The sequence below is a fragment of the Streptomyces sp. NPDC002935 genome, from assembly GCF_040611295.1.
Taxonomy (GTDB): domain Bacteria; phylum Actinomycetota; class Actinomycetes; order Streptomycetales; family Streptomycetaceae; genus Streptomyces.
On sequence record NZ_JBEXNW010000038.1, the window covers coordinates 1 to 57,671 of the forward strand.

Genomic DNA, 57,671 nt, shown 5'->3' on the forward strand with positions numbered 1-57,671 from the left:
CCCTGGGCAGAACGGCACCCACGCCGGCCGCGGCCGCTCCGGAGCGAGCGGAGCGGCCGCGGCCGGCGTGATGGTCGGCGGGCCATGACGGGCGTGGGCCCCGTGAGCGTCAGCGGGCCGTGCCGAAGTCCTGCGTCCAGTAGTTGCCGGGCTGCGCCACCCCCACACCGATCTCCTTGAAGCCGCAGTCCAGGATGTTGCGCTTGTGGCCGGCGCTGGCCATCCAGCCCGCCATGACCTGCTCGGGCGTGGAGTACCCGTACGCGACGTTCTCGCCGTAGGTGCTCCAGAGGTAGCCCGCGCGCGTGATCCGCTGTCCCGGGTCGGACCCGTTGGAACCGGTGTGCGACATGGTGTTGTGGCTCGCCATGTCCGCGCTGTGGGCCTGGGCGGCCTGCGAGAGCTTCGCGTTCAGCGCGACCGGGGAGCAACCGACCTTGGCGCGCTCGCTGTTGACCAGAGCGACCACGCGGACGACGGCGGCGGACGCGGGGGTCGCCGCGCCTGCGGCGGGAGCCGTGATGGTGGGCGGCTTCGGTGCGACGGTCGTCGAGGGGGGCACGGCAGTCGGCTTCGGCGCGGCGGCGGTCCTCGTCGGGGCCGGCGGGGTGATCGCCTTCGAGACGGGCGCCTTGGACTTCTCCGGGGCGGGCGCCTCAGTCCTGGGAGAGGTCGTCGGCGAGGCCGAGGGCGAAGCCGTCGCCGTGGGCTTCGCGGTCCGGACGTCCCGCCCCCGGTGCCCGTCCCAGGACGCCTTCCTCCCGTCCGTCCGGTGTCCGTCCCAGGACGCTTTCCTCCCGTCCGTCCAGGGACCGCTGGACGTGGCGGTGATGGCCTCGGCTCCTTCGTCGCCCATGCACGCCATGGCGGCCGACGGCACCGCCACCGCGCCCATCGCCAGGACGGCGACGGCTATGGGCCGGCGGCGCGTCTTCCTGCCGTGCTTCCGGTGGTTCCTCATGCGGACCTCGTTCGGTCGACTCTCCTTGCGCCTCCGGCGGGCTCGGTTTCACACAGACACTGTGCTTGACCTGCGGGGACGCCTTGCGGGGCCGTCATTGTTAAAAGCCGCGGGAGGGCACGACAACGGGGGCTTCCACTACCTCGCCTAGTAGGCGAGGGCACCCTTGAATCCGGCCCGGGATTGTGCGGGGCCGCCGCGCCGGACGCCGACGGCGCCTCACACTCCGTCAGAAGGACGGCAGAGGCGGTCCGGCGGCTCGAGGCCGGTGACCCGGGCCGGTGCCCCCGGCCGAGATGCCGCGTATGCCTGCTTCCATATGCCAGATCCGCCTATATCAGCCACACGCCACGTACTATCGCGGCACGTTGATGAGGACCGGGCCCGTGAGGGATGTCACTGACTTTCCCCACAACCCTTTCGGTGCCCGGCGTGCCGGGGTGCAGTCAGGCGGCGGTGACCGTGCGCAGGAGCGCGTCGAGGCCGCCGGCGTAGATGCCGTGACGTCGTCGACCGCACCTACCGCCAGGCCATCACCGCCGCCGCCAGCGGCTGCCAGGCCGCCCTGGACGCCGAACGCCACCTCGCGGCGCTGGGCGACGAACACGCCCTCGCCTCGGTCCCCGCGTAAAGGCAAGAGGACAGCACCGGGACATCTGGTGGAAGGCATCCACTGCGACGTGGATGCTGCCAGAACCGATGCTGAGCGCCCCCGTGCCCGAGCCCGATCTACGGCCGGGCTGCGCTGTGGAGCCCAAGTGGGACGGGTTCCGGACGCTGGTCTCCGTCGCGCAGGGTGACCGCACAGGCCGGACGCCTCCCGTCCTCGAGGGAGTGCCAGCGGCTGGGCAGCAGACGGCCTGCCCGCCGGCGGGCTGGTCACCGAACTGCGGGCGCACCTCGGTCAGCCACCACGCCAGCAGCCGGTCCACCCCGTCGATGGCCGTCACCAGGTCGGCGGCGTACGCCAGGGCGCGGTCGACGTCGCCGAGCTCCCGGTGGATCCCGACCCCCCGATGCCCGGAGTACGTCCTTTTCAGCCATTCCCCTATAACGCCCCTGCGCGGAAAGGTACTTCCGTACGGGAGCATGCACCTGACATCTTGCATCCACCACTCGTTTCGTACGGCCCCGCCGGTGCCCTCAGCACGGCCGGGCCGTCTCCGGAGGACGCTTTGATACCCCACATATCCAGCCGGTCTAGACGCACGCTGGTGCTGGCGGCCACGCTCGGCGCCGTCCTCGCGTTCGGCGCCCCGGGCGCCCTCGCGGGCACGCTCCCCATCGACCCCTCCCCCGCGCCAGCCGCCAAGGCCCACGCTCCGGCCGCCGTGCCGGCTTCCCAGAGTGCGACCTGGGTGGCCGGCACGCGCGCCTACCTCGTGATCACCGCCCCCGGTGACAGCTCGGCGGTCCGCTCCGCGATCGCGGCCAACGGCGGCACCGTCTTCTCGAACTTCGACGCCATCGGCGTGATCGTCGCCCACTCGGCGTCCAGCGGGTTCGCCGCCACCATGCGCGGCGTCACCGGCGTGCAGCAGGTCGGCGCCACGCGCACCTCGGACGTCCCGGCCGACGCCTACAACCCGGCGCTCCCGGCCAATCCGGCCCAGGCCTCGACCCCGGCCGGAGAACCGGTCCGGGCCGACATGAGCCAGATCAAGGCCGACCAGGCCTGGGCCGTGAACCCGGGCTCCGCCTCCGTCACAGTCGGCATCCTGGACACCGGTGTGGACGACCAGCACCAGGACCTGGCGCCCAACTTCGACGCGGCCGACTCAGTCTCCTGCGCCTACGGCAAGCCCGACACCCGTGCCGGCGCCTGGCGGGACGTCGACACGCACGGCACCCACGTAGCGGGCACCATCGCCGCGGCCAAGAACGGCAAGGGCGTCGTCGGCGTGGCCCCCGGGGTGAAGATCTCCGCGGTCCGGGTCGCCGAGCCGGGCAACTCCTTCTTCTTCGCCGAGAACACCATCTGCGGCTTCGTCTGGGCCGGTGACCACGGCTTCAAGGTCACCAACAACAGCTACTACACGGACCCGTGGCAGTTCAACTGCCCGGACAACATCGACCAGGCCGCCATCATCGAGGGCGTCAAGCGCGCCCAGGAGTACGCCGAGGGCAAGGGCTCCCTCCAGATCGCCGCCGCGGGCAACGAGAACTACGACCTCGCCCACAAGACGACCGACTCCGCGAGCCCGAACGACTCGACGCCGGTCACCCGCACCATCACCAACGCCTGCCTCGACATCCCGACCGAGCTGCCGGGCGTGGTCACGGTCGCGGCCAACGGCACGGGCGTCACCAAGGCCTCGTTCTCCAACTACGGGCAGGGCGTCATCGACGTCGCGGCGCCGGGCAGCAACGTGTACTCCACCGTCCCCGGCGGCGGCTACGGCAGCAAGAGCGGCACCTCGATGGCCACCCCGCACGTGGTCGGCGTGGCGGCACTCATCGCCAGCGCCAACCCGGGCATCACCCCGGCGCAGATCCGCGCCAAGCTGGCCGCCCAGGCCAACGACATCGCCTGCCCCTCGGACAGCCGCTGCACGGGCACGACGGCCAACAATTCGTTCTTCGGCGAAGGACAAGTCGACGCCCTCAAGGCCGTCGGGACCACCCCGCCGCCCGGCAAGTACTTCGAGAACCTCGCGGACTTCGCCATCAACGACAACGCAACCGTGGAGAGCCCAATCGCCATAACCGGCGTGACCGGCAACGCCCCGGCCGCCCTCAAGGTGGGTGTGGACATCAAGCACACCTACATCGGTGACCTGAAGGTCGACCTGGTGGCGCCGGACGGCACCGTCTACACGCTGCACAACCACGCCGGCGGCAGCGCCGACAACATCGCCCAGACCTACACCGTAAACGCCTCCTCGGAGGTCGCGAACGGCACCTGGAAGCTGCGCGTCAACGACAACGCCGCCTCCGACACAGGCAAGATCGACGCCTGGAACCTGACCTTCTAGCGCAGGGCCCGGCAACGCCCGCGTACAACACGCACTGCGCCGGCGACAGCTCCTTGCCCGCGGCCACGGACAAGGCGGGCTGCGGTCTGTTCGGCCAGGGCTGCGAACTGCTGGGTGGCAGAGGGCATATGGGCCTCGGCAGCGGTGAACGCCGCGGTCGGGGCCCATATGCCGGAGACGTCCAGGAAAGGCCGCGAACGGCCTGGGGCCGACGTCCAGCTCACCGTGCGCCTCCCTGAGGAGCTGCAGGGCCGTGTCCGCGCTGACCGTACGGGAGCGGGGCCGCGGCTGCGCGCGCCGCGGCCCCGAGGAGTGCCGGCCGGCTCGACCTACTGACACCCGCGCGGCGGCGCAGAGGGCGCGGCCGAGGGAGCGTCGGCGGTGATCACCGCGCCGGTCAGGTCAATGCCGTCCAGGAGCGGGGCGAAGGCCGGGATCTCATCGCTCTTATCGTCGATCTACCGTTGGGCGAGGACCTGGCCGGTGTGGGGCATCGCCGCGATCAGTGCGACGGCTGGCCGCTTCGCGGTGCGGGAGCCCCGAAGTGTTTTGCCGTCGACGGCGATGACCCGCCGGCCGGGCCCCGGCTTCTGGCGTTCGGCGCGGTGTAGCCGAAGCGGGCGCGGGTGTCGATGACAATGCCCCCAGTAGTCGCCGCCTTCTGCGGCGCCTGGGCGCGAATCTGCGGCTGCCACCGCTTCTTCACCTCGCACTCCAGGGCACGGCGCGGTCGGGCGCGGCGTGTTGATCTGGTCTTTGACGTACCGCTCGACGGTGCGCTGGGAGATGCGCAGCATCTGGGCGACCGCCTTGGTGCTCTTGAGTTGCTTGACCTTCCCCGCGAACGCACCTGGATGGCGGGGCGGGCCCCAACCTCAGGGTGAGCGGTCACTTCATATCGGGCGGCAGTCAACGCGGCCTGTCGCTTCGGGAGTAGCGCGTCCCGCGTACGGAGAGGAAACGGGAAACAGTGCCATCTGCCTTGTCCGCCCAGTCAGGGGGTCGCATTCATTCGTGCAGCAACCTCTTGCACCTGGATGGACGGTCCTGGAGGTTTCCGTGCCGCAGCCGTCCAGAGGGTTCGGCGAAGAGCTGAGGAAGCGGCGCTTGGGCGCCGGCTTGAGTCTCACAGCGTTGTCCGCCGTCGTGCACTACAGCAAGGCGCAGTTGAGCAAGGTCGAACGAGGCATCAAGGCGCCCAGCCGTGATCTGGCTCGGTTGTGCGACGCCGCCCTGCACGCCGGCGGTGCGCTGATCGGCTTGGTCGCCACGCCCGCTACTGGTACGTCGAAGGAACCGGCTCGCTACGGAATCGATGAGGAGGAGTGGGTGATGCGGCTGTCGCCGGGTGGTTCGAGCTGGTTTCAGCCTGTGGGCCGGCGGGAGGTCGTGAGCGCCGGGGCAGCCTCGTTGGTGAGCGGGGGTACGGGCAACCAGGGCCGGGTATCGACGACCGGGGGTGTCGGGATGTTGGATGCATCCCGCTCACTGTTCACGCACTACAGGCGACTCGGCCAGAGCGTTGAGCCCGGATTCCTGCTGCCGGGACTGATAGCGCAGACCCATACGCTGCGGGAACTGTCCGCGCACGTGGATCCCCGCACCCGCCAGGAGTTACTGGCGCTGGGGTCCCGATATGCCGAATACGTCGGCTGGCTGGTACAGGAAACGGGCGACGAACAGGCGGCGCTGTGGTGGACGCAGCGTGCAGTGGACCTTGCCGCGGCCGGTGGCGACCGGGCACTGGCCGGGTACGCACTGGTCCGGCGGGCCCTGGTCACGCTGTACCAGGACGATGCCGAGCAGACCGTTGCTCTGGCACGTCAGGCGCAGAGCGGCACGCTCCCGCCGCGAATACGGGGGCTTGCCTCGCAGCCTCCGTAGGCGTTGTCCGGCAGCGGCCATCGACGTTGATCAACGGTGCACCGTAGGTGTTGAGGATGCCACCGGGATCTCCCGAGATGGCGGTCGGCCGCATTCCACGCGAGCAGATACACAGCAGCCGGTCAAAGACGTGTTGCTACGCGGATCAGGTCGGCAACTGCGCGAAGTCGGCTCTGCGACGGCCAAGCGATCACTGTCGTCACGGGTGGTGCATCCAGGACCGGCACGGCGGTGAGATCCCGGCGCAGTTCGGCGCCGGCGGACTCGGGCATGATCACGGTGGTACGGCCGAGCGCGATCAGTTGGAAGAGCTGTGTCAGGTTCCGTACCTCTGCCCCTGGTCCCTCCGGATAGCTGCCGCCGGGACCGGGCCAGCGCGCCATCGGGAGTTCCGGCAATGCGGTGACCTCGGCCATCCGAATCTGTGAGCGGCCGGCAAGTGGGTGAGAGATGGGCAGGATCGCCACCTGCCCCTCGGTGTACAGGGTTTCGGTGTCGAGTCCGGCCGTCGAGTCGAACGGCAGGTGCAGCAGAGCCACGTCGGCTTGCCCGTCCTGCAGCAATGTCTGTTGCTGGTGGGCCTCGCAGAGCAGCAGATCGACGGTGGCTGCGCCGGGCTCCGCGCGGTAGGCGTCGAGCAGTTTGGCCAGCAACTCGTCGGCGGTGCCGGACTTCACGGCGAGGACGAGGCGGGGGCGCCTTTGCACAGCCTGCTGGGTACGCCGCTCGGCTGCGGCCACCGCGCTGAGGATCGCGCGCCCCTCGGACAGCAGTACGGCCCCGGCTTCGGTGAGCGTGACCTTACGGGTGGTGCGCTCCAACAGCATGACACCGAGCTGTCGTTCGAGCCGGGCGATCGCGCGGGACAGGGGCGGCTGGGCCATCTCCAGACGCTGGGCGGCCCTGCCGAAGTGCAGTTCCTCGGCGAGGGCGACGAAGTACCGCAACTCGCGTATCTCCATACCTGCACAGTAGCTGCGCGGACAGTCGATTTATGTCGCTCGGGTATTGGTGCGTTACCGAGGTGGTGTTGGTGCATGGTCGAAGCACGGCCATGATCGCTGTCATGAGCGAGAAGACAATCGCGCTGGTCACCGGCGCGAACAAGGGAATCGGGTACGAGATCGCGGCCGGGCTGGGCGCATTGGGCTGGAGCGTCGGTGTCGGCGCCCGGGACGAGGAGCGCAGGACGGACGCCGTGGCGAAACTGCGCGCGGCAGGTGCCGACGCGTTCGGCGTGCCCCTGGACGTGACCGACGACGAAAGCGCGACCGCCGCGGTGCAGCTGATCGAGGAGCGAGCGGGACGCCTCGACGTGCTGGTCAATAACGCCGGCGTTGCGGGCGGCTGGCCGGAGAGGCCCACGACCCTCGACCTGGAGACCGTGCGGCGGCTGGTGGAGACCAACGTCATCGGCGTCATCCGGGTCACCAACGCGATGCTGCCGCTGTTGCGCCGCTCGGCACACCCGCGGATCGTCAACCAGTCCAGCCATGTCGGCTCGCTGGCCCTGCAGGCCACGCCCGGTGTCGACCTCGGCGGGATCAGCGGGGCCTACGCGCCGACGAAGACCTACCTCAACGCCGTCACCATCCAGTACGCCAAGGAGCTGAGTGACACCAACATCTTGATCAACAACGCCTGCCCCGGCTACGTGGCCACCGACCTCAATGGGTTCAGCGGGACTCACACCCCCGAGCAGGGCGCGGCGATCGCCATCCGGTTGGCGGCTCTGCCTGACGACGGCCCTACCGGTCAGATGTTCGACGACAATGGAGTCGTGCCATGGTGAAGTTCTGGTGTGTTCCTGCTCGGCTGGGCTGCAGCTCAATGCGCCCCGCCATTGCCGTGTGAGCAGCCATTCCCTACGGCCTGAGCGTGTCCTACCAGGGGCTTCTCGGCTGTCCATAGCAGGGTGCGCGGTGTGCTGAGCCAGGCGCAGAGCGCGATGAGACATGCGTTCGTCGGCTTGAACCCGCAGGCGTCGAAGTGCAACTCCCGTGGGTCGTCCTCGAAATCGACGTGCAGCGATGCGCGGCCCTATGCGGTTGAGGAGGGGGCGTTGGTGGGTCTGCCGGGGTTCGAGGTCAGGCCAAGCCCTCGACACGATCAGCGGGCCCGCCGACGGGCCGCGGCAGCTGCACTTCCCCGACGGCACGACCATCGAGACCGATCTGGTCATCGGCGCCGACGGCGCCCTCTCCCGGGTACGCCCGGCCGTGTCCCCCGCCGTTCCCCAGTACACCGGGGTGAGCTTCCTGGAGGCCTGGTTCTCCGACGTCGAGAACCGCCACCCCGACATTGCTGAACTGGCCGGCCTGGGCGGTGCCCATGCAGCCGACGGCATCCGCGCCCTGCTCCTCGACGAGTACGCCCACTGGTCGCCCCGCCTGCGCCAGATGATCACCGACAACGACGGCCCCTACGTCGACCGCCCGATCTTCGCCCTCCCCGTCCCGCACCCCCTGGGAACACAACCCGACCGTGACCTTGCTCGGCGACGCCGCCCACCTCATGCCCCCGCTCGGCGTCGGCGTCAACCACGCCATGTTTGACGCCGACGAACTCGCCCTCGCCCTCGCCGACTCCGCCACCGTCGACGACGCCATCCGCACCTACGAGAAGACCATGCGCCCCCGCTCCACCGAGACCGCAGTAGACGGCGAGTGCCCAGGCCGTCGGGCTACGGGTGATACGTACGCCGGGAGCGGCTGTCGAGCCCGGCGTGAGGGAGGCCGTGTCCGAATGCGTGCGGCGGGATGGCGGGCGAGGGCCGGCCAAGGGGGTACGGCGATGGCGGCCCAGGCCCCCATTTCACCGCCTCCGAGGTTGCTGTCAAGGAAACCGCCCGTGCGCGGGGCGTGTCGGCGCAGCTGATGCGCGCGAGATCGGGGTGAGGTGCTGGCGCCTTGAACGCGGTGGGGACGGCGAGCCCCAGCCGGGCTGGTGGGTGCGTGGAACGGGCCGGTGGTGTCACGCACCGGCCCGCAGCCCCGTCAGGGTCGTGTGCTTCGGAGGTCCGTCGTGCGGTTCAGAACTGCTGGACGAAGTACGGCTCGACGGTCATCCAGCCGTTGCCGCGAGCGCCGTGGCGGGTTCCGTTGTCGCTGCTGGCCAGGGTGTACCAGGAGTCGACGTAGTCGGGATCGTCCGTCCACCAGTCGTTCGGGATGGCGTCCAGGATCGCGTTCACCAGGGGGATGTAGGTTCCCTGGTCGGTGATGGTGAGCAGGGCGGTGGCGATGGCCTTGGCGAGGTCGCGGTAGTTGGTGCTGCCGTCCTCTTCCATCATCACGGCGTCGGCCAGGTTGTACTTGTAGTTCGACCAGTTGACCAGGATCTGGCCGGGCCGGTAGACGGTGCCGTCATTGTCGAGGTAGGGCATGTCGACGGGGTCGACACGTACGTTGCCGTCCTGCCCGAAGCCGGTGACCAGCGTGTAGATCTCGGCGTCGCCCTTGATCCAGGGCTCCTCGTCGTCCGACAGCTCCACCGCGCTGATGCGGGTGGTCCAGAAGCCCCCGGCTGCCGCCTGGGCCTGTGGTTTCTTGGTGGCGCCAGGCTTCGGTGCTGGTGCTGGTGCGGCGGAGGCCAGGCCGTAGTGGCGCAGTTGCTTGTTCAGGACATCCAGGCCGGCGGCCAGTGCCTTGGAGCCGTCGATGTCGACGACGTACACGGGACGGGCGGGCGCGTGGCGGGCGTCGAGCGTGTGGGCTCGGCCCCGGCTGTCGTAGGCGATGATCGTGGTGGCGTGGTCATCGGCGGTGGCGGGGGCTACCCAGGGCGCCTTTCCGGCGGACAGTGCGCTGCGCATCGTGTGGTCCCCGAGTCGCAGCCGGAGCAAAGAACCGATGTCGGCGTCGAGGCCCTTGGCGGCGGCGATCCGGTGATCCGCCGCGGCCAGCGTGGACTTCAGGCCGTTGTCGGCACGGCCGGCCAGCGCCGTGACGGACACCTCGTCGGTGGTCAGGGCGGCATGCTGGACGCGGGCACGCCAGGCGGAGTCGGAGAGGGAACGGGCTATGGCACGAGCGGCCTGGTCCTGCGCCGCGGCGACGGTGGAGGCAGCAGCGGGTGGGGCCGCGGCCGCGGGCAGGGCAGCGACGGTCTGACCGACGGACAGGGCAAGTAAAGACAGTGTGACGGCGGCGGCGCCACGGCGGCGCGGTTGACGAGGTCTCACTGGGCGATCCTCCCGGGAGCGGGTGCGGACGGACGCGCTGTCAGGTGGAGCGGCGAAGCGATGGATCTATGCGAGTAGATTCACGAGCCAAGCATGGCGGGTTCATGACACTCGAGCAAGAGGCGGGACGCTGCGTGAAGACCTCGGTGAACGTCGCCGAGACCAGCCAGGACGTTGACGCCGGCAAGAAGGGCTCCCGCCGCCGCGGCAGGGGAAGCGTCGAGGATCTGGCGCTACTGTCTTCCGCCAGGCATAGCGAGCTCGAACCAGATCACCGGGTCGGCGAGGCGCATCAGGCTCAGTTCGCGGGTTCGCGGAGGGTGCAGTCGGTCAGTCCAGCCGCGGTCTGGGTGAGGTGCTGGGTCAGTACCTCAGCTGCGGTGTCGGCGTCGCGGGCCAGCGCCGCCTCCTCCAGCCGGCGGTGCTCGCCGGCGTGGTCCCGGTCGGGGACGCGGTGCGCCGACCAGCGGCGAGCCAGTTCGCTCGCGGTCCACGTCCGGTCGAAGGTCTCCAGCAGGACGGAGTTGCCGCAGCCCTCCAGCAGGGTGCGGTGGAAGACCCGGTGGGCTTCGGACCATGCGCCGCTGTAGTACTCGCCCTCCCCCGGCCCGTACGCCGGGGTGCGGGCCAGGCGGTGGTGGGCGGCTCGTACACGGGACTCCCAGTCGAGGTCGCCGCGCTCGATGGACATGCGCAGTACGACCGGTTCGATGGTCCGGCGGGCCTCCGCGATCTCCTGCCAGCGGCGGTCGGAGCAGGCTGGGACGGCGAAGCCGCGGTTGGGCAGCCGGTCGGCGAGGCCCTCGCCGACCAGTCGCACGAGCGCCTCGCGCACGACGGCCAGGCTCACGCCCTGTTCCTTGGCGAGGTCCTGCGGTTTGAGGGCGTCCCGGGGGGCGTGGTTGCCGCGCATGATCGCGTCCCGCAGGTGTGCGTAGACCTGCTCGGAGAGCATCTGCTTCCCCGGTGAGGTCGAGGTGTGGGCCGTCTGAGTCATGGCCCAAGCATAGACGATCCAGCGAATAATCGATTATTGGTGTTATGGTCGATCCAGCGGCCGGTGAAAGGCGGTGGCGGTGCCTCCACACGACGCTGTGGGCCCCGTCGGCCGCATCACCGCCAACCCACGGCACGGCCCGAAAGGAACGACGCGATGAGCGCCAACGACCCCTTCGCCCGCCTCCCCGAGGCGGCCTCCTTCACCGTTACCAGCACCACCGTCACCGACGGCGCCGCATGGTCGCCCGAGCAGTACTCCTCCGGCGTCCCCGGCGGGAAGGACGTCTCCCCGCAGCTGTCCTGGAGCGGCGCCCCGGAAGGCACCAAGAGCTACGCCGTCACCGTCTACGACCCCGACGCCCCCACCGGGTCCGGGTTCTGGCACTGGGCGGTCGCCGACGTCCCCGCCACCGTCACCGAGCTGCCCGAGGGCGCCGGCGACGACGCCGGCTCGGGCCTGCCCGAGGGCGCCTTCCAGCTGCCCAACGACGCCCGTGCGGCCCGCTTCATCGGCGCCGCCCCGCCGGCCGGGCACGGCCCACACCGCTACTTCGTCGTGGTGCACGCCCTCGACGTCACCTCCATCGGCGTCCCGGCCGACGCCACACCGGCCGTCCTCGGCTTCACCATGACCGGCCACATCCTCGGCCGTGCGGTACTGACGGCCACCGCCGAAACCCCCGCCTGACGGGCAGCATGTCCCCACTCATCGACACCACTCAGATGTATCTCCGCACGATCCTGGAGCTCGAGGAAGAGGGCGCGGTCCCCCTGCGCGCCCGCATCGCCGAGCGCCTGGACCAGAGCGGCCCCACCGTCAGCCAGACCGTCGCCCGCATGGAGCGCAAGGGTCTGCTGCACGTCGCCGGCGACCGGCACCTGGAGCTGACCGGGGAGGGCCGGCGGATCGCCACGCGCGTGATGCGCAAGCACAGGCTCGCGGAGTGCCTGCTCGTCGACGTGATCGGGCTGGAATGGGAACGGGCCCACGCCGAAGCCTGTCGCTGGGAGCACGTGATGAGCGAGGCCGTCGAAAGCCGCATCCTTGAGCTGCTGCGGCACCCGACCAAGTCGCCCTACGGCAACCCGATCCCGGGCCTGGAGGAACTCGGCGGGAAGAGCACCGTGGATCCGCTCCCCGGCGAGAGCATGGTCAGCCTCAGCGACCTTGAGCCCGGGCCGAACGGCGCGAGCGCTCACGACCACGCCGGGCTGCACCCCGGCGTGCCGCAGGGCGTACATCAGCTGAGGGTTGGTCTGGATCAGCTCCCTGATGCACCGTACGACTGCCGGTCAGGAGCAGAACGGCGAGGGTGAGCGCGAGGGTCTGGTCGTGGTCGCGGTGCGCCGGGTCTGCTTGTCTGCTCATGCGCGGCGCAGGCATCCGGACGGCACCTGGCCTCCGGGTAAGACCTGCCACAGGCTTCCGCCGCCGCACTCGTGGTACTGCGACGAGTTCCGGCCGATGGCGACGATGCATGACCGCACCCGCTCGCCCCGGCGCGGATACCGCACGATCGGCGAATGTGTCGTCGCGACCGGTCTCTCGTTCCATGCCGGCCTGCGCACCGACACCTTCTGGACGGCCCGCCAGGTCGACGTGCACGGTGCGGAAGCGGCAGCGGCCTGCGGAGCAGCGGCCAGGGCGGTCGCGAGGACGGCGGCGACGGCGGCAGCCGCCGCCGCCATGGTGAGCAGACGTCGAGTGGGATGCATGACTACTCGTTCCCGCGCGTCGACGTCACGCCCGCGCCCAAGGGCCGTTACGCCACGCTGAAGGTCCGTGGCATAGCCGAGAACCGGTGCGCAGGTCGACCGAGGTCGCGGCCCTGGCCTCCGCTGAACCGGGCCGCGTTTCCCTGCTTGCCACAGGCGATCACGCCGCCGTACATTCCCTGCACCCGGCTTGTCCGGCCGCTTCGTCTATCCCCTTTGAGCACATGAGGAGCGCCCGATATGACGGGTGTACTGGCGGTCGCAGGCGGCACCGCATCCGGCAAGTCCACCCTTGCCGAAGCCCTGTCGCTGCAGTGTCCCGAAAGCGTGGCGCTGGTCCATCTGGACGACTACTACGTGCCCGCGCACGACCCCCTGAGGGGTGTGTGGACGGTCAGTGCCGACGGGCACGCCGTCCTCGACTGGAACCATCCGGGGTCGATCGACGAGACAGCGGTGGCACACGCCATCGACGCGGCGCTGCTGCGCCCCGGCGTGCTGCTGGTGGTGGTCGAGGGCCTGTTCGCGCTGTCACTGCCGTCCGTGGTCCGGCGGGCGGCGTGGCGGGTGTACGTCGACACCCCCGACGACATACGCCTGGCCCGCAAGATCCTCCGGAAGATCGAGATGCAGCGGCAGGACCCCCGACTGTCCCTGCGCAACTATCTGCAGACCGGCAGGGACCGCCACGCAGCCCACGTCACGCCCTCCCGGGCAGCGGCCGATCTGGTCGTGGACGGCACCGCGAGCGAGGCGGAGATGCTGACGGCCGTCATGCCGCTGATCGGGCCGGCCCTCACGCCGCCGCCCGCAGCGCCCTCGCGGGCACGGGCGGTGCGCGGGGTGACCCGTACCCACGGAGTCCCGGCGTTCGCCCTGTGACGTGCCCCGGGGCACCGGCCCCGGCGAGGGACGCCGCGTGATCACCCTTCCGGCAACACAGCCCAACCCCCGGCGGGCTCTCAGGCGCATCACGACCGATCCAGTTCACCTGCAGCCAGGCGAACCGCAGGGGCGACATAGCCCCCGGCAGAGGGCGAGCCGGTACCGGACGCGCCCCGGTCACAGGACTCCCGATGGGCCGCGAACTTCGCCGCCGCCCGCCAGTTCCACGCCCGCGAGGGCCGTCTAAAGGGTGTTGCACAAGGTCCTTCTCGGGCAGGTCAGAGTGGTGCTTGACCTGGTGTTTCACCCGGTGAGTCCTGGCCCAGAGGTCCGGGTAACGGCTCCTCGGTAGGCGGACCACGCCTCGGACGAGGCGCCCGAGAGCAACGAACGGGGGTCGAAGCCGGGCTGCGGGAAGCGCGTGTCGGCCTGCACGGTTGTGTCGCCGGGACGGCGGGAAACGCGGCCGGACGCCCATCACTTTCCTACAAGGAAGAAGACGGGCACGCTCGGGAGTCCTTCGGCGTGCCCGGGTATTTCATGTACGAGCTCCTTCGCGCCTCGCTGCCCGAATTCTTCGGCAGCCTCGGCGCCGCACTGGTCCTCACCGCCTCCGCCTGGAGTGCAGCACGCCTCCGCAGCCGCCGCACCCGCCCCCGACCGTCCGAGACGGACGAACAGCCGTAGTGCAGCTCCGTGGGCTCCGGGTCGTCGACCTGCCCCGGAGCCCACACCAAGGGGAGCTTCAGCGCGCGAGCCATACGGATACCGCGCCGGCTCCGGTGACCAGGGCGCCCATGAGCCTGTAAGGCGGCCGCTGCACGGTGATACGCAGCTCGGCGAACCGCAGCTCGAAGAACGGCTCCGGCTGCACGGACTGCGGATCGGTCCCGACCGTCGTGAGGAACGCCGGGTCCGCTGAGAGGGCATCGGAGCGATGTCCTTGGCGTGCGGTACGTTCGTTCATGGGTCTCCTGTCTCAGCCAAAGCGGTGGACCCGACGAAGGCGAGAGGGAGATCCAGTAGGCCGCGGCGGCTGTAGGAGGCAGGCCGCATCCGAAGGATCTCCCTTCGCCAGACGAAGGGTTGCCTTGAGGCCCTACGAATCTATGGCACCTGACTGACAAAGAGGACCGCCCACGGGTGCCAGTGCGCTCAACACCACGCAGCGCAGGGCGAATGAGGCGGCTAGGAGCGAAACCCACAGCTCAGCGGGCACCTGCGGCGCTAGGCCCGCCAGTACGGTCACCGTGCAATTCGGGCTCCTGGAGTCCGAACTGCAGCGTCGTACGACTCGTAATAGGCCAGCGCAGCACGTGCCCGAGGCCGAGTTCGCGATATGCAGGGTGGATCTCGTCGCCGATGACGAGGATGCACACGTCGCCGTCGCTGACGAAGACGTCCTCGACCTTCCGCACCAGGGGCTCTGACGCCCGCTCGATCGATGAACTCCACGGGGGACTTCAGGTCCTTTTAGAAGGCGTACTCGACGTTCGGGTTCTCCTTTGGACCTCGCCCCGATCAACGATGCTCTTGGCCCGCATCACGAAGTCGGTGACGGCAAAGAAGTGGCAGGGGACGCCGTCCCCCTCACATCTGCACCCTCCCGTCTCGCAGTCAGACGGGATCCGGATGCGGGGGCTCCGCGAACCGCGTCAGCTTCCACGCGGCCCCAGCGCCCTGCCGCACCCGCCTGCGCCCGCCCTCCCGTACGCGCGGGGCAGGCGGCCCGGGACGCCTGCCCCGCGCGGCGCACCCGGTCCGGCAGCCGCCGACGGCGCGGCGCCTCCGAGGTGCCGTGCGCACGAAAGCCCCGCCCTGGAGCTGATCCAGGACGGGGCCGAAGAGAAAAGGTGTGGCCGTGAAGGGCGGTCGCCTACGCGGCGGAAGGCTCCATGAGGCTTCAGCCGAACGATCTTCCTCATGGGCTAGAGGTGAGGCCCGGGGACACTGTCCCCTTCACAACCACGCCCTGCACAACACAGACCAGCCCGCAGTCATTCCCGCGCCCGGCAGGACCCGGGACTCGCATCCGCGGCAGAACCGACGGGATGCTGCACCGGGTGAGGGCAGGAGCGCAGACCGGCGCACGATGCCACCAACGCCGGGGAGAGCGGCACCGGCCACCCCAGCGCGTCGCCGGAGGGCACAAAGGTGCCCGCCCCGCAGCTGCCGGCGTCCGTTGAGTGTCAGTCAGTCCCACCGCACGACGCCGCCGGCCGCGTCACCGGATCACCCGTTGTCTGCTTCTCCCAGATGATCTCTTCGGACGGAGCAGTGATGCGACGCCAGATCTCAGTGTCGAACGGAGCGAACTGGCCCTGACCCCAGCGCAACCACGAGCGTCCATCGCGGTCCACGAAGTAGGCGAACGCGAACTGGTCAAAGTGCAGCCGGGAGCCGGGCGGTGGCAAAAACACTTTCGCCTTCGGTGACCCCCAGTCGCGGCCTGCCTGCTTCGACGAGAAGACCAGTTCCGTACAGGGCGCGAGCCGAGCCGTGTTCACCACGAGATAAGCGTTGGCGGGACCTGATACCGCCAGGGCACGAGCAGAGCCACCCCCACCGACCCGGATGAGGTAGGCCGCCTGCATGAAGGGCACGGGGTCCGGCGAGCGGTTCAGGATATGCAGTCTCCAACTCGTATCGTCGGTGTCGTCGGCCCGGTCCACCCACAGGGACACAGCCATCGCCTGCGCACGTTCCTCCTTCTCCTGGTCCTCCTGCGACTGGCGAAGCTGGTCCTTCGCTGTCTGCTGACTCCAGAACGTCGTGACGGCTTGCGCCCACAGCCCCCCGATAGCAGCCACCGCCGCAAGAGCCGTGGCGCCCACGGTGATGAAGTGCGACCACCTGGCGCGCCGCACACGGCTCCAGACTCTCCGCGCCCGGGACGGATCTGCTGCGGGTGCCGGCCCGCCGTCAGGCGCGGGCTCGGCATCGGGTTCCGGTGCCGGCTCAGACTCCGGCGTCGGGTCCCGGTCCGGGTCCGGGTCCGGCACGGGCAGTTCCTCCTGGACCCGGGCCCGTACACGGGCCGGCGCGGTGCGCCGCCTGGCCAGCCGTAACCTGACATGCCTCTGCGGCCCCTCCGTCATCCGCCCCCCAAATCTGGACTTCCCAGACAAGGACGCCGACGAAGTCCATCTGGATCCCAGCGGACGAGTGTCAACCCTCGAGGCAATCAGGTGCACACGCGCACACCGCCTGGAACCAGTCCCGCGTGAGCACGGGATACCACGTCGCGCTTTCGGCGACGCGCTGGCAGCGCCAGAGCAAGGCGCGACAGGCTCGCCCAGGAACAGTTCGACGCGCTGCGGGAGCTGGGGGTCGAATGGGCGTGGGTGGCCGTGGTCTGGCAGGATCCGCGGGTGTCCGCTTCCCTGTACGAATCGCATGTGACGGTCCGCTGTGCCGACCCCGACGAGTGGGTGCGGCTGCAGCGGTGGGCGGCCTCGGGTGGTCTGAAGCTGACACATATCGTGCTGGCGCGCGGCCGGATGCGTGATCAGCCCATGCTCACACTGTCCGGTTCCTCGTCGTACGTTGAGCAGGCCGAGCGAGTACGGGACGTCGTGGCGGGGCTTCGTGCGGACGGCTTCGAGCCGGTACGGGTGAAGACCGAGTCCACGCCGTGGGCCGCGGAGGTACCGGCTCGGCTCGGCGGAGACGACGAACGGTACTTCGAGCATCACGTGAAGCTGCTGCTCGACGCGGACACGGACCTGGCCGCGCTCGCGGCCCGGGTGGTGCCGCACGGCGCCCATCTGTCGTGGAACGCCTTGCGGGTGCGGGCCGGCGCGCGGCACGAGCGGTTCGTGACGCAGCGGTGCCGAGAGGTGGGCGCCGACGGGGCGGGGCGGGCGCTGGAGCAGTTGCTGAGGGAGCTGGGCGGGTTCGTGGTACTGGGCGTGGAGCGGGAGTTCGTGCTCGATGACAGTGACCTGTCCGTGGACGACGGTTGGATCGCGGAGCCTGTGGGGGTACGGAGATGAGTGGGACGGCGTGGGACGGGTTCGGCTGGCGGAGCACCGAGTTGCCCCGGGAACCGCTGGACGAGGTCACCCGCAGTGCGCAGGACCTGCCGAAGACACTGCAGTGGGTGGCAGGGGACGACGTGGTGCAGCGTCCCGTCTTCGACCCGTCGCTGAAGCACCACGAGAAGGCCTACCGCGCGACCGACCCGCGTTTCGGAGATCCGGCGCGGGGCGAGACGTGGCGGGCGGCCCGGCGCCGGGCCCTGCACCTGGTGCTGGACGCGATCGCCGCGTCGCAGTGGGTGGACGCACTGGTGCTGCGGGGCAGCGTGCTGATGTCGGTGTGGTTCCCGGACGCCGCCCGCGAGCCCGGTGACCTGGACTTCGTCGTCGTCCCCGACACCTGGCGGATCGACGAGGACCGTACGGACCACATGCTGCGCGGGATCGCCGCGGCCGCGCAGACGCTGGCCGAAGCGCGCGGACGCGAGGTCGGGATCTCGGCGCAGGGTGCGGTGGTCGAGGACATCTGGACCTACGACCGGGTACCGGGCCGCCGCATGGTCGTGCCGTGGGTCTCGCCCGGGCTGCCGGGCGGCCATGTCCAGCTCGACTTCGTATTCAACGAGCGGCTGCCCGAAGCGCCCCGGCCGGCAGAGCTGCCGGGCGGCACGGTCGTGCAGGCGGCCACGCCTGAACTGTCTCTGGCCTGGAAGTTGATGTGGCTGATCAACGACATGCACGCCCAGGGCAAGGATCTGTACGACGCCGTGCTGCTGGCCGAGCGGCATCCTCTCCGCTACGAGCTACTGCACGAGGTGTTCCGGCTGTCGGGCGAGTGGCCATATCCGTACCGCGAGCGGATCCTCCTCGAGGACGTGGCCGAGGCGGTCGGGTACGTGGAGTGGGACCACTTCGTCACCGAGTACCCGCAATTCAGGGATGCCGAGCGGGAGTACGCGGACCGGCTGGTGCAGGCTGTGACGAAAACGTTCAAGGGGACCGCCGGCTGATCCGGGCTGGGTGAAAGGTCTGAGGCGCGGGAACAGCGATGACGGACTCGGTGCGTGGGGCTTCCGAGGGCAAAGCCGCGCTCACGGCGCAGATGGGACAGGAACTGGTCCGCATTCACGTTCTGCACCCCCCTCAAGCGGCAGCCCGTGAACCGGGCGAACGCGAACAGCACGGCCCGATCCCCCGCCGGTGAACGGTCCCAGATCCCCGCTCCCGCCCCGGCCAGCAGGAACCGGTCCACCAGTTCCTGCTCGAACCCCCGCCTCCCCCACCGGGCCCCCGTGGTCGGACACCACTCGCAACACCACACCCCCGCCCCGGCACACCGGCACCCACCTCCTGGATACAGGCGGCCAGCCCTACGAGCAGGTCATCAAGCTGGAGCAGGAGCGGCTCGTCCACCAGGCCCGGCTCCACTCCCGCTTCGGCCGCGCCTGGCGCCGCAAGGCCCCCGTCGAATCACTGATGCCGCTACGGCCTGGCCCGCTGCGGCGTCCCCCTCGCGGGGACGGCCCCGGCGGGTCTGGCTGCGGCAGCATCGAACCCGCACTGCTGCCCCGGCACCCACGCGTTGGCGGGGATCCGGCACAGGCGCGGGGTGAGGCCAAACTGGTTCATCAGGTCGGTGAAGACCTCCTGCGCACTCTCGCGGAGGAATCGTCGACGGCGGTGGGGGTGGCCTCGGCGAAACTGTCGAACCACCACGGAAGTTGACTTGGCTCCCTAGAATTAGGAGCTATTCCAACTCCTGGAGGCACAGCATGGTGGCAGTCGGCACGGCTTGCGGACCGCTTACCTGATGCAGGAGCCGGACGCGAGAGGGGCACTCGGTGGAGTGGCTGAGCTCGTCGATGTTCTGCTCGGCCTGCCTGAATTCCTTGATCACCCCACGCGTACGGTGATCGTTGGCGAACTGGGTCCGCAGATCTCGGCGCAGATACCGCGTCACGTCTCTGTACGGCCGGATGCCTTCGCGATCGTTCGGACATGTCTGCGTATTCCCGGCGGGCTCGCAACGCTGGTCGACGTGCTCACGTTGTTCTGCGGCGACGCCCATACGCTGACGCGTTTGCGACAGCTAGTCGAAGGTCTCTCCCTCCCCCAGGAGTTGCAGGAGGGCGAACGACGCGACCTGGTGGCCATCCTGGGTTCGGTGCCGGGTAGGCCCTGGCTCGCGGCTTACCTTGGGGCGGCCAGCCCGGTCGTCGAACGCCTGCCAGACGATCCGGGCGAGGCTGTCGCCGTATTGGAGGATCTGCCGGCACCACGGGGCGGCGAGCCACGTGTGCTGCGATTCACCAAGGCACTGGTGAAGGGCCGCCACGTGCCGGAGCGTCTGCGGGATGAGGTACGCGGGTGGAGTACTCGGTTCGCTCACCGCCTCAGGCTGCCCCTGCCGGACCACGAGCCCGTCAGACCCACTGATGAAGACGCCCTTCTCGTATTGAGCCTTCAGCCCTATCTGCCTCGCGGCGACTCCTGTCTGCTGTCAGCCTGGCTGGGGTACGGCAAAGACGGGTGGCTGCCGCTGGTCCAGGAGGACGAGCCGCGGCCGCTGTCCCAAGTGCCGCCCATGATGAACGAGTTCATGGCAGTCGTCAGGGACTACACGGGCGGCCGACCACCCAAGCGCGTCGAGTTCCTGCTGCCGCGGTTCCTGCTCGGCCTGCCCGTGGACCAATGGGTGACAAACGAAAAGCCCTCTGCAGGAGGCCCTCCGGAGCCCGCTCTCGGTGTGAATTGCTCCGTCGTCGTCCGCGATCTCGAACGCGCCAATGACCCGCCCGCCCACCGCGAATGGACGCGGCGCTGGGATGCTTACACCGCTGGCAGCGCGCTGCCGGAGCACGAGGTGTTGTGGCTCGGTCCCGATCACCGACCGGTGCAGTACGGCCCCCCTGCCGTCCCCAAGTCCGTCTGTGCGGTGGTCCTTGAGCACTCGTCCCTCACCGTCACGACGGATGCGCTTGCCACTGCACTCGACGCGGGTGTGCCGGTGGTGCTTTGGGACCGGCGGACAGGACCGACCGACCATTCACCGCGCGGCGATTTCCGCTGGACCATGCGGGAACTGATGCACGGGGGTAGATCCGAGCAACTGCCAGAACGAGTGCGATCGTTGCGGGCGGAAGCGCTACGGTCAGCGGACATGGGCTGGGGGCGCCACATTGCGCTCCTTTGGGACGATCCGACCCGCACCATCGGAGGGGGAGGCGCACTGCGATGGCCGTAGTACCCGACGGCGACAGCGGGATGGGAGGGACAGGACGACGTGCAGGAATTGCGTATCTACGAGGGCCACGGCGAGCCTCACGAGGGAATTAGGCGGCTACCCGCTCCGCCACCATGGCGCGACATGACCAAAAAGCAGGACGACCGCGCGAGTGGCCGTTCACTCTCGCGGGCTCGCGTCTATCAGTCTGACCCGCACACGGTCGACGCCGTCAACGCGGCGCTGCTACTGCGCCGTCCCCTGCTGGTCACCGGTCGGCCGGGAGCAGGCAAGTCCACCCTCGCCCATCACGTGGCCCATGAACTCGGTCTGGGCCGGGTGCTCGTCTGGCCGGTTACCAGCCGCACGACGCTCAAAGACGGCCTGTACACCTACGACGCGATCGGGCGCCTGCGGGAGGCCGGCCGTATGGCAGCCGCGCATACTCGGCCGGAGGGCGAGCTGGTGCCGCACGCCGAGGAGGTCTCCGATATCGGGGTCTATCTTCGGCTGGGGCCGCTCGGCACGGCGTTGCTGCCCTCGCACCAGCCGCGGGTGCTGCTCGTCGATGAACTGGACAAGAGTGACATCGATCTGCCTAACGACTTACTCCACGTCTTCGAAGAAGGGGAGTTCGAGATCCCCGAACTCGTGCGTCTGACCAAGGAGCGCACCGTAGACGTCATGACCCATGATCCCGGTGTGGTCGCGACCGTCGCTCGAGGGCTGGTGCAGTGCACCGAGTTTCCGTTGGTGGTCATCACAAGCAACGGTGAGCGCGAGTTCCCTGCCGCGTTCCTGCGCCGCTGTGTCCAGTTGGATCTGCCCGAACCGGACGCTGAGAAGCTCACTCGTATCGTCGAGGCGCATCTGGGGCACCACGCCACCGTCCGCGCCCAGGATCTCATCGAGACGTTCCTTCGCAACCGTGCCGAAGGGCTGCTCTCGACCGACCAGCTTCTCAACGCCATCTTTCTCTCCCTCGGCGACGGAGTCCCCGCAAGGCGCGAGGAGCTGGTGCGGTTGCTGCTCAGGCCCCTCGGTCCAGGCACGTGATCAGGGAGCTAGCCGAACTGTTGCGGCTTGTCGGGGAGGCTCCCGAGGCCGAGCAGCTGGCAGACGCACTGTGGCTGGCGGAGCGCCTAGGACCGTCGGCCTCCTCGGCAGGACCTGCCGGCAGTCTTGTCACCGTGGCGAGGCCGGACGGCACGCCGGGGACAGTGGAGCAACTGCCGTTGGAGATCCCAGCATCAGCGGCTTCGGTCGCGGCGCCGGAAGAGCGGGTGATCGGTAGAGGGTCGGAATCCCGGATGGCGTTCTATCTGCCCGAGGCGCGACCTGCACCGGGAGGCGCCGGGGGTGAACGGATACGGCTGCTGGCCCCGGCGGCCCTGCCGCAGCGTTTGGCACTCGCCCGCTCGCTGCGCCCGCTGACCCGCAGGGTCCCCTCGTGGGACATGACCGTGTTGGACGAGGAGGCCACGGTGGAGGGCATCGTCGACACCGCCCAGTGGTCCCCCGTGCTGCGTCCGGCACCCAGCCGCTGGCTGGACCTGGTGGTGGTCGTGGACGACTCGGTATCTATGGCGGTCTGGGGCGACACTGTCAAGGAGTTCCTGTCCATACTGGGCAGCGTCGGAGCGTTTCGGTCCGTGCAGCACTGGCTGCTGCCCACCGAGGAGATCCCCTCTCATGGCATCGTGCTGCGCCCTCCCACCGCAAGGCCCGGCGAGCGTCTCCTGGACCGCAGCCCTCTGGGGATCGTTGACCCCACCGGGCGGCGCATCGTGCTGGTGGCTTCCGACTACGTGAGCCCCTCATGGGCGGACGGTACGCTGGACCGCCTCCTGCACACCTGGGGCCAGTACGGCCCGGTCGCGCTCGTACAGCTGCTGCCGCGTCGCATGTGGAAACGGAGCGCGCTGAGCGTCCACGAAGTAAAGCTTCGCTCTGGAATGCCCGGCGCTCCCAACACTCGCTTGGTCGTCACCCCTTTGGAAGGCAACCCGTCCGCCAGACACCGGTTCGCGGCGAGCGCCATGGCCGTACCGGTGCTAGAGCTCGACCCGCGCTGGCTCGGACCGTGGGCCGCCTTGGTCAGTGGGGAGACCTCCGCGTGGGACACGCTCGCAACCATGGTCCCGGCGTCCCCCGCCGCTGGAGCGTCGGGTCCACCACCCCCGACTGCCCGCATGACGGCGTCCCCCGATGACCTGGTCCGGGACTTCACCCAGCACGCCAGCCCGATGGCAATCCGGCTTGCGTCACATCTGGCAGCCGTGCCGCTGAGCCTGCCGGTGATGCGGCTGGTGCAACAGGCGGTGTGTGGAAACAGCCGACCGTCCGTGCTTACTGAGATCCTTTTCACTGGTCTGGTCACCCGCGCCGACCAGGACCTCACAGACACCCCCGCCGACGAAATACTCTCCGTTTCGTTCGACTTTTGTCCCGGTGTTCGCCAGGTTCTGCTGGACGGAGCGCGACAGTCCCAGATCCTGCACACGCTGTCCTGCGTCACGGAGTGGCTGTTCGGCCGCCTTCAACGCTCTGGCACCCCCACCACTGACTTCACGGCCCTGCTGGACGGCGAGGCGACCGCGGTCGATGCCGCCCGCTCGATACGCCCCTTCGCTATCGTCACCGCACAGGCTCTGCGCCACTTGAGCGAACGCTACGAAGGGCTGGCCCGGCAGTTGGAGGAGTCAGCCCCGCTCGGGGCGAGCTGTCCCTCTCCTGTTAGCACGGTGCCGGCACAAGCGGAGCCCCTTTCCGTCAACGGCACGGTGCCCCCGGTAGGCGTGCTGCTGGACCGGGACGAGCTGCTGGCGGAGATACACGCGGGCGCGTTCGGCGGGCGCAGCGCAGGCCTGGTACTGACGGCCCGCGAGGGCGGCGGCGCCACCTCGACGGCCGCCCGGTACGTGGCGATGTACGGCCATGCCTACGATCACGTGGCTTGGGTGACGGCGGAACGGCCCTCCGCCGGACGCGAACTGCCCGCCCTGCTGCGGGCCACCGGCGGCCGGTCCACCGCGACTTGGCTGCTGGTAGTCGACGACGCCCGGCCGGAGGACCTTCCCGCATCGCTACCCGACGGGCCTGGCACCGTACTGGTCACTTCCGCCGACGGCGGCTGGCCGAACGGGTTCGTGTCTCGCTCCGTCCCCTCATTCAAGCGGGCCACCAGCATCCGCTTCCTGCTTGACCGGGTGCGCGGGCTCACTGCTCCGGTCGCGCTGCGAATCGCGGCCAGGCTCGACGACGTGCCTCTGGCGCTGGCAATCGCGGCACGTCTGCTGCTCAGGTTGGCGCCTGATGCCCTGCTCACCGCGCTCGGCGCGGACCCGGAACCCAGAGCGCAGCCCGCTGCCCCTCTCGATGACCCCGTGGCCAAGGTGTGCGCGCTCGCTCAGGACCATGCGGTGCGAGAGTGCCCGGCAGCCGCGCCTCTGCTGGACTTGTGCGCGGTGCTGGCCGGGGGTCCTGTACCAACTAGATTCCTCGCGCAGGCATTGCCGCGGACATACGACGTGGCGATGGCCGCCCTCGCAGACGCCGCGCTGGTCACGGCCACCGATGACGGGATGACCGTGTTCATCGCGCCTGCGGTGCAGCGGGTGCGCCGGGAGCACATGGCGATGGCGGAGGTGGTCGCCGCGCAGCGACTGGCACGGGCCACGTTCGTTACCTGGCGCACCGCCGTCGCCACGCCCGTCGGGGACGGCAGCGGCATCCTCGACCTGACTCGGCATCTGGAGCCCATGGGCGCCCTCGGTGATGCTGATCCGGCCGTGCGAGAGGCTGTGCGCGAGCAGGTGAGGCTCCTCGCTGAATACGGTGACATCGAAGGGGCTCTCGCTTGGGGCAAGTTGGCCCTGGAGCGGCTCGAGGAGCAGGTCGGCACGGATAGCACCGAGCTTTCCCAGCTCCTGTCCCAGATGACGTCGGATGCCGCGGGGGACAAGAAACAGCAGGGCCCATGACTGCCACCCGCGGGACGAGCCCCCCAGTGGACCCGGCTCCGCCCGAACCGTCGGCCGATGGGCCGGTGCGCAGCGCGCTGAGCGTGGGGGTGACTTGGTTCGCGCCCGACGGGGAGTTCGGCCTTGATGACGAGGGCCCCGATCCTCTGCTGTTCGCCGTGGAGCGGGTGACCGCGGTGGCCTCGGCGCTGCAATTGCCCTGCTTTGGCTACCGATGCGAGCAGCTGGACCCCGAGGACGGGGCGGCCGGCCCAACGGCCGAGGCCCTCGGCGACGCCGTGCACCAACTGCTCTCCGCGACCGGACCGGACGACGTCCTCGTCATCCATGTTGTCAGCCACGGGGTAGTCAGACCCACCGGCCTGTACGTCTTGGGGTGCGACAGCACCCACACTGCGGGTACGTCGGTGGGAGGTTGGCTGTCCGCGGTGGAGGACTTCCCCGGCCGACCGCTGGTGTTGTTCTTGCTGGACCTTTGCCACTCTGGGGCCGCCGCCCGTCTGGAGTGGCAGCTGCGCCGGATGCTCGATGGCTCCAACCGCGCGTGGGTAATGGCCGCTGCGGCCGAGGCGGAAATGGCGGTGGACGGCCGCTTCAGCGAAGCCGTGGCCGAGGTCCTGAACGCACTGGCAGAGCGAAGACTGCAATTCGATCCACGCAGCCCGCACATCGGATTCCACTGGTTCGCCGACGAAGTGCGCAAGCAGCTGGAGAAGACCACCGAGGCGCGCGGTGGTCTCGCCCAGCGCATCACCGTCAGCGCCCTCGACACCGTAGGTCCCGACCTACCGTTCCTACCCAACCCCAGCTACCGCGCGGCGGCCGTGCGGCCGGTCCCCCTCCCCGCCACGCCAGGGGTGTCTGCCTCGCTGCTCGACGATGTCGCTGACCCCGACCACTTCCGCCGCCACGCCCAGGGCGGCGCAGGCTTTCCGGCCGGACCGGCTGACTGGCAGGGGCTGTTCACCGGACGCGCGGCGGAGGTCGAACGGATAGCAGACTGGCTCGGGGGCGGAACCGGCCTGAGCCGGCTGATGGTGGTTACCGGCAGTCCGGGCGCGGGTAAGTCTGCGCTCTTGGGCGTGCTGTTGTGCGCGTCCCATCCCGAACTTCGGGAAGACACCCGTACGTTGTGGCAGCCTCTCGGCCGCGAGGTGACCGCTCGGTCGGCGCCGCTGCCCGTCCATGCCCGTCAGCGCACGCTCGCCGAGGTGGTGCGGTCCCTGGTGCACCGCACCGGCGCTCACGATCCGGGGTGGGCCGGCTCCTCGGACGCCCCAGAGACGGACCCGCGGCGGCTGATCGAGGCGCTCAGCCGCCGCACCGACCCGCCGCCCGTCGTCGTGCTGGACGCGCTTGATGAGGCTCGCGACCCAGTGGAACTGGTCCGCGACCTGCTCCAGCCCCTGACCACCCTGGACCGACCCGACGGGCTACCACTGTGCCGAGTACTGCTGGCGGCCCGCGAGGAGGATCCCTTTCTGCCACTGATCTCCGACGCGCGGACCGCCGGGGACCTAATCGACCTCGACGCGATCGGACACGAGACGCTAGAAGCGGACCTGCGGGCGTACGTCGAACGGCTCATGGGACCGGAACGGAGCGAGCATGTAGCGGAATTCGCCGCCGCCACCGCACGCGCCCTGGCCGATCCGGAGCCCTCACCCGCCACCGGCCCACACCTCATCGCCGCCCTCTACACGTCCTACGTTCTCCAGGAGGGTGTGGCACCCGCCCTGGACGCCCCCGAGGCAGCACGCCAACTTGGCGAACAGGTCCCCCGAGACCTGCCTGGCCTGTTGGATCTCCAGTTCGCCGGTGACCACGCCCACCATCTGCTGCGTCCAGTCCTCACAGCCCTCGCTTTCGCTCAGGGCGACGGCCTGCCGGTAGCACTCGTGGCCGCGATCGCCGACGCCTTCGACAGCCCGAGCGAAGTGTCGAAGACTGCCGAACCCGATGCACCGGACGACACCGACACGCCCGATCCGGCAGCACGTGCCCTCGAAGACCACACCGCAGAAGTCGTGCACCTCCTCGACGAACTCCGCGCTTTCCTCCGTACCGTGCCCGACGACCGCGGTACCGCCCTGTACCGCCTGTTGCACCAGAGCATCGCAGACGAGTTGCGTGACCAGGCCACGCCCGGCCCTCGCCCGGCACCGGGTACAACGGCCGAGCAGGCGGTATACGGGGCCCTCCTGGGAACCCTGCGCGGATCGGGTGCCGCAGCGGGCCTGCGTTGGGCCGGACTCGACGACTATCTGCGCCATCACCTCGCCCAACACGCCGTCGACGCGGGCTGCTTCGACGCCCTGTGCGCCGATCCCGGCTTCCTGGTCCATGCCGACCCCGACCGACTCGATCCCGAACTGGGCCATGCAGCATCAGAGTCGGCTCGCAGCGCCGCCACTGTCTACCGCACCAGCGCGCACGTCCACCGCATGACGTCTGACGAGGGCCGTCGGCACATCCTGGCCATCGACGCCGTACGGCAGGGCGCCCGCACCCTCGCCGACCGGTTGGCCCGACCAGGCCCTGGGCAGGGCAGCCCGATGGCGTGGCCGCCACAGTGGGCCACCGCCAGCAGGATTAGCGCGGCGCATGCCTTCACCCTGCCCCTGCCCGAGGACCGGGTGACGGCACTCGCCGCCCCGGCATCTGGACCGTCCGACGTAGTAACCGGCACACGGGACGGGCGCCTGCGGGTGTGGGACGCCCGGCACGGCCGAGTACGCGGTTCGGTCGATCCTGGCCGAGGCGAGATCCGGTCGCTGGCCTGTACGGAACGCGCCGGCCGGCCTGTGGTACTGGTGGTGGCAGCAGACGGAGTCCCGGAGGTGCGTGCCCTGCCCGCACTAGAGCCACTGCGGACGGCTGCTCCACTGTTTCCCGGCGCGCGCGGGGTGCGAGCTCTCGCCTGCATCGACGTGGTGGGGCGGGCGATGGCCGTGACGGCGGACGCGGATGGGCACCTGCTGTTGTGGGACCTCATGGGCGAACTGCCCGTCGAGAAGCTGCGCACCGATCTGGGCCGGACCACCGCTCTGGTCTGTGTGTCTGGCGACGACGGACCGCTCGTGGCGGTGGCCGATGACGAGGGGACGGTCCGCTTCTGCGCACCGCTCGGCGAGACGGCCGGTCCAGATCTGCGCCACCCGTGCAGCGTGACCGCCCTCGCCCTTGCCGTCGTAGGAGACCGCTTGTGCGTGGTGACCGGCGGCGAGGACGGCCACGTGCGCCTCTGGGACGCCACCTCTCATGCTCTGCTGATGACTTCGGCCACCGCGCACGACGGCCCCGTCTACGCTCTCTCCCACGTGGACGGCTCTCAGGACGGACTGCAGGCACCAGATGGTGAGGAGGACTCAGGGCCACGTCTGCTGAGCGGCAGCAGTGATGGCACGATCCGGATCTGGGATCCTGCGCGTGGGACGGAACAGGGCCGATTCGTCGGGCACATGGGCGCGGTGACCGCCCTCGCCCGCCCCCCTGCAACGCCGCCCGTCCTGGTCTCGGCCGGCTTGGACCCGGCATTGCGGGTGTGGCATCTACCGCCCGGTCGGCCTCGTACTGCCCCCGAGCCCGGACACACCTCGTGGGTCACCGCCCTCGCCTACGCCGAACTCGACGAGCGCACCGTGCTCGTCTCGGCCGGTGCCGACGGCATGCTGCACCGCTGGGACCTGGCAGAGGGCACGCCGTACGGCCCGTCGGTCCAGACCAGGCACGCCGGAGCGACAGCCGGACGGCCGGTGTCTGTGCATGACTTGGTGGTCATCGGCGGGCAGGAGCGCCCCGTGGTCGTCACCGCAGGCGCCGACGGCCTGTCGCGGGTTTGGGATCTGCGCGAGGGCACTCCGTACGGGCCCGCATTCAGTCCCGCCACTGCGCCGGTTCAGGCACTGGCGGCCTCGTCCCTTGAAGGGCGGCCGGTGTTGGTGTCAGCTGGCACCGACGGTTTGCTGCACCTGTGGGACGTGGAAAGCCGCTCCCGCAGGGGCCTGCCGATCGCCGGACACACCGGCGGGGTCAACGCACTGGCCTGCATGAATCTGGACGCCCGGCCAACCGTGCTGTCCTGCGGCGACGACGGGACTCTGCGCCTGTGGGACCTGGCGACGGGGCTGCCGCTCCTTCCGCCCGTGCAGGCTCATCAGGGCTGGGCCACCGCGCTAGCCTGCACAACGACGGACGACGGCGTTCCGCTCGCCGTCACCGGGGGCCAGGACGGCACCCTTCGGCTCTGGGACCTATCGGGCACTCCGCGGATACGACCGTGCGGGGAAACCCTGCCCATCGCCGGCGGGGTCAACGCGGTCGCGTGCGGCGCGGGGCCCGAGGGTCCGTTGGTGGTTGCCGCAGACGACGGTGCCGTCCGTGTCTGGAACCCGTTTCTGGAAAGCGCTGTTGCCAGCTTGGGCGTGCCCGGCGCAGTGCAGTCGCTGCTGGTGTGCGACGACCGGATCATCCTGGGATGCGAATGGGAGATCGTCGTCCTGCGCCGCGCCGACTGATTCTGAGGGAGATCAGTGCAGGCGAGCCAGCTCTGCGGCCACCTCGGGCATCGCCAGGTAGCGCGTCGCCTTGTGGGAGGCGGCCAGGCCCAGGCTCACCTCGTGATGGACGTCGATACCCGGGAAGGAGGCGGGCAGGTCACGAGGGATCGCCACGACGTCCCCGATGTCCGCGATGTTCACCCACCGCCGCACGCCCGGCGGTCGCTGCCCGGTCCGCTCCTCGTTACCTGGTCCCAGGCACAACCGGTCACGGATCGCCCCTGGCAGTCCCAGTGGGGAGCCCAGCGTGATGAGCACGTCCAGTTCCACGGGACGGTGCCACAGGGCCTCGTAGGCAATCACGCTGCCCAGCGAATGCGCGATCAGTACCCGCGGGCGCCGACGCTCCATTACTCCGTGCAGCTCGTCCCGGACCCCCGCACGCCGCTGCGAGGCGGGGTCGGCGAGATATGTGTCGGCCTCCCGGCAGAACAACACCACCATCCGCCTGGCCAGATCACCGTGGCGACGGGCAATCCACTCGGCAATCTGGCGCACCGGTAGCCCAGCCCGGCCCATGAGAACCTCGTTGGGAGCACCGAGTTCCGCCGCCCAGTCCGCGAGCATCTGCTGTCCTGTCACCCCAAGGAGCTCCGGGTCCTCGGCAGAACCTTGGGTCGTCCCCAGGTGCAGCAAATGCGCGTAGTAAGCCGCGTCAAGGCCCCCCTGCTCGTAGGAGACGCCGTTGTAGTCGGCGCCCAACGCTGCGCCCCATTCGGCGGCCAGCGCCCGCGCGGCCCCCTCCGCACTGCCAGCCCGTGTCAGGTAGCGGTAGCAGCGGATCCCGTGAATGCCTACGAGCATCGAACCCCCCGTGGTGGTCGAACATCCTCGTGGAGCTCAGAGTAGAACGGCAGCCGCCCAGCCACCGCAGGATCGTGACACGCCGCAGCGGGCAGACGTAGAACAGCCACGAGTCCGTATGCCAGGCCCGAGACGCAGGAAAATGCTGACCGCTATGCGCAGGGCCAGCCGAGGGTGGTGCACAGGTTCCTGGAGGATCTGCCGGTCAGTTGCAGACAATGGGGCGAGAAGCCGACGCCGATATCGCTCAGGCCGGGCTGCTCCAGGCTCTGGCGCATGACGGCGAGTCCGGAGAAGGGGTAGTCGGGCGTGAAGTGCTCGGAGGCGGCGAGCCCGTGCACCACAAGGGGGTTGGTGTCTCTGTGTGTCGCCGCCACAACTTTGAGCCTCGACTTCACCGGCCCAGCTGACCGAATACCATAAACACCAACGGCCCGGAGACTACGGTCGCCGACAGTGGCCGTAGCCGACCATGGCACCGTGGCCACCAACAGGTAGTCGCGGCAACATCGCGGGTTGCCGTGACGAGGATGGCCCTCGACCACGATGAGCTGGAGAGCCTGGCTGCCATTGATCAGTGCGTCCCCATCCGCCAAGCGCACCGACCCGCGGTTCGTCTATCTCGCCGACGACCACGTCACCGGCTATCTGGATGCCGACCTGAAGGGCAAGGTGACCCGGGTGATGCCGGCCCAGGACTGAGCGATCTGTCGGCATCGCCCGCGCCCTCGACCTGCTCAAGTGGCCCGCCAACGGCGCCGTCCTGTCCGCGCCCCGCCGCGCAGGCCTTGCCGCCGCCCTGCGCTACCACGCCGAACACGGCCACCTGCGCGTTGCCGCCGACCACGAAGACGCCTACGGATACCGGCTCCGAGCCTTCATCACCGGCCAGCGCACCGCCCACCGCCAAGGCGGGGACTGTCCAATCAACGGCTCTGTCACGGCAGCTGCAGTTCGTGAGAGAGGGCGCTGCGTCCGGTGGCCCCCAGCCGTCCGCGGCGGGGTTCAGCCAAGCCCGTCGCCGGGCGCCACCGGGTGCGTCTCCAGCTCCGGAGCGGCCAGCAGATCGGCGATCAGTGCCCGGGACCCGCCGACGTAGGTACTTACCAAGTCCACGTCACCGCCCAGGCACCAGGCACGGTCCTGCGGCCACCACAGGTCGGGCAGTTCGGCGAACTCGTCCAGAGATACCGGCGAGACGGCATCGGCCAGCGTCCCGGCGAGCAGCACTTCGTCCCGGCCGGGAGTCTCGAAGGAAGGAACTTGGTCGAAGTCCCACCGTCCGTAGCCGCTCCACAAACCGAACCAGCAGCGCTCGGAAGTCCGGGTGTGCCGGGCCAGGATGGGGATCAGGGCCTGGGCCACAGCGGGCGGAGTCGGACCTTCCGTCGGATGCTCGTCCCAGATACCGGGCAAGCCGTACTCGGCGGTGTTGTGGTAGTCGCGGTCCATCCCGATCAGCTCATGCCAGTCTGTGCCCGGTGTCACCTCGCGCTGGTAGGCGGCAGCCACCGCCGTCCACCGCACCGGCCGCTCACTCAGGGAAGCCGGATGCAGAACCCGGGCATAAGCGGCGAATCCGGGCGCGGCGACGCCCGCTACCGTTCCGAAGTCGCCGTGCCCTGGGACACGCTCGGTGAGCCAGCGGGCCGGGCCGAGATCGACGGTCTGCACGCGCAGGCGTCCGTACCATTCGGGAGCGAGATCCCGGTCCACCGGTCGATAGATGTCCACCCCGCACAGTCTGCCTGGCCGGCCTCTGGTGACACCTACCGCGCGTCGGCACATTCCTGTCATGCGATGGCCACTGCCGTGACGTTGTTCCAGCGGCGGTGGCAGTCAGCTGCGCGATGCTGGTGTCGCCGACGCCAGTGTGACCAGCGCAGGGCATGTGCCGGGACAGTGTCCTGGTGGGGCCGGGGCAGGGTGAACACCCGGAACAGGGCGAGGAGTTCGCGCGGGCTGATGGGCACCATGGCCAGCTCGTCGGCGAGTTCAACCCGGTCGCGTGCCTTCGCGGAGGGTGCCGACGGCGAGGTGAGGCGACCCCCGTGGTGTGGACACCTGACAATGGATCTTCTTGGTCCTGGAAGGTGCGCAGCATGAACCCCTGTGTCCACACTCCGGGGGTCACCTCAAGCCTCTCCTACCCCGGGAGGTCGCCAGGAGCCAGGCCACCGGGAGGGTGAGGATGCCGAGGGCGATGGCGCCGAGCAGGGAGGTGAGCCAGACGAAGACGTAGTTCTCGCCGTTGAGGAGGCGTCCTCGGCGGGCGGAGGCGAGTAGCCAGTGGCCGGGCAGGCCGAGGGTGACGGCCGTCCAGCCGGCGGAGGTGACGTATTCGGCGGCGGCGAGCGGCGAGGGCTCGAAGACCGCGTCGCCGACGAGTCGGACGGCGCGCTGGGGGTCGATGGCGCGTCGGGCCCGGCTGTGGGGGGCCGGCAGCAGAGTGGAGCCGGGAGCTTCAGCAAGGCAGGCTTGGGGCATGAAGTCGCTTTTGCGCTCACCGCCTCCGCCCGGGGCATGCAGGCGTAGCCGGGCCCTCTTCGCGCTGATGCAGTGCGTGCCCTTCTTGATCGCGCTGGCCGTGCTGGTCATCGAGCTCACGCCTGCGCACTTCATCTATACCGGGCCCTTCCTCACTGCGGTCCCGGCTTTGGCGGCAGTGACGATGGGGCCCAAGGGCACCACCGCGGCGGCGGCTCTCGCGCTGGCAATCAGTGTGACCACCGCGACCTACAACGGGGCATGGGGCACCCTTCAGGTCTATACCAATTTTCTGGCTCTGTCCCTGGTCTCCGTGGCTGGCTTCATTACCAGCAGCGCTGTGCAGACGCGCAGGCAGAGAGAGCTTGACCAGGTCCGCCGGATCGCCGTGGCGGCCCAGGAGGTCGTGCTGCGGCCCGTACCCGCGCGACTGGGCCCAGTGCTCGCGGGCAGCCTGTCCCTTGCGGCGGGGACGGGGGCGCAGGTGGGCGGTGATCTGTACGAGGCCGTGCAGACGCGGTACGGCGTCCGGATGATCGTGGGGGACGTCCGCGGCAAGGGGCTGGTCGCAGTGCGAGCCGTCGCGGTGGCGTTGGGTGCGTTCCGGGAAGCCGCGCACTATGAGGATGAGCTGGTGGAGGTCATGAACCACTGCGCGGCCGCGCTGCGACGGGAAGTCGCCGTGCCGGGTGCGTATGACCAGGAAGTTCTGCTGGAAGGGTTCGTCACGGCGCTCATCGCACAGGTCCCGGACGAACCCGTGGTGCAGCTGGTCAACCGTGGGCATCCACCGCCGCTGCTGCTGCACCAGGGCAGGGCTACGACACTGATGCCGTCCTCGCCGTTGCCGCCTCTCGGTCTTGAAGACCTCGCCACCAACCTCTCCGCCAAGCCTGAGAGCTATCCGTTTGTTCCCGGTGACCGTCTGCTGCTGTACACCGACGGCGTGATCGAGGCCCGCAACCGTGACGGCGGATTCTTCGCTCTGCCGGAGGCCATGGAGGGGATAGGCGCCGACACCACCCCACCAGAATTCCTGGAGCAACTGCACCAGGCGTTGATCCGTCATAACGAGGGCGACTTGACGGACGATGTGGCGATGATTCTCACTGACCGGCTCAACGGCGAACTCGGAGGCCAAGGTGTTGCCGGCTCCATGCCGGAGCCATCTTCCGGCGCGGCGGAGATGGGGTAGCGGTCGTGGGCTGCCAACCGCAGTTCAGGGGTTCTCGGATCATGTACGGAGCCAGATCAGGAGTGAACCGGCATCCCACCGCGCCGAACTCGTCGTGGACGCCCGCGACATGGCTCACTGCCGGGCCGGTCTGGAGCCCGTCTGCGTCATACACAGTGATCGCGACAGCGAGTACACCTGGGCCCGATTCCGTCACCGAACAAGGGAGCTGGGCCTGCGGCAGAGCCACGGGCGCACCGGATCACGCTTCGGCAATGCCGCTGCGGAGAATCTCCGGGCCCTGCTCAAGGAGGAGATCGGCACTCGCATCCGAACGTGAGAGAGAGCCGTTGACCGTACAGACCCTGGGCTGCTGTCCGACAGGTCCGGGCACGTCGTGTGACGGCGCGGACCTGTCATGTGGTCGGTCAGACGCGGTCGGCCGCGATCAGGAGGTACTGGAAGGAGCCGTCCTTGTAGGAGTTGATGAACGCCGTCTCGATGCCGGTGACGAGTGACGATGTGGCACGCAGTTCCCAGTAGGGCAGGGTCTCGGGCGTCAGGTCGATGACGGCCTGCGGCACAAGTCGGTTGTTGGCCATGGCGCGGAGGTATTCGCGGCGGGAGTGGATGTTGCACTCGAAGTGCGCGTTGATCTGGGAGACCCACTTCGACGGTTGTCCGTATCGCGGGTTCCAGCAGCCGGTGATGGTCACGTAGCGACCGCCTGCCGACAGGACGCGGGAGTGTTCGGCGAAGAGGTCTTCCAGGTCGACGTACATGCTCGACTCGTTGTTCCACGAGGCGGCGACCTGTCCCCTTTCGAGGGGAGTGTCCAGCATGTTGCACACGCGAGCACGGACGTGGTCCTCGACGCCGAGTTCCAGGGCTCGGCGGTTGGCGAACTCCGCCTGCTTGGCCGACAGGGTGACGCCCTCGACGTCGCACCCGAACCGTTGGTGGGCCATGACCATCGAACCGCCGCGGCCGCAGCCGGCGTCCAGGAGGGTATCGTCGCGCCCGATGGGGCCGAGGTGGTCCAGGAGAACTTCGGCCTGCGCCGACTCCAGGCGGTGGAGCTCGGAGATCAGCCTGCTCTCGTACCCGACGTCCCCGGTGTCCCCGAGGGCGGCGCGGTCGATGTCACCGATGCCGTAGTGGTGGTGGTAGAGCCCGTCCACGTCGCCGAGACGCAGGTTGACGGGCCTGGCCTCGCCGTCCCAGTAGCGGGCGATGTCCCCTTGGTAGGGCGAGGCGGGGCTGGGGATGAACGTGGTGGTGCTGGTCATGGTGAGATCCGTTCCTTACCAAAAGTCGGGCAGGCAGTATCGGTAGGTGTTGGTCTGGTGCCAGTAGTGGTTGCCGTCGACCCAGGCGCCCACGCCTCGCAGGAAGCTCACCAGGCTTGGGACAGGGCAGGCGGCCGCCAGGGTGGCGGCTTCGGATTCGAATGCGTGCATGAGGTCGTTGTGGATCTCGACTGCTTTCAGATAGGCGTCCCGGTCCGAGACGCCCTCACGTTCGGCGATGACCACGGGCAGGTTCAGATGTCTGCCGGGGCTGTCGAGCTCCTTGGTGTAGGAGTAGAGGTCGTTCACAATGGTGGTGGCGTTCGAGGCGAGCGCGATGACCCGCTGCGTGTCCGGCTGGGCATGCAGGTCCGCGGGCAGTTCGTATCCGCCGATGGTGTCGGTGATCGTCGGGCAGGGACGGAAGTTGTTGAACTGGCGCATCGCCAGGTACTCCCAGACCTCGGGCACGTGATCCGCCTCGGCCCATGCGGCCTCCGCGAGGTAACCCAGGTGGAGACGTGCCATGTCGTGCCGGTACCGGTCGGCCTGCGAGGGAGTGGCCTGCTGGACGAAGTACGCCATGGCGGAGCGGTAGGCGCGCCGAGGTGCGTCCGACTGGAGCGACTGCGCCCACGGCCGCTCGTACTCCTGCGTCGTGAGCAGGGGGTCGAGAGCGGTGTGTGCCAGCAGAAGGCGGCTGCCGAGCCCGACCGGAGAGCCGCCGTGGTCCTCGCAGTAGCAGTCGTCGAGCGCGTTCTCCGCGACCATCAGCCGTGTGGCGGTCATCAGGTGGTCGACCGTGGGAGCGTCGGGATGGCAGGCCACCATGTAGCGTCCGACGGAGAGGCCGTCGAACTGGTCCTCCCATTCCGGAGGGTAGGCCTGGACCTCGTCGACCGCCCATCTCTTGATCCTGCGGCTGACCTCCTCCACCCGTACCGGGTCCGGCTGCGTCACCGGGTGGTGGTAGAGGCCAGGGACCGGCGTGCCCTCCGCCGACGTCTCGGGCCCCCGAGGTGTCGGCGGTTCCTCTCGCCGCGTCAGATACAGACCGGTCGTGCCCAGCCCACTCGGACCCCGCAGAATCCGTTCCATGGCGGAGGCCGCTGGACCCGCCGTGGCATGGCCCTCCGCCCTGCCCCGTGGGACGGAGTCGCTGGTGGTGTCGCCGTCGGGCTCGGAGTGGGTGAGGCAAGTACGGGCCCCGACGAGGGCCATGGCGTCAGCCAGGCGCGGCTGCGCAGGGGAAGGCCCGGGCTCGGGCATCCTTAGCTCCTTGGTGACATGGGCGAGGGCTTCGCCGGACCGGGGACCGAGACTGTTGAACGCGAGCCTTCTAACGGCGACTACGGGCGATCTGCACGTTCTCCAGCACGCCCAGCGCGTCGGGCAGAAGGATGGCGGCGGAGTAGTACGTGGTGACCAGGTACGAGAGGATCGCCTGCTCGTTGATGCCCATGAAGCGCACCGACAGTCCCGGCTCGTACTCCTCCACCAGGCCGGTCTGACGCAGGCCGATGACACCCTGGTTGTCCTCCCCGGTCCGCAGGGCGAGGATCGAGCTGGTGTTTTCCTTGCTGATGGGGATCTTGTCGCAGGGCAGGATCGGGACCCCGCGCCAACCGGGGACCTGCTCGCCGCCGAGGTCGACAGGCTCCGGGTAGAGCCCGTAGGCGTTGAACTCGCGGCCGATCGCCGCGATCGTCCTGGGGTGGGCGAGGAAGAACTTGGTGCCGCGGCGCCGGCAGAGCAGATTGTCGAGGTCGTCCGGCGTGGGCGGGCCGCAGTGGCTCTGGATCCGCTGTTTGAAGGCGGCGTTGTGAAGCAGACCGAACTCGCGGTTGTTGATGAGCTCGTGTTCCTGGCGTTCCCGCAACGCTTCGACGGTGAGCCTGAGTTGTTCCTGCGTCTGGTTCATCGGGCCGTTGTAGAGATCGGCGACCCTTGAGTGAACACGCAAAACCGTCTGCGCGACGGAGAGTTCGTACTCCCGCGGGTGGAGTTCGTAGTCGACGTAGGTGCTCGGCAGCTCGGTTTCGCCGACGTGACCGGCCGACATGGCGATCTCGGCCTCGCCGTGGTGGTTCTGCCGCCGGAGGGCAAGCGCGCCGAAATGCCGCAGGTGGGTCCGCAGGCCTGGGGCCGACGACAACACGGCGGCGAAGTCGGAACGGGACAGGGTCAGCACAGTGCCCGCCGTCCGAGCGGTGGCGGTGCAGTCCCACCTCGCGTCGGTGTCCACAAGGGCGTTCTCGCCGAAGTGCCCGCCGTCGGCAAGCATGGCGACCGTCACCTCGTCCCCGTACTTGCCGACGGACGTCTGGCTGATCCGGCCGTGGGCGATCAGGTGGACCTGCTCGGCGGGGGTGCCGTCACGGACCAGTACCTCGCCGGCCTGGAAGTCGCGTTGGACGAACCGGTCGGCGATCGCCGTCAGCACCCCGACGTCTTCGAAGCCGCGCAGCAGGGCTAGCTCACCGAGCTGACGGGCAATCACACGGACGTTGGCGCCGTCCTGGACGAACTCGATACGTCCGTCGCCGACGCTGTGGCTCAGCCGACGGTTCACCCGGTAGACGCCGCCCTTGGCCTCCACCCAGGGGAGCATCCGCAACAGCCACCGCGAGGTGATCTCCTGCATCTGCGGGGCGGACTTGGTCGTGCCGGCGAGGTTACGCGCGGCCGCAGTGCCCAGGCTGGACTGCCGACGCGGCTCCAGCCCTGCTTCCGGGCCGGTCTCAACGGTCATCGAGCGAGGTCTCCTTCGCGACGGCGTCGATCGGCTTACGAGCGCCGACCAATGAGTGCGGAAACAAGGGGGTGAAAGGCAGGGAATCCGTCCAGATCCACAGGAACCGTAACGGCCGGTGCGCCCGAGTCGCCCGCCGTACCCATCGAGTTACTTCGATGCAGCGATCTTGCTCAGTGTCGGGTTTATCGGACAGCAGGTGATATCCGGACAGTGGGATCGAGCCCCGGACGCTGCCCAAACAGGTCCGGCACCCCGCCCTGGACCAGGACAGCGCCCACTGCGAGTCCGCTGAGGTCGCCGAACCAACCGGCATGACCGGTCTTGCCGGTCATCCGGACGGTACCCGCATCATCGTCCGCCGAGAACGTCCTCACCCCGGGGCCCAGCTCTCGCTGTTCGACCAGGCCGAGGAAATGCGACACCAAGTCCTCCTCGTCGACGCCCCGTTCGCCTCCGACTCAGCCAGTTCCTTGAGGTCCGCCATCGTGGACACGCCATCGTCGAGGACCGCATTCGGTGCGCGGAGACCACCGGGGTTCCGGGCAGGGTGCCAGGTTCTTTAGGGCCGGGGTGAATGCCCGCTCCCGCGTAGCGGGGCAGAGGCAGCCGTTACGTCCTCTGGGTGGAACGGTGTTCACCATCCGCGACAGCGCGGCGGACAAGCGATACAAGCCATGAGTTCAGGGAGCGGTCGTCAGCCTCGGCGGCGGTCTTGGCCTGCTCATGCAGATCGTCGGGGAGTCTCAGGTTCACATGCTTCATGGGACCATGATGAAGCCAGAATGGTCCCATGTCGCGTTTCCGCATGTACCCGACGCCGCGGCAGGAGCAGCAGATGCTCCAGCACTGCGCGCACGCCCGGTACGTGTGGAACCTGGCCGTCGAGCAGTTCTCGCACTGGCGCCCGGGCCGCAGGGCCGCGCCGGGCTTCGCCGGGCAGTGTCGCCAGCTCACCGAGGCCCGGCGCGAGAGCGAGTGGCTCGGCGGCGGGAACGCGGACGTGCAGCAGGCGCTGAAGGACTTCGCCAAGGCCAAGAACGCCCGCTTCACGTCCGGGTTCGGTGAGCCGACCTGGCGCAAGAAGTACCGGCATGAGGGATTCCGCGTCATCGGCACCGACCGGGTGCCGGAGTTGACCGATGGCGGCAGCGCCAAGCTCAACGCGAAGACCGGCAGGCAGGTCATGGGCCGGTCCGTGGTGGTGCACAAGCTGAACCGCCGGTGGGCTCAGGTCAAGGTGCCCGGCTGCGGCTGGGTCCGCTTCCGGCTCACCCGGCCCGAACTGCCCAAGGCGAAGACTTTCCGCGTCACCTACCGCAACGGCCAGTGGCACGTGGCGTTCGCGGTCATCCCCGCACCGGTCGCCGCCCCCGGCACCGGAGAGGTCATCGGTATCGACCGGGGGGTGAAAATCACGGCCGCCCTCTCCGACGGGCGGAAGCTGAACTGCCCGCAGCTCACCGTGAAGGAACGCGCGCAGGTCCGTAAGCACCAGCGACGTGCCGCACGCGTCCCGAAGGCAAGCGAGCAGAAGACCGCCGAGTACGCCAAGGTGGCCAAACTCAAAGCACGTGAAGCCGACCGGCGCAAGGACTGGTGCGAGAAGACCTCGACGATGCTCGCCCGCACCTACGGCCTGGTGCGGTTCGAGAAGCTGAACATCAAGAACATGACCCGCTCGGCCAGGGGAACCACCGAGCAGCCCGGCAAGCAGGTCAGGCAGAAGGCCGGACTGAACCGGGCGATCCTCGCGCAGGGCTGGGGCCTGCTGCGGCAGCGCACCGAGCACAAGGCCCCAGGCAGGGTCGAAGACGTCCCCGCCCCCTACACCTCCCTGCGTTGCTCCGCCTGCGGATGGATCGACAAGAACTCGCGCAAGAGCCAAGCCGAGTTCGTCTGCTCCTTCTGCGGCTTCACCTGCAACGCGGACAGCAACGCAGCAACCAACGTCGCGGCAGGACAGGGCGGGATTCCCCGCCCCCGGCGACCAGCCGGTGCCGGAGGGATGCCAGCGGCCACCAGCCGTTCGAGTATCCGTGAACCCCAACCCACCTCGGTTGGAATCCCCCTCTTTCAAGAGGGGGAGGATGTCAATGAGCTCTCTCATCGGTCAGGGCCGAAACAGCAGGACGTGGACCTTGTGCCCGAACAGTTCGGCCGGTTCTCGACCTCGGTGCGTCGTGTCGGTGCCGACAGCCGCCCAACAGCCCAAGGGAAACGGGGAGGTTGGACGCTCCCTTTCGCAGCCCCCAGTGAGTGACGCCGATCGGTCCTGTCCGGTGGCCCTCGCTGTCAGCCTTGGGTAAGACGGCACGAGCGGCGGGCGCGGCCGGACTCGCCCGCCGCGCTTCGCTTGTCGAGAGAATCGCCGGCGGACTGCGCATTCCCGGTGCCCTACTGGGGCTTGCTGCGCAACCCTGGAAAGACACCGCCGTTCTCAGCACCGAGCCCGACCATGGAGAAGATCCGATGAAGCGCCGCAACCTGCTGCGCGGCGCGCTGGCCGCCTTTGGGAGTCCGGGGTGCAGTGGGTCTGCAAATCAGGCCTTGCGGGCCAGCCCTGCGGCGATGAGGTGTTCCCAGACGGTGAGGTCCTTTTCGGTGTTGTCGTTCCACGGCTTGCCGACCGTTTCAGGGCGCCACAGGGAGGCGGGGACGACTCCCGGGTCGAGGATCTCCAGACCGTCGAGCAGGTGCGCGATCTGCTCGTCGGTGCGCCAGCGGCCACGTCCGAACGTCTGCTGGAGGACTTTCTCCGCCTCGGCCGTCTCCGGGTTGTTGCCGGAACGGAAGTGGCTGACGAAGAAGTAGCTTCCGGAGGGTACGCGGTCGCGCCAGAAACGGACGATCCCGGCAGGGTCTTCCTCGTCGTTGACGTGGTGAAGGATGGCACTGAACACGACGGCCACCGGCCGTTCGAAATCGATCATTTCCCGGGTTTCGGGGTGGTTGTAGACGGCCTCGGGGTCGCGAACATCGGCCTCGACGACCCGGGTCCGGTCGTTCTCCTCCAGCAGTGCTCGTCCGTGGACGAGCACTTGGGGGTCGATGTCGACGTAGACCACGGTGGACTCCGGAGCGTGCCGTTGCGCGACCTGGTGAACGTTGTCGGCGGTCGGCAGGCCACTGCCCAGGTCGATGTACTGGGACACGTCCGTGGTCGTCGCAATCTCCGCGACCGCCCGGGTCAGCGCCGCGCGGTTGGCGAAGGCGATCGCCACCGAGCCGGGAAGGTCGTGTTTGAACACATCGCCGATCTCGCGGTCCACGGCGTAGTTGTCCTTGCCGCCCAACAGGTAGTCGTAAACACGCGCGATGCTGGGCCTGGTGGCATCGATCGAGGTGCCTTCGCTCGTCATGGCGACCATCCTCCCTTGTGAGGGAACCCGCTGCCCAGCACTCTTAACCATCGAACGGGCAATGCGGGCCCGCGTATTTGACACCGCGCCCTCGGCGCTGCGCGCTGTTCGTCGACCAGTCACCGAGGATGGCGAGCAGCGGGATGCGGATCGCTGCGGTGGCCGCGAGCAGGGCCAGTGAGAGTTGTTCGGTGCTGTCCGGGGCAGCTTTACGCCTCCGCGGGCGTGGCCGGCCGTGTCGCGTAACGGTGGCGCATGGCGTCGCTGGCTGCGGGACCTGCGGTGAAGACGTAGGTGTCGCTGTCGTCGAGTCGGCGGCCGGTCTTGGCGTCGACGACGACGGGCTCGACTTCCTCGCCGCTGTGCGCGTCAATGAGGATCATGCTGCGTTCGGCTGGTGCGAGGCGGGAGTTGCCCCACGCGGCCAGGGCGACGATCACCGGCCGCAGGGAGTGCCCGAGTTCGGTGAGAGCGTACTCGTGGCGTACAGGGTTGGTCTGGTAGGGCCGGCGCTCCAGTAGTCCGTCTGCGACGAGGGTTTTCAGCCGGGTGGTGAGCATGCTGGAGGAGATGGCCAGGCTCTCCTGGAACTGGTCGAAGCGGGTGTAGCCGTCGAAGGCGTCGTGGAGGATCAGCAGCGTCCACCACTCGCCGACGTGATCCACCGTCGTGGACAGCGGGCACTCCCGGTCCTCCAGCCTGATCCGGCTTGCCACGGCGACCATCCCTTCAGTTACTGCTAAAGTCGAAGTTAGTAACTTTCATTTTAGCAGTAACGGTGAGAGTGGTGCCTACTGCGCCCGCGCCCAGGAACGGAGCACACCGTGACCACATCCATCAGCGAATCCCTCGAAGGCCAGCGTGCTCTGGTCACCGGAGGCACCAAGGGCACCGGAGCCGCCATCGCCCGACGCCTCGCCCAGGCCGGCGCAACCGTACTGGTCACCGCCCGCAGCCGCCCCGACGACGTCGAGGAGAAGACGTTCATCACCGCCGACCTGTCCACCGCCCAGGGCGCAGCCCACGTAGCTGCCGAGGCGGACGCCCGCGTGGGAGGCGTCGACATCCTGGTCAACACCCTCGGCGGCTCCGAGGCACCGGCCGGAGGATTTGCGGCGCTCGGCGAGGACGACTGGGCCAGGGAGCTGAACACGAACCTGCTGGCCGCCGTCCGCCTGGACCGCGCACTCCTGCCGGACATGATCGCCACGGGCAAGGGCGTGATCGTGCACGTCACCTCGATCCAGCGCCGCATGCCGCTGTGGAACGGCACCCTGGCCTACGCCGCCGCCAAGGCCGCCCTGACCACCTACAGCAAGGGCCTGGCCAACGAGGTCGCCCCGCACGGCGTCCGCGTCAACACCGTCTCGCCCGGCTTCGTGCAGACCTCGGCCGCCGACAACCTCATCGCCCGGATCGCCCACGACGCAGACATCACCCAGGAAGCGGCGCTGGGCCAGCTCATGGACTCCCTGGGCGGCATCCCGCTCGGCCGTCCCAACCGGCCAGAGGAGGTCGCCGAGCTCGTCGCCTTCCTCGTCTCCGACCGCGCCTCGGCCATCGTCGGCGCCGAACACGTCATCGACGGCGGCACCACCCCCACCGTCTGAACCCGTCACCACCCCAAGGAGCGTCATGCACGACAACCAGCCCCGAACCAGTACCCCGGACACCCTGCCCGAGGTGATCACCCGCTACCTCAAAGCGCACCGCGCCCACGACACGGCCACCGCAGTCACGGCATTCACCCGCGAAGCCACAGTGATCGACGACGGCAACACCTACGAGGGCACCGAGGCGATCGAGGGTTGGCTCGGCCGATCCGCCACCGAATTCACCTACACCATCCACCTCACGAACGCTCAGCAGACCGACGCGACCCACTACATCGCCACCCACCACCTCGAAGGCAACTTCCCCGGCGGCGCCATCGATCTGCGCTACCAGTTCGCACTCCGCGACGACCTCATCGAACGCCTCGTCATCGAGCCCTGAGTCCGCTCACCGGCACAAGTGCGGACAACGCCGCCGCGGAGAGCCTGAACGCGACCATGAAGCGCGAGACGCTCCAGGGCCGCAAGCGGTGGAACGGGGCCAGTGAGGCCCGCCTCGCAGTCTTCCGCTGGGCGACCCGCTACAACACCCGCCGACGGCACTCCCGCCTCGGCCGGATCAGCCCGATCACCTACGAACAGCGATCAACTGCGCTGACCACCGCCGCATGACAACCGGTGTCCACGATCACGGGGAAGCCCCCACCTACCGCGGGGTCTGCGGCTTGCGGTGCCCACTTCCGTCAGTCTGCGGGTCGCCGGTTCGACACGATGGTTCGGCGGTGGCGGCGAGCAGGGCGGCGTCGTCGTCGACCCGGTCGGGGGTGTTCAGTAGTTCCAGGGCCCGTTCGGTGATCTGCTGGGGGTCGGTGCGGGCGGCGGCGGGCAGCGCGCCGCAGGTCTGGCGCAGAGCCGCCAGGCCGTCGTCCAGGAACAGCGCCCGGTTTTCCACCAGGCCGTCGGTGTATAGCAGCAGGCTGGTGCCGGGCGGGAACGCCACCTCGCGGTCGATTGGGGTGCTGCCCAGTCCCAGCGGCAGTGCCGGGGGCAGCTCCAGGTAGGCGGTGTCGGCGGCTACCAGCAGGGGCGGCAGGTGCCCGCTGGCGGCGTAGCGCAGGCGGTGGCGGTGTGGGTTGTAGACCGCGTAGAGGCAGGTGGCGAAGCGTTCGGTGGCGAGCGACTGCACGTAGGCGTCCAGCCTGGTCAGCACCTGGGCCGGGCCGGCGCCCTCCATCGCGAGGCTGTGCAGGGCGGAGCGGAGTTGGCCCATCACGGTGGCGGCCTCCATGTCGTGGCCCATGACGTCGCCGATGGCCAGTCCCACGGCGCCGTCGGGCAGTTCGAGCACGTCGTACCAGTCGCCGCCGACCTCGGCGCCGCGGTTGCTGGCCCGGTAGTGGGTGGCCAGGCGCACTCCGGGCACCTCCGGCAGGCGGTGGGGCAGCAGGGCGCGCTGCAGGGTCAGGGCGAGGCGGCGCTCGTTGTGGTAGCGGGTGGCGTTGTCGTAGGCCAGGGCCAGGCGGTGGGCGAGGTTCTCCAGATACTTGTGTTCGACCGCGGAGTAGTCGGTGTGCCGGACCAGTACCAGGGCCCCCAGTGTCTGGTCGTGGGCGTGCAGAGGCAGGGCCAGCACGGCGGCGGGCGCCGGGTGCGGGCCGGCTGGGGCTGGGGCGGTGCCGTTGATCGCGTGGGTGGCGGCGGTGGCCAGGGCCTCGGGGGCAAGAAGGGGGGTGCCTGCGATGTATGCCGGGGGCGACTGCGCGGGGGCGGGTGCGGCGGCGGTGAGGTGGACGCTGATCTGGTCGGCGAAGTCGAGCAGCAGGATCTGGCCGGCAGTCTGCAGTATCTGGTCCGGGTCGAGGGTGGCGGACAGCCGCAGGCCCGCGTCGGCCAGGGAGGCCAGCACGGCCAGCTGGTTGCGCGTCTCGGTCAGGACCTGTTCGCGCAGCCGGGACAGTTCCAACCCGGTGCGGACGCGCGCCAGCAGCTGGCGCGCGGAGAAGGGTTTGGCCAGGTAGTCGTCGGCACCGGCGTCCCGGCCCTGCACGGATTCCTCCTCGCCGGCGCGGGCGGTGAGCAAGACGATGGGCAGGCGGGCAGTGCGCGGGTCGGCGCGCAGCGCCCGGACCAGCTCGAAGCCGTCCATGCGGGGCATCATCACGTCGCTGAGCACCAGTTCCACCGGCTGGGCCAGGGCCGTCTCCAGGGCGGCCCGGCCGTCGGCGGCGAGCAGTACGTCGTAGTCGGGCTGCAGGAGCTGGGTGAGGTAGGCGCGCATGTCGGCGTTGTCGTCGACGACCAGCAGGCGGGCCCGGTGGGGGCGCTCGGTTTCGTGGGGGCCGGGGGTGTGGGTCGCGGGGGCGTGCGGGGTGCGTGCCGCGGAGGTGGCCGCGGCGGGGACGGGGTCGGCCGCCAGCCAGCCCAGCGCCTCGTCCACATAGGCCGCGGCGCGGCCGGGCCGGCCGCCTCCGCCTTCCCTGGGGATCTCCCCGGGGGATCCGGCGCCGGCCGCGGGCGGGGCCGGGCGGGGCCGGTGGGCGGCGGCGAAGGGGACGTCCACGGTAACGGTGCTGCCCTGGCCGAGTCGGCTGTCCACGCCGACCGTGCCGCCGTGCGCTTCCACCAGGTCCTTCACCAGCACCAGGCCGAGGCCGCTGCCCTCGTGGGAGCGGGAGCGGGCGCCGCGGACCCGGTGGAAGCGCTCGAACAGGCGCGGCAGCTCGTCCGCGGGGATGCCGGTGCCGGTGTCGGTCACGGTCAGCCGGGCCCGGTCGCCGGCCGCGGCCACCTGCACCCGGGCGCCGCCGGTGAAGGTGAACTTCAGGGCGTTGCTGAGCAGGTTGAGGATGATCTTCTCCCACATCTCCCGGTCCAGGGACACCGGCTTGGGCAGCGGCGGACAGTCCACCTCCAGCGTCAGTCCGGCCGCCTCGAAGGCGGAGCGGAACACCCCGGCCAGCTCGGCCGTGGCACCGGCGAGGTCGACCGGCTCGAGGGCCGGGCGCATCTGCCCGGCCTCGGCTCTGGCGACGTCCAGGAGGGTGTTGACCTGCTTCAGCAGGCGCAGGGCGCCGCGCTCGGCCAGCTCCAGCTGCTCGCGCCGCTCGGGCCGGTCCTCGTCGGCCAGGGCCTGCTGGAGCGGGCCCAGGAGCAGGGTGAGCGGGGTGCGGAACTCGTGGCTGACGTTGGCGAAGAAGGTGGTCTTGGCCCGGTCCAGCTCGGCCAGCGCCTCCGCCCGCCGGCGCTGCTCTTCGTGCGCGAGCGCGGCCGACTCGTGTGCGAGCGCGGCCGCCAGGGCCCCGGCCACGGCTGAGGCGAGCACCTCCAGGAAGTCGTGGTAGGCCCCGGCCGGCGGGAAGCAGGGGTTGACGCCCACCACCAGGACGCCCTCCACCTGGCCCGCGCAGTGCAGTGGCAGGGCCAGCGCCTGCTCGACCGGGAGCCGGGGGGCCGCGGCGTGCTGCCCGGCCGTGCTGCCGCCGGTGAACGCGGCGGCCGCCAGTGTGGCCGGGGCACCGTCGGCGACCACCTGCGCCAGCCGGGCCGCCACCTCCGACCCGTCGGCCGCACTCAGCGAGACGGTCTCGGCCGCCGACGGAAGCCCGGCGGAGGCCGCCGGCCGCTGCATCCCCGGCTCGGAGGCCAGGTACAGGCCCAGGAACGGGATCTCCTCGGGGTGGGAGCCCGCCACCTCGGCGACCACACGCGCGACCTCGCCCGGGGTGGGCAGCCCGGCGGTGCGCGCGCCGGTCTCGCTCAGCAGGCGCAGCCGGCGCTCGCCCAGTACCCGGCCGGTGGTCTCGGTAATGATCTGCAGCACGCCGCCGGCGGTGCCGTCGTCCAGCAGCACGGGCTGGAAGGCGGAGTCGAAGTAGCACTGCTCCAAAAAGCCGTGGCGCTCCATGATGAGCGGCTCATCCGGGATCAGCAGGGTCTTGCGGGTGTCGGTCACATAGTGGAAGTGGGAGCTCACGGGGTGGGCCCAGACCTCGGGGAACACTTCCTTGTAGGGCCTGCCGAGCGCCCAGGGGTGTTTGGCGCCGACAATGGGTGTGGAGGCCAGGTTGTACAGCGTGGTGAATTCAGCGCCCCAGTACAGAGCCATCCCATGCTCAGAGGTGAGCATGAGGCGCAGGGAGTCCACTAGGGGCCCCGGCCAGGAGACGGTGGGCCCGAGCGGCGTCGCCGCCCAGTCGATCCCGGCTAGAAGCTCGCCGAACGCGCCGCCCTCGGCGAACACCCGGGCCGCCGCGGTGCGCGGGTCATCGGGCCGGGTCATCGAGAAATCTTCCGGATTGTAAGATTAAGGCAAATAAGAGGCTATTTGCCCAGTAGTGTACGCCTGCAGCCGCACGCCGACGGCAGTGATCGTCGACTCGCAGTCCCTGCGGGCGGCCGACACCGTCGGCACCGACAGACAAGGGCGGGACGTGCGGGAGGAAGGTGACGGGCCGCAAAGGGCACGTGGCCGTGGGCTGCCTGGTCTTGCTGCTGGTGGTGCTGGTCACCGCCGCGAGCATGCAGGACCGCGATGCCGGGATACCGCCGCTTGCGATCAGCCGATCACGATCGTGGCCCTGCTGGCCACCCCGGAAGCCGCACGCCCCTCGATCACAAGCCGTATCCCCGACATCACGCCACTGCGAAGGACTCCATGACCGCCCACTGACCGTCACTGACTACCGGGACCGCCGACCTTCGGTCGGCGGTCCCACACCATTAGCGCGCGGACTGCAACTGGTCCAGCTCCTCGCCGATCGCCTCCCGCATCACATCGTGCTGCGGACTGAGCGCGAACTGCTCGTCGCTCCACCTCTCGCGCGAATATAGCCACACCGGCATACCCACAAGTTCCGCCGGCTCCCACTCGAACCGCGGCCACACATGCGCATGCAGAAATCCATCGGTATTGCCAAGAATCTCCAGGTTCACCCGACGGAAAGCCGGATCCAACCGCCTGCACGCGCGCTCGACCGCTTCCCCCAGCTGATCCATGTCGGACAAGAAGGCCAATCGCCTAGCTCTCGGCAGGTCCGACAGCCGCTGGACAGTTGCGTCATCCACCAAGAGCACTGAATAGCCGGGCAGGAACTGGACGTCTCCGATCACCGCGAAACCCGCTTCGAGACGCCTGAGCACGGCGGGATTCTCTCCTCGCAGTGCGCTTCCGATCCGGTCCATCCGCCAGTCATCAGTCATGACAGGGACCCTACAGACCCATGATCAACATGCCCCCGAGCCCGCCCTGCCAGAGGAAACCGTGCTCTTCGCTCCCCACTCTCCCCACACCATTCAAGATCCAACAATGTGAAGGGAAGAGCGACACCGGCCGTTTTCAGAGGTTCTCATCACACGTCAAACGCTGTGCCCATAAATGCTGTGCCCATCTCCCCAGGCCGCGGCGCACTGCCGTACACCTCAACCACGGCAGACCTGCGCCTCTCGGGGTCTGATTTCAACCAGGCTTGCAGCGAACGCAGTTCCATGACAGCGGGCTCGACCTGCACCTCTAACCGCATCCCAGACCCCCCGACTCTCCATGCCCCGTTCGGACAACACTGCAGACCTATCCACTGGCGGCTCCGGAGAATCCAATCCTTCGCGCATCGACCGCCGTCGGACGTCACATCGACAGAGGCGGGACGTGCAGTTGGACGCCAGTGGGTAAAGAACCTGCGTGCGGGCAGCCCCAATGGTGAACTCCGCTCTTTCGGCGCTGAGTGCACGGCGTCCGCGATGGGTCAGGATCGCGGGGGCGCAGTTGTTGCACGTTAGTACTGGCCTGGAACGACGGCATCAGGCAGGCGTCCTGGCTCCTGTCCACCGCGATCCCCTTGGAGCCGCCCCGATGACCGGTGCGACCGACGCCTCCCGCCCCGTCCGCATCCTGCTGTGCGACGACCACGCCGTCGTACGGGCGGGACTGCTCGCCCTGCTCGACAGCGCCCCGGACATCGAGGTCGTCGGCGAGGCCGGCACGGGTGAGGAGGCGCTCGCCCTGAGCACGAAGCTGACCCCGGACGTGGTGCTGATGGACCTCCAGCTCGGCGCCGGCATCGACGGCGTCGAGACCACGCGTCGGCTGACCGCCGCACCCGGCGAAGGCCCGCACGTGCTGGTCCTCACGACGTACGACACCGACGCCGACATCACCCGCGCCGTCGAGGCCGGAGCGACGGGCTACCTGCTGAAGGCCGAGCGGCCGGAGGAGCTGTTCGCGGCGATCCAGGCCGCCGCCCACGGCCGTACGGCGCTCTCGGCCCCGGTCGCCGGCCGTGTGATGGCCAACATGCGCAGTCCGCGGCCCACCCTGACCGACCGCGAACGCGACATCCTGACCCAGCTGGCCCAGGGCATCGGCAACCGGGAGATCGCCAAGGCCCTCTTCATCAGCGAGGCGACCGTGAAGACCCACCTCGGCCGGATCTACGGCAAGCTCGGGGTCGACACCCGAGCGGGCGCGGTGGCCGTGGCGAAGGAACGACGCCTGCTTACGTGACCGCGTGACAAGACGCCTGCTTCGGTGACCGCGTGATACGACGCCTGCTTCCGTGACCGTGCAACAAAGGGACACGTCGTCGGAATCGGCGTCCTAGCATGACCGGATGCCCCGACTCGAACCCCTACGGCTCGACCACGCACCCGCGCTGCTCGCGTTCGAGCAGGAGAACCGCGCCTATTTCGCCGCGTCGATCTCCGACCGCGGCGACGCCTACTTCGCCGAGTTCGACGTCCGCCTTCGTGAGCTGCTGGCCGACCAGGCCGCGGGACTGCTCCGCTTCCATGTCGTGCTGGACGACGCCGACGCGGTACTGGGTCGCTTCAACCTGGTCGACGTGGCGGAGGGCTCCGCGGAACTCGGCTACCGCGTCGCCGAGCGGGCCGCGGGTCGAGGTCTCGCCACAGCCGCCGTGCGGGAGGTCTGCGCCCTGGCCGCGACCGCGTACGGCCTGAGCACCCTGCGGGCCGTCACGACCACTGACAACGCCGCTTCCCGGGCCGTCCTGGCCCGCACGGGCTTCGTCGTCACCGGCGACATCGACGTGGCCGGGCGTCCGGGCCTTCGTTTCGCACGGGACCTCTCGGCCGCCGGCGATCGTCCCGCCGGGGCGGGTCCGGTCAGGGAATCGGTTCGACCGCAGGGCTGATCGGTGACTGGTAGGCGCCGCTGGCCAGCATGCGCACCTCTCCCGCCGGGCTGATCTCGGCGCGGAGAATGCCGGTGGGATCGCTGTACACCGGGTTGCCGCCCGGCCCTTTGGTACTCGTCCGTTCGACGACCACCTCGTCCGTCACCATGCTCGTATCCGGTCCGGGATGGGTGAAGGTCAGCCGGTAGCGGTCCACGGTCGTCATGAGGGCCTCCGCGCCGAAGCGACAAATGCGGGTGAAAGATACGTCTCCATGATGCGGCCGGACGCCGGTGACAGCAGCGTCGCCCACGCCGGGGGCCGGCACCCGACCGGTCCGCGGCAGCGACGGCACCCACTCACGGTGCGTTACGCCCCTCGCCACCGGACGCCGGGCAGTGTAGACATAGCACATGGTCGGACTATTGGGTCGAACCCGGGCTCAGTCGACCCGCCGCCCCAGTACTACGCACCATCACCGTGGGTCACACGAAGGCAAGCACAGGCAAGGCCCGTCCAACGGGCTTCGTTCCGCGCTCGGCGGGCGCAGTGTCGCCGGACAGGTGTTCGTCCTGCAAGTGGTGATCGTGCTGCTCCTGGTCGTCGCCGCGGTGGTCGCACTGGTGCTCCAGGTGCGGCACGACAGCACGCAGGAGGCCCGCAACCGCTCGCTCGCCGTCGCGCAGACCTTCGCCAACGCGCCGGGCACGCGCGCGGCGCTCAGCGCCCCCCACCCCACGGCCCTGCTGCAGCCCAGCGCCGAAGCCGCCCGCAAGGCGTCGAAGGTGGACTTCATCGTCGTGCTGAACACCGACGCGATCCGCTACACCCACCCCAAGCCCGACCGGATCGGCAAGAAGTTCGTCGGGACCGTCGCACCTGTGCTGGCCGGGCACTCCATCACGGAGCAGATCAACGGGACCATCGGGCAGCTCGTCCAGGCCACGGTTCCCATCAAGGCACCCGACGGCACGGTCGTCGGCATGGTGTCGGCCGGGATCACCACGGCGAACGTGGGCGGCGCCGCCGACCGCCAACTGCCGCTGTTGCTGAGCGCCGCCGCCGTCGCACTCGCCCTGGCGACAGCGAGCACCGCTCTGGTGAGCAGACGCCTGCTGCGCCAGACCCATGGCCTCGGCCCGTACGAGATGACCCGGATGTACGAACACCACGACGCCGTGCTGCACTCCGTCCGGGAGGGAGTGATCATCGTCGGCGGAGAGGGGCAGCTGCTCCTCGCCAACGACGAGGCGAACCGCCTGCTCGACCTGCCGGTGGACGCCGAGGGACGCCCCGTCCAGGAACTCGGCCTCGATCCGGGCACCGCCGACCTGCTGGCCTCGGGGCGTGTCGCCACCGACGAGGTGCACCTGGTCGGGGACCAGCTCCTGGCCATCAACCAGCGGCCCACGGACCTGCGGGGCGGCCCGGCCGGCAGCGTCGCCACCCTCCGTGACTCGACCGAACTGCGCGCGCTCTCCGGCCGGGCCGAGATCGCCCGCGAGCGACTCAAACTCCTCTACGACGCCGGTGTGGGCATCGGGACGAGCCTGGACGTCACGCGGACCGCGGAGGAACTGGCGGAGGTCGCCGTCCCGCGGTTCGCGGACTTCGTCACCGTGGACCTGGCCGACGCCGTCCTGAACGGACAGGAGCCGGCCGCGGGCGCCGGCCTGCGCCGCACCGCCTCCAGCGGCATCCGCAAGGACGCCCCGCTCTATCCGGTCGGCGAGCACATCGGGTTCGTCCCCTCCACGCCCCAGGCGCACAGCCTCCGCACCGGCGAGGCCGTCGTCGAACCCGATCTCGGCGGCGCCCCGGGCTGGCTGGCCCAGGACCTCCAGCGCACCGCGCAGGTCGTCGACTACGGGATCCACTCCCTGATCACCGTCCCGCTGCGCGTCGGGCCCCTGGTCATGGGCGTGGTCAACTTCTGGCGCTCCGAGAAGCCCGAGCCCTTCGACGTGGAGGATCTGGCCCTCGCCGAGGAACTGGTCGCCCGCGCGGCGGTCTCCATCGACAACGCGCGCCGCTACACGCGCGAGCACACGATGGCCGTGACGCTGCAGCGCAGCCTGCTGCCGCGCAATCTGCCCGAGCAGAGCGCCCTCGACCTCGCCTACCGCTATCTGCCGGCGCAGGCCGGGGTCGGCGGCGACTGGTTCGACGTGCTGCCGCTGCCCGGCGCCCGGGTCGCGGTCGTCGTGGGCGACGTCGTCGGTCACGGACTGCTGGCCGCCGCGACGATGGGGCGGCTGCGCACGGCCGTCCACAACTTCTCCGCGCTCGACCTGCCGCCCGACGAACTGCTCGGACTCCTGGACGAGCTGGTCGGCCGAATCGACCAGGACGAGCTGCCGGAGTCCAGCAGAGCCGCCGTCACGGGCGCCACCTGCCTCTACGCCGTCTACGACCCGACGACCCGGCGCTGCTCCGTCGCCCGGGCCGGGCACCCGCCGCCAGCGGTGATCCATCCGGACGGCAGTGTCGAGTTCCCCGAGGTGCCGGCCGGTCCGCCGCTCGGTCTGGGCGGTCTGCCGTTCGAGACGGCCGAGCTGGACCTGGCGGAGGGCAGCCGGCTGGTCCTCTACACGGACGGCCTGGTCGAGGACCGGGAACGCGACATCGACGTCGGCCTCGAACTGCTGCGCACCGCGCTGGCCGGAGCCGACCGCTCGCCGGAGGACACCTGCCAGGCGGTTCTGGACGCCCTGCTGCCGGCCCGGCCGAGCGACGACATCGCCCTGATCGTGGCCCGTACCCATGCCCTCGATGCCGACCGGATCGCCTCATGGGAGGTGCCGTCCGAACCCTCCGCCGTCGGCGAGGTGCGTGCCTCGGTCAGCCGTCAGCTGACGCAATGGGGGCTCGACGAGATGGCGTTCACCACCGAGCTGATCCTCAGTGAACTGGTGACCAACGCGATCCGCTACGGCAATGGGCCCATCGGGGTCCGCGTGCTCCTGGACCGAACTCTGATCTGCGAGGTCTTCGACGCCAGCAGCACTTCGCCGCATCTGCGGTACGCGGCGACGACGGACGAGGGCGGACGCGGCCTGTTCCTGGTCGCCCAGCTCACCGACCGCTGGGGCACCCGCTACACACCCGAGGGCAAGATCATCTGGGCGGAACAGCCACTGCCCTGAGTCAGGCGCTCGGGACAGCCGACGGGCGGGCTCAGCCGGGAGTGGGCGGTCCCTCTGGGGAGTCCGACTCCCCCACCTGTGCCGCGCGCGCCGACTCGCCCGCCGCGTCGACGGATCCGTCCGCCGGTGTGAAGGAGGCGGCGCCTCCCTGGAGCCGCTCCAGGTCGGAGGGGCGCACCTGGATGACGATCAGGGCGATCAGCGCGGCGAAGACGGCGAAGATCGCGGCGGCGACGAACGCTCCCGAGATGCCGGACGTCAGCACCTGTTCGCTCCAGGGCGCCGGGAGTTGTCCCGTCCTGCGGAACTGCAGCCGTTGCGCCGGGGTCGCCGTCGACAGGAACTTCGCGACCTGGTCCGTGGCCTCGTTGCGGCTCGCCGTGCCGAAGACGGTGACCAGCACGGAGAGGCCGAGGGAACCGCCGACCTGCTGGGTGGCGTTGAGGATGCCGGAGGCGGCACCCGTCTCCTTGGGCTGGACTCCGGACACCGCCATCAGCGTCAGCGACACGAACTGCAGGCCCATGCCGAATCCGAAGACCAGGGTGGGTCCGAGGATGCTGCCGAGATAGGTGCTGTCGACGTCGGTCAGGGTCAGCCAGCCGAGGCCCACGGCGGACATGATGGCGCCCACGGCCATGAAGGGTTTGGGACCCCACCTGGGCAGCAGGTTCGAGGCGACACCCGCGCCGACGGCGATGATCGCGCTCACCGGCAGGAAGGCGAAACCGGCCTCCAGCGGGCTGAAGCCCAGGATGTTCTGCACGAAGAGGGTCAGGAAGAAGAACATGCCGAAGATCGCGGCGGAGAGGCTGAGCATCATCGCGTAGACACCCGCGCGATTGCGGTCGCGGAACATCCACAGCGGCGTGATGGGCTGTCTCGACCGCCTTTCGGTGGCGATGAACGCGATGAGGAACACCAGCGCCGCCCCGAAGGCCGCGAGGGTGACGGGGTTGCTCCAGCCCTTCTCCGAGGCCCGGATGAAGCCGTAGACCATCAGCACCATGCCCAGCGTGGAGGTGATGGCGCCCAGGAAGTCGAACTGGCCCGGGTGTCGCTCGGACTCCTTGATGTAGCGGGGGGTGGCGAGCACGATCAGCAGCCCGATGGGGATGTTCACGAAGAAGACCCAGCGCCAGTCGAGCCACTCGACGAGGATGCCGCCCGCCAGCAGCCCGATCGCGCTGCCGCCCGCCGAGACGGCGGCGAAGACGCCGAACGCCCTGTTGCGCTCGGGCCCTTCACGGAAGGTGGTGGTGATCAACGCCAGGGCGGTGGGTGACGCGATGGCGCCGCCGACGCCCTGCAGCGAGCGCGCCGCGAGCAACTGCCAGGATTCCTGGGAGAGTCCGCCGAGCAGCGACGCGAACACGAAGAGCAGCACACCGAACATGAAGACCCGGCGTCTGCCGAGGATGTCTCCCGAGCGTCCGCCGAGCAGCAGCAGACCACCGAAGGTCAGCGTGTAGGCGTTGATCACCCAGGAGAGGTTCTCGGTCGAGAAGCCGAGCGAGGTCTGGATGTGCGGCAGCGCGATGTTCACGATGGTGATGTCGAGGACCACCATCAGCTGACACGAAGCCAGGATGAAGAGCGCCATACCGCTGCCTCGTCCCCGCTGCGGGGACTCGGCAGACTCGGAGGATGTCACGTGATCGGCCGTCATGGGGGATGGCCCTGCATCTCGGGTCGGCGGTGAACACGGATGTTCACTCCATCGACGTTAAGCCTGACCGCCCGGCCTCACCAATCGATCAACGCACCGGGCCCCGAGATGCCGTCTCACCTGGCCAGTCGGCCCAGCAACGAGGAGGCGGACAGGATGCCGAGGGCCGCGGCCACCACCAGGACGCCGTAGTCGAGGGCCAGGTGCACGGGTGTGCCGAGCAGCAGGCCGCGCAGGGCGTCGACTTGATAGCTCAGCGGGTTGACCGCACTGACGGCCTGGAGCCAGCCGGGCATGACAGCCACCGGGTAGAGCGCGTTGGAGCCGAAGAACAGCGGCATGGTGATGGCCTGGGTCACCGGCCCCGGTCGCCGTGAGGGTGGTGGCGGCCTAGCGTGGAAGCGTTCGGCATCCCAGCCGACGACCGGCGAATCACACTCCGGCTGGCGACCGATGCAGGCTCCTCACCCGGGATCCCGTGTCGGCGGCAGGGCTCTGCGGCGACAGCTGGACACACGAATATCACCGGCGTTTGTGCTGCTGGGACGGAGACCGAGATGGCTCGATCGTCGTGGAATGAGTACAGGCCGGGGCAGCGGTTCCCCGGCGTGATCGGGCGCACGACCGACGAGTCGAGTCCGGCGTGGCCGCAGCCCGTGCGGGCAGCGGCGGGTGCGCCGAACGTGCTGTTCATCGTGTTCGACGACACGGGGTTCGGGCAGCTGGGCTGCTACGGCAGTCCTATCGAGACGCCGAATCTGGACGCACTTGCCGCGGGCGGGCTTCTCTACAACAACATGCACACCACCGCACTGTGCTCGCCATCGCGCTCCTGCATCATCACCGGCCGCAACCACCACGCCAACGGCATGGCGGCAATCACGGAGCTGGCAACCGGCTATCCGGGCTACGACGGTCAGATCCCGTTCGAGAACGGGTTCCTGTCGGAGATGCTGCTGCAGCACGGCTACAACACGTACATGGTCGGCAAGTGGCACCTGATGCCCTCTGAGCAGGAGTCGGCCGCGGGCCCGTACGACCGCTGGCCGCTGGGGCGGGGTTTCGAGCGGTTCTACGGGTTTCTGGGCGGCGACACCAGCCAGTGGTATCCGGACCTGGTGTACGACAACCACCAGGTCGAGCCGCCGGCCACGCCGGAGGAGGGTTACCACCTGACGGAGGACCTGGTCGAGCGGGCGATGTCGTTCATCGCCGACGCCAAGCAGGTCGCCCCGGACAAGCCGTTCTTCCTGAACCTGTGCCCCGGTGCCACGCATGCCCCGCACCACGTGCCGACGGAGTGGGCGGACCGCTACAGGGGGCACTTCGACGACGGCTGGGACGCCTACCGCGAGCACACCTTCGCCCGGCAGAAGCAGCTTGGTGTGGTGCCCGCGGACGCGCAGCTGTCCCCACGCGATCCGGACGTGCCCGCGTGGGAGTCGCTCACGCCGGACGCGCGACGTCTGGCCGCGCGGATGATGGAGGTCTACGCCGGGTTCCTCGCCCACACCGACCACCACGTCGGGCGGCTGCTGGACTTCCTGAAGGAGACCGGCGAGTTCGACAACACGCTGATCATGGTGGTCTCCGACAACGGGGCGAGTGCCGAGGGCGGGGTGACCGGCACCACCAACGAGATGCAGTTCTTCAACAACGCGCCCGAGACGTTGGAGGAGAGCCTGACCCGGATCGACGAGCTCGGCGGCCCGAGCACGTTCAACCACTACCCGTGGGGCTGGACATCGGCGGGCAACACCCCCTTCCGGCGCTGGAAGCGGGAGACCTACCGCGGCGGAGTCAGCGACCCGTTCCTCGTGCACTGGCCCGACGGTATCCGGGCCCGCGGTGAGGTCCGCGGCCAGTTCGCGCACATCATCGACATGGTCCCCACCGTCCTGGACGTGCTCGGCATCGAAGCTCCCGCGACCATCCGGGGTGTCACCCAGTCACCCCTGCACGGGGTCAGCTTCGCCCACACCTTCGACGATGCCACTGCGGCGAGCCGACACCGTACCCAGTACTACGAGATGTTCGGGCACCGGGCGATCGACCACGACGGATGGCGGGCGGTTTGCCCCTGGCCCGGCCCCTCCTTCGCCGAGGCCGGGCGGCCGTTCGGCACACCGATCACCAGGGCGGACCTCAATGGCCTCGACGCCCACCAGTGGGAGCTGTATCACGTCGACGAGGATGTCGCCGAGACCCGCGACCTCGCCGAAGAACACCGCAGCAAACTGATCGAGATGATCGCCCTGTGGTACGTGGAAGCCGGCAAGTACGACGTGCTGCCGATCGACGGCAGCGCTTTGCAGCGGATGATGACTGAGCGCCCGCAGATCACCGAAGGCCGGACCAGCTACACCCTCCGTCCCGGAACCCAAATCCTGCCCGCTGCGGTCGCGCCCCGGGTCCTCAACCGCCCCCACAGCATCACCGCCGACGTCGAGATACCGCCCGGCGGCGCGCAGGGCGTCCTGCTCTGCCAGGGCACCAACGCCGGTGGCTGGTCCCTCTACGTCAAGGACGGCCAACTCCACTACGCCCACAACTACGTCCAACGGGCCCTGCACCACGTCGCCTCCAGCGAGACCCTGCCCGAGGGACGGCACGCTCTGCGCTTCGAGTTCGAGCCAACAGGCGCTCCGGACATGGCCCACGGCAAGGGCGCACCCGGCCGGGCCCAGCTGTACATCGACGGCCGCCTCGTCGGCGAGGTCGACATGCCGTTCACCACGCCGGTCGCCTTCAACCCGGGTGGCATGGTCTGCGGCGCCAATCCCGGTGGTGCCGTCACCCCTGACTACCAGGCGCCGTTCCGCTTCACCGGCACCCTCCACAGCGTCACCGTCGACCTGTCCGGCGACCTGATCGTCGATGCCGAGAGTGAGATGCGCATGCACATGGCCCGCCAGTAAGAGGGCACGAGGTTCGGCCGGCGTGCCAGCCGTCGCAGC

At 69.4% G+C, this 57,671-nt stretch carries 44 protein-coding genes and 11 pseudogenes; 28 read left to right on the forward strand and 27 right to left on the reverse strand.

Annotation, left to right across the window (positions count from 1 at the left end; genetic code table 11):
• Positions 1–109 precede the first annotated feature (109 nt).
• Entirely contained in the window at positions 110–961 is an 852-nt protein-coding gene (locus ABZX90_RS35725; protein ID WP_355212034.1) for a CAP domain-containing protein, read from the reverse strand.
• Between the two features lie 502 nt (positions 962–1,463).
• Between ABZX90_RS35725 and ABZX90_RS35730 the strand changes: the two are divergent.
• Positions 1,464–1,592: pseudogene (locus tag ABZX90_RS35730) on the forward strand (thioredoxin-disulfide reductase); the annotation flags it as partial.
• A gap of 583 nt (positions 1,593–2,175) precedes the next feature.
• Positions 2,176–3,936, forward strand: a complete 1,761-nt coding sequence (locus ABZX90_RS35735; RefSeq protein ID WP_355212037.1) for a S8 family serine peptidase — start codon at positions 2,176–2,178, stop codon at positions 3,934–3,936.
• A 601-nt stretch (positions 3,937–4,537) separates the two neighbouring features.
• On the opposite strand, the pseudogene ABZX90_RS35740 reads toward ABZX90_RS35735, so the two are convergent.
• Positions 4,538–4,733, reverse strand: a pseudogene (locus ABZX90_RS35740) (XRE family transcriptional regulator); the annotation flags it as partial.
• A gap of 262 nt (positions 4,734–4,995) precedes the next feature.
• Between ABZX90_RS35740 and ABZX90_RS35745 the strand changes: the two are divergent.
• On the forward strand, positions 4,996–5,820 hold the full coding sequence (locus ABZX90_RS35745) for a helix-turn-helix transcriptional regulator (RefSeq protein WP_355212040.1): 825 nt from the start codon (positions 4,996–4,998) through the stop codon (positions 5,818–5,820).
• 122 nt (positions 5,821–5,942) lie between these two features.
• Here ABZX90_RS35745 and ABZX90_RS35750 read toward each other — a convergent pair whose 3' ends face one another.
• Complete coding sequence (locus ABZX90_RS35750; protein WP_351135028.1) at positions 5,943–6,782, reverse strand: LysR family transcriptional regulator; 840 nt, start codon at positions 6,780–6,782, stop codon at positions 5,943–5,945.
• Between the two features lie 92 nt (positions 6,783–6,874).
• Here ABZX90_RS35750 and ABZX90_RS35755 point away from each other — a divergent pair, with 92 nt between their 5' ends.
• Positions 6,875–7,612: an SDR family NAD(P)-dependent oxidoreductase gene (locus ABZX90_RS35755; protein WP_351135037.1), complete on the forward strand. Its 738-nt coding sequence runs from the start codon at positions 6,875–6,877 to the stop codon at positions 7,610–7,612.
• Between the two features lie 149 nt (positions 7,613–7,761).
• On the opposite strand, the pseudogene ABZX90_RS35760 reads toward ABZX90_RS35755, so the two are convergent.
• Positions 7,762–7,848, reverse strand: a pseudogene (locus tag ABZX90_RS35760) (acetyltransferase); the annotation flags it as partial.
• A gap of 62 nt (positions 7,849–7,910) precedes the next feature.
• Here ABZX90_RS35760 and ABZX90_RS35765 point away from each other — a divergent pair.
• Positions 7,911–8,475: pseudogene (locus ABZX90_RS35765) on the forward strand (FAD-dependent monooxygenase); the annotation flags it as partial.
• 376 nt (positions 8,476–8,851) lie between these two features.
• Here the strand turns inward: ABZX90_RS35765 and ABZX90_RS35770 are convergent.
• Both ABZX90_RS35770 and ABZX90_RS35775 read right to left on the reverse strand, forming a co-directional pair.
• Complete coding sequence (locus ABZX90_RS35770) at positions 8,852–10,003, reverse strand: DUF3103 family protein (protein WP_355212044.1); 1,152 nt, start codon at positions 10,001–10,003, stop codon at positions 8,852–8,854.
• A 298-nt stretch (positions 10,004–10,301) separates the two neighbouring features.
• Positions 10,302–11,000, reverse strand: coding sequence for a GntR family transcriptional regulator (locus ABZX90_RS35775; protein WP_355212047.1), 699 nt, complete (start codon positions 10,998–11,000; stop codon positions 10,302–10,304).
• Between the two features lie 156 nt (positions 11,001–11,156).
• Between ABZX90_RS35775 and ABZX90_RS35780 the strand changes: the two genes are divergently transcribed.
• Together ABZX90_RS35780 and ABZX90_RS35785 are read left to right on the forward strand one after the other, a co-directional pair.
• Positions 11,157–11,690: a YbhB/YbcL family Raf kinase inhibitor-like protein gene (locus ABZX90_RS35780; RefSeq protein WP_351135034.1), complete on the forward strand. Its 534-nt coding sequence runs from the start codon at positions 11,157–11,159 to the stop codon at positions 11,688–11,690.
• Between the two features lie 8 nt (positions 11,691–11,698).
• Positions 11,699–12,196, forward strand: a pseudogene (locus tag ABZX90_RS35785) (metal-dependent transcriptional regulator); the annotation flags it as partial.
• On the opposite strand, the pseudogene ABZX90_RS35790 reads toward ABZX90_RS35785, so the two are convergent.
• Both ABZX90_RS35790 and ABZX90_RS35795 read right to left on the reverse strand, forming a co-directional pair.
• A pseudogene (locus ABZX90_RS35790) lies at positions 12,197–12,289 on the reverse strand (dihydrofolate reductase); the annotation flags it as partial.
• A gap of 78 nt (positions 12,290–12,367) precedes the next feature.
• Positions 12,368–12,718, reverse strand: coding sequence for a hypothetical protein (locus tag ABZX90_RS35795; RefSeq protein WP_355212050.1), 351 nt, complete (start codon positions 12,716–12,718; stop codon positions 12,368–12,370).
• Between the two features lie 240 nt (positions 12,719–12,958).
• On the opposite strand from ABZX90_RS35795, the gene ABZX90_RS35800 reads away from it, so the two are divergent.
• Entirely contained in the window at positions 12,959–13,600 is a 642-nt protein-coding gene (locus ABZX90_RS35800; protein ID WP_355212053.1) for a hypothetical protein, read from the forward strand.
• A 528-nt stretch (positions 13,601–14,128) separates the two neighbouring features.
• Positions 14,129–14,290, forward strand: a complete 162-nt coding sequence (locus tag ABZX90_RS35805) for a hypothetical protein (RefSeq protein WP_355212056.1) — start codon at positions 14,129–14,131, stop codon at positions 14,288–14,290.
• Between the two features lie 58 nt (positions 14,291–14,348).
• Here ABZX90_RS35805 and ABZX90_RS35810 read toward each other — a convergent pair whose 3' ends face one another.
• From ABZX90_RS35810 to ABZX90_RS35820, 3 genes are all read right to left on the reverse strand, one after another.
• Complete coding sequence (locus ABZX90_RS35810) at positions 14,349–14,570, reverse strand: hypothetical protein (protein WP_355212059.1); 222 nt, start codon at positions 14,568–14,570, stop codon at positions 14,349–14,351.
• A gap of 241 nt (positions 14,571–14,811) precedes the next feature.
• Complete coding sequence (locus ABZX90_RS35815) at positions 14,812–15,021, reverse strand: hypothetical protein (RefSeq protein ID WP_351131465.1); 210 nt, start codon at positions 15,019–15,021, stop codon at positions 14,812–14,814.
• A 771-nt stretch (positions 15,022–15,792) separates the two neighbouring features.
• Complete coding sequence (locus ABZX90_RS35820; RefSeq protein WP_351131467.1) at positions 15,793–16,605, reverse strand: hypothetical protein; 813 nt, start codon at positions 16,603–16,605, stop codon at positions 15,793–15,795.
• A 369-nt stretch (positions 16,606–16,974) separates the two neighbouring features.
• On the opposite strand from ABZX90_RS35820, the gene ABZX90_RS35825 reads away from it, so the two are divergent.
• The 7 genes and pseudogenes from ABZX90_RS35825 to ABZX90_RS35855 all read left to right on the forward strand — a co-directional run bounded on the left by ABZX90_RS35825 (position 16,975) and on the right by ABZX90_RS35855 (position 29,306).
• Entirely contained in the window at positions 16,975–17,598 is a 624-nt protein-coding gene (locus tag ABZX90_RS35825; protein WP_351131469.1) for a hypothetical protein, read from the forward strand.
• On the forward strand, positions 17,595–18,593 hold the full coding sequence (locus tag ABZX90_RS35830; RefSeq protein ID WP_351131471.1) for a nucleotidyl transferase AbiEii/AbiGii toxin family protein: 999 nt from the start codon (positions 17,595–17,597) through the stop codon (positions 18,591–18,593). The genes ABZX90_RS35825 and ABZX90_RS35830 overlap by 4 nt, the downstream gene beginning before the upstream one ends.
• A gap of 361 nt (positions 18,594–18,954) precedes the next feature.
• Positions 18,955–19,152: pseudogene (locus ABZX90_RS35835) on the forward strand (hypothetical protein); the annotation flags it as partial.
• Positions 19,153–19,429: 277 nt separating this feature from the next.
• Positions 19,430–20,827, forward strand: coding sequence for a hypothetical protein (locus tag ABZX90_RS35840; protein ID WP_355212064.1), 1,398 nt, complete (start codon positions 19,430–19,432; stop codon positions 20,825–20,827).
• A gap of 39 nt (positions 20,828–20,866) precedes the next feature.
• A complete protein-coding gene (locus ABZX90_RS35845; protein WP_351131475.1) occupies positions 20,867–21,862 on the forward strand; it encodes an AAA family ATPase in 996 nt (331 codons plus the stop codon).
• A complete protein-coding gene (locus ABZX90_RS35850; RefSeq protein WP_355212068.1) occupies positions 21,859–24,789 on the forward strand; it encodes an SAV_2336 N-terminal domain-related protein in 2,931 nt (976 codons plus the stop codon). Before ABZX90_RS35845 ends, ABZX90_RS35850 begins: the two co-directional genes overlap by 4 nt.
• Complete coding sequence (locus ABZX90_RS35855) at positions 24,786–29,306, forward strand: AAA family ATPase (RefSeq protein ID WP_355212071.1); 4,521 nt, start codon at positions 24,786–24,788, stop codon at positions 29,304–29,306. Before ABZX90_RS35850 ends, ABZX90_RS35855 begins: the two co-directional genes overlap by 4 nt.
• A gap of 12 nt (positions 29,307–29,318) precedes the next feature.
• On the opposite strand, the gene ABZX90_RS35860 is transcribed toward ABZX90_RS35855, so the two are convergent.
• The gene (locus tag ABZX90_RS35860; RefSeq protein WP_351131479.1) at positions 29,319–30,152 is read right to left on the reverse strand and encodes a hypothetical protein; all 834 of its coding nucleotides are present in this window, start codon (positions 30,150–30,152) and stop codon (positions 29,319–29,321) included.
• A 152-nt stretch (positions 30,153–30,304) separates the two neighbouring features.
• Positions 30,305–30,529 carry a hypothetical protein gene (locus ABZX90_RS35865; RefSeq protein ID WP_351131480.1) on the reverse strand — a complete coding sequence of 75 codons (225 nt, stop codon included), beginning with the start codon at positions 30,527–30,529 and terminating at the stop codon, positions 30,305–30,307.
• 169 nt (positions 30,530–30,698) lie between these two features.
• Between ABZX90_RS35865 and ABZX90_RS35870 the strand changes: the two genes are divergently transcribed.
• On the forward strand, positions 30,699–30,854 hold the full coding sequence (locus ABZX90_RS35870) for a hypothetical protein (RefSeq protein ID WP_351131481.1): 156 nt from the start codon (positions 30,699–30,701) through the stop codon (positions 30,852–30,854).
• A gap of 61 nt (positions 30,855–30,915) precedes the next feature.
• Positions 30,916–31,251: a helicase associated domain-containing protein gene (locus tag ABZX90_RS35875; protein WP_351131549.1), complete on the forward strand. Its 336-nt coding sequence runs from the start codon at positions 30,916–30,918 to the stop codon at positions 31,249–31,251.
• On the opposite strand, the gene ABZX90_RS35880 is transcribed toward ABZX90_RS35875, so the two are convergent.
• Complete coding sequence (locus tag ABZX90_RS35880) at positions 31,158–31,886, reverse strand: hypothetical protein (RefSeq protein WP_351131482.1); 729 nt, start codon at positions 31,884–31,886, stop codon at positions 31,158–31,160. The two genes, ABZX90_RS35875 and ABZX90_RS35880, sit on opposite strands and share 94 nt — an antisense overlap.
• Positions 31,887–32,282: 396 nt before the next feature.
• Positions 32,283–32,750, reverse strand: a complete 468-nt coding sequence (locus ABZX90_RS35885) for a hypothetical protein (RefSeq protein ID WP_351131559.1) — start codon at positions 32,748–32,750, stop codon at positions 32,283–32,285.
• Here ABZX90_RS35885 and ABZX90_RS35890 point away from each other — a divergent pair.
• A complete protein-coding gene (locus ABZX90_RS35890; protein WP_351131551.1) occupies positions 32,707–33,834 on the forward strand; it encodes a PP2C family protein-serine/threonine phosphatase in 1,128 nt (375 codons plus the stop codon). The genes ABZX90_RS35885 and ABZX90_RS35890 overlap by 44 nt on opposite strands.
• 407 nt (positions 33,835–34,241) lie before the next feature.
• On the opposite strand, the gene ABZX90_RS35895 is transcribed toward ABZX90_RS35890, so the two are convergent.
• The 3 genes and pseudogenes from ABZX90_RS35895 to ABZX90_RS35905 form a co-directional block, all read right to left on the reverse strand.
• Positions 34,242–35,102 carry a geranyl diphosphate 2-C-methyltransferase gene (locus tag ABZX90_RS35895; RefSeq protein ID WP_351131483.1) on the reverse strand — a complete coding sequence of 287 codons (861 nt, stop codon included), beginning with the start codon at positions 35,100–35,102 and terminating at the stop codon, positions 34,242–34,244.
• Between the two features lie 15 nt (positions 35,103–35,117).
• A pseudogene (locus tag ABZX90_RS35900) lies at positions 35,118–36,349 on the reverse strand (family 2 encapsulin nanocompartment cargo protein terpene cyclase).
• A 92-nt stretch (positions 36,350–36,441) separates the two neighbouring features.
• Positions 36,442–37,854: a family 2B encapsulin nanocompartment shell protein gene (locus tag ABZX90_RS35905; protein ID WP_355212078.1), complete on the reverse strand. Its 1,413-nt coding sequence runs from the start codon at positions 37,852–37,854 to the stop codon at positions 36,442–36,444.
• Between the two features lie 254 nt (positions 37,855–38,108).
• On the opposite strand from ABZX90_RS35905, the pseudogene ABZX90_RS35910 reads away from it, so the two are divergent.
• Positions 38,109–38,410, forward strand: a pseudogene (locus ABZX90_RS35910) (IS1380 family transposase); the annotation flags it as partial.
• A gap of 56 nt (positions 38,411–38,466) precedes the next feature.
• Here ABZX90_RS35910 and ABZX90_RS35915 read toward each other — a convergent pair.
• On the reverse strand, positions 38,467–38,664 hold the full coding sequence (locus ABZX90_RS35915) for a YlcI/YnfO family protein (protein WP_355212081.1): 198 nt from the start codon (positions 38,662–38,664) through the stop codon (positions 38,467–38,469).
• Here ABZX90_RS35915 and ABZX90_RS35920 point away from each other — a divergent pair.
• Positions 38,648–40,117: a transposase gene (locus ABZX90_RS35920; protein WP_355212084.1), complete on the forward strand. Its 1,470-nt coding sequence runs from the start codon at positions 38,648–38,650 to the stop codon at positions 40,115–40,117. The two genes, ABZX90_RS35915 and ABZX90_RS35920, sit on opposite strands and share 17 nt — an antisense overlap.
• A 280-nt stretch (positions 40,118–40,397) precedes the next feature.
• Here the strand turns inward: ABZX90_RS35920 and ABZX90_RS35925 are convergent, their stop codons facing one another.
• On the reverse strand, positions 40,398–41,225 hold the full coding sequence (locus tag ABZX90_RS35925) for an SAM-dependent methyltransferase (protein WP_351131490.1): 828 nt from the start codon (positions 41,223–41,225) through the stop codon (positions 40,398–40,400).
• A 200-nt stretch (positions 41,226–41,425) separates the two neighbouring features.
• Positions 41,426–41,941, reverse strand: a complete 516-nt coding sequence (locus tag ABZX90_RS35930; protein WP_351131491.1) for a helix-turn-helix domain-containing protein — start codon at positions 41,939–41,941, stop codon at positions 41,426–41,428.
• 99 nt (positions 41,942–42,040) lie between these two features.
• On the opposite strand from ABZX90_RS35930, the gene ABZX90_RS35935 reads away from it, so the two are divergent.
• The 3 genes and pseudogenes from ABZX90_RS35935 to ABZX90_RS35945 all read left to right on the forward strand — a co-directional run.
• Positions 42,041–42,826 (forward strand): SDR family oxidoreductase, encoded by a 786-nt coding sequence (locus ABZX90_RS35935; protein WP_351131493.1) that lies wholly within the window; start codon positions 42,041–42,043, stop codon positions 42,824–42,826.
• A 25-nt stretch (positions 42,827–42,851) separates the two neighbouring features.
• Complete coding sequence (locus tag ABZX90_RS35940) at positions 42,852–43,211, forward strand: nuclear transport factor 2 family protein (RefSeq protein WP_351131494.1); 360 nt, start codon at positions 42,852–42,854, stop codon at positions 43,209–43,211.
• An 11-nt stretch (positions 43,212–43,222) separates the two neighbouring features.
• Positions 43,223–43,441, forward strand: a pseudogene (locus tag ABZX90_RS35945) (integrase core domain-containing protein); the annotation flags it as partial.
• A gap of 34 nt (positions 43,442–43,475) precedes the next feature.
• Here the strand turns inward: ABZX90_RS35945 and ABZX90_RS35950 are convergent.
• From ABZX90_RS35950 to ABZX90_RS35960, 3 genes are all read right to left on the reverse strand, one after another.
• Complete coding sequence (locus tag ABZX90_RS35950; protein WP_355212089.1) at positions 43,476–47,048, reverse strand: SpoIIE family protein phosphatase; 3,573 nt, start codon at positions 47,046–47,048, stop codon at positions 43,476–43,478.
• Between the two features lie 440 nt (positions 47,049–47,488).
• The gene (locus tag ABZX90_RS35955) at positions 47,489–47,968 is read right to left on the reverse strand and encodes a diadenosine tetraphosphate hydrolase (RefSeq protein WP_351131496.1); all 480 of its coding nucleotides are present in this window, start codon (positions 47,966–47,968) and stop codon (positions 47,489–47,491) included.
• A 149-nt stretch (positions 47,969–48,117) separates the two neighbouring features.
• A complete protein-coding gene (locus tag ABZX90_RS35960) occupies positions 48,118–48,288 on the reverse strand; it encodes a hypothetical protein (RefSeq protein WP_351131498.1) in 171 nt (56 codons plus the stop codon).
• A gap of 329 nt (positions 48,289–48,617) precedes the next feature.
• On the opposite strand from ABZX90_RS35960, the gene ABZX90_RS35965 reads away from it, so the two are divergent.
• Both ABZX90_RS35965 and ABZX90_RS35970 read left to right on the forward strand, forming a co-directional pair.
• On the forward strand, positions 48,618–49,268 hold the full coding sequence (locus ABZX90_RS35965; protein WP_355212093.1) for a response regulator transcription factor: 651 nt from the start codon (positions 48,618–48,620) through the stop codon (positions 49,266–49,268).
• A 106-nt stretch (positions 49,269–49,374) separates the two neighbouring features.
• A complete protein-coding gene (locus ABZX90_RS35970; protein ID WP_351131501.1) occupies positions 49,375–49,917 on the forward strand; it encodes a GNAT family N-acetyltransferase in 543 nt (180 codons plus the stop codon).
• Here the strand turns inward: ABZX90_RS35970 and ABZX90_RS35975 are convergent.
• Positions 49,889–50,068, reverse strand: a complete 180-nt coding sequence (locus ABZX90_RS35975) for a DUF6296 family protein (RefSeq protein WP_351131553.1) — start codon at positions 50,066–50,068, stop codon at positions 49,889–49,891. The genes ABZX90_RS35970 and ABZX90_RS35975 overlap by 29 nt on opposite strands.
• A gap of 244 nt (positions 50,069–50,312) precedes the next feature.
• Between ABZX90_RS35975 and ABZX90_RS35980 the strand changes: the two genes are divergently transcribed.
• On the forward strand, positions 50,313–53,045 hold the full coding sequence (locus ABZX90_RS35980) for a SpoIIE family protein phosphatase (RefSeq protein WP_355212097.1): 2,733 nt from the start codon (positions 50,313–50,315) through the stop codon (positions 53,043–53,045).
• Between the two features lie 31 nt (positions 53,046–53,076).
• On the opposite strand, the gene ABZX90_RS35985 is transcribed toward ABZX90_RS35980, so the two are convergent.
• Together ABZX90_RS35985 and ABZX90_RS35990 are read right to left on the reverse strand one after the other, a co-directional pair.
• Positions 53,077–54,714, reverse strand: a complete 1,638-nt coding sequence (locus ABZX90_RS35985; protein WP_351131505.1) for an MFS transporter — start codon at positions 54,712–54,714, stop codon at positions 53,077–53,079.
• 116 nt (positions 54,715–54,830) lie between these two features.
• Positions 54,831–55,067, reverse strand: a pseudogene (locus ABZX90_RS35990) (ABC transporter permease); the annotation flags it as partial.
• A 204-nt stretch (positions 55,068–55,271) separates the two neighbouring features.
• On the opposite strand from ABZX90_RS35990, the gene ABZX90_RS35995 reads away from it, so the two are divergent.
• Positions 55,272–57,632 (forward strand): arylsulfatase, encoded by a 2,361-nt coding sequence (locus ABZX90_RS35995; RefSeq protein WP_351131507.1) that lies wholly within the window; start codon positions 55,272–55,274, stop codon positions 57,630–57,632.
• Positions 57,633–57,671 lie beyond the last annotated feature (39 nt).

Coding starts and splice junctions, on each gene's coding strand:
- ABZX90_RS35775 (WP_355212047.1), bottom strand. CDS start 11,000: ATGACTCAGACGGCCCACACCTCGACCTCACCGGGGAAGCAGATGCTC.
- ABZX90_RS35920 (WP_355212084.1), top strand. CDS start 38,648: ATGTCGCGTTTCCGCATGTACCCGACGCCGCGGCAGGAGCAGCAGATG.
- ABZX90_RS35960 (WP_351131498.1), bottom strand. CDS start 48,288: ATGCGGTTAGAGGTGCAGGTCGAGCCCGCTGTCATGGAACTGCGTTCG.
- ABZX90_RS35750 (WP_351135028.1), bottom strand. CDS start 6,782: ATGGAGATACGCGAGTTGCGGTACTTCGTCGCCCTCGCCGAGGAACTG.
- ABZX90_RS35800 (WP_355212053.1), top strand. CDS start 12,959: ATGACGGGTGTACTGGCGGTCGCAGGCGGCACCGCATCCGGCAAGTCC.
- ABZX90_RS35930 (WP_351131491.1), bottom strand. CDS start 41,941: ATGGTCGCCGTGGCAAGCCGGATCAGGCTGGAGGACCGGGAGTGCCCG.
- ABZX90_RS35810 (WP_355212059.1), bottom strand. CDS start 14,570: ATGAACGAACGTACCGCACGCCAAGGACATCGCTCCGATGCCCTCTCA.
- ABZX90_RS35885 (WP_351131559.1), bottom strand. CDS start 32,750: ATGACCAGCACGGCCAGCGCGATCAAGAAGGGCACGCACTGCATCAGC.
- ABZX90_RS35970 (WP_351131501.1), top strand. CDS start 49,375: ATGCCCCGACTCGAACCCCTACGGCTCGACCACGCACCCGCGCTGCTC.
- ABZX90_RS35725 (WP_355212034.1), bottom strand. CDS start 961: ATGAGGAACCACCGGAAGCACGGCAGGAAGACGCGCCGCCGGCCCATA.
- ABZX90_RS35755 (WP_351135037.1), top strand. CDS start 6,875: ATGATCGCTGTCATGAGCGAGAAGACAATCGCGCTGGTCACCGGCGCG.
- ABZX90_RS35905 (WP_355212078.1), bottom strand. CDS start 37,854: ATGACCGTTGAGACCGGCCCGGAAGCAGGGCTGGAGCCGCGTCGGCAG.
- ABZX90_RS35780 (WP_351135034.1), top strand. CDS start 11,157: ATGAGCGCCAACGACCCCTTCGCCCGCCTCCCCGAGGCGGCCTCCTTC.
- ABZX90_RS35980 (WP_355212097.1), top strand. CDS start 50,313: ATGGTCGGACTATTGGGTCGAACCCGGGCTCAGTCGACCCGCCGCCCC.
- ABZX90_RS35965 (WP_355212093.1), top strand. CDS start 48,618: ATGACCGGTGCGACCGACGCCTCCCGCCCCGTCCGCATCCTGCTGTGC.
- ABZX90_RS35925 (WP_351131490.1), bottom strand. CDS start 41,225: ATGGTCGCCATGACGAGCGAAGGCACCTCGATCGATGCCACCAGGCCC.
- ABZX90_RS35995 (WP_351131507.1), top strand. CDS start 55,272: ATGGCTCGATCGTCGTGGAATGAGTACAGGCCGGGGCAGCGGTTCCCC.
- ABZX90_RS35940 (WP_351131494.1), top strand. CDS start 42,852: ATGCACGACAACCAGCCCCGAACCAGTACCCCGGACACCCTGCCCGAG.
- ABZX90_RS35870 (WP_351131481.1), top strand. CDS start 30,699: ATGAGCTGGAGAGCCTGGCTGCCATTGATCAGTGCGTCCCCATCCGCC.
- ABZX90_RS35985 (WP_351131505.1), bottom strand. CDS start 54,714: ATGACGGCCGATCACGTGACATCCTCCGAGTCTGCCGAGTCCCCGCAG.
- ABZX90_RS35890 (WP_351131551.1), top strand. CDS start 32,707: ATGCAGTGCGTGCCCTTCTTGATCGCGCTGGCCGTGCTGGTCATCGAG.
- ABZX90_RS35915 (WP_355212081.1), bottom strand. CDS start 38,664: ATGCGGAAACGCGACATGGGACCATTCTGGCTTCATCATGGTCCCATG.
- ABZX90_RS35975 (WP_351131553.1), bottom strand. CDS start 50,068: ATGGTGACGGACGAGGTGGTCGTCGAACGGACGAGTACCAAAGGGCCG.
- ABZX90_RS35950 (WP_355212089.1), bottom strand. CDS start 47,048: ATGACCCGGCCCGATGACCCGCGCACCGCGGCGGCCCGGGTGTTCGCC.
- ABZX90_RS35830 (WP_351131471.1), top strand. CDS start 17,595: ATGAGTGGGACGGCGTGGGACGGGTTCGGCTGGCGGAGCACCGAGTTG.
- ABZX90_RS35795 (WP_355212050.1), bottom strand. CDS start 12,718: ATGCATCCCACTCGACGTCTGCTCACCATGGCGGCGGCGGCTGCCGCC.
- ABZX90_RS35895 (WP_351131483.1), bottom strand. CDS start 35,102: ATGACCAGCACCACCACGTTCATCCCCAGCCCCGCCTCGCCCTACCAA.
- ABZX90_RS35860 (WP_351131479.1), bottom strand. CDS start 30,152: ATGCTCGTAGGCATTCACGGGATCCGCTGCTACCGCTACCTGACACGG.
- ABZX90_RS35855 (WP_355212071.1), top strand. CDS start 24,786: ATGACTGCCACCCGCGGGACGAGCCCCCCAGTGGACCCGGCTCCGCCC.
- ABZX90_RS35955 (WP_351131496.1), bottom strand. CDS start 47,968: ATGACTGATGACTGGCGGATGGACCGGATCGGAAGCGCACTGCGAGGA.